The sequence below is a fragment of the Algoriphagus boritolerans DSM 17298 = JCM 18970 genome (assembly GCF_900108085.1).
GTDB lineage: Bacteria > Bacteroidota > Bacteroidia > Cytophagales > Cyclobacteriaceae > Algoriphagus > Algoriphagus boritolerans.
Genome location: NZ_FNVR01000010.1, coordinates 57,672 through 115,342 on the forward strand (window position 1 = coordinate 57,672; position 57,671 = coordinate 115,342).

A 57,671-nucleotide genomic window follows, 5' to 3' on the forward strand; every position below is an offset into this window, starting at 1 on the left:
CATTTGTTTCGTTGATTATTGACTGGTCTGAATTTCTTTAGCTTAATTAAAACCGATGTTGGTAGTTTTTTAGGTATTACTTTATTCTTACTTCTCCGTGGACCTTTTTTATTTATGTTTAAAAGTAAATTGAATAATCCCAATCGATACGCGGTATGTTTCAGTTTGTAAATGAATTGTATCGATAGAATACATAAAAAAACCAGCCCTTAATAAGGCTGGTAATCGACTTAAAAAAACTAAGATTTCATTTACATTACTCCCACTCAATAGTCGCAGGGGGTTTGGAAGAAATATCATACACCACTCTATTGACACCTTTTACCCGATTGATGATTTCGTTGGACATTTTGCCCAAAAACTCGTAAGGAAGATGGATCCAATCAGCTGTCATTCCATCTACCGATCCTACTGCTCTCAGGGCGACAACTTTCTCATAGGTACGCTCATCCCCCATTACACCTACCGATTGGATGGGAAGCAGAATCGCTCCAGCCTGCCAAACCTTGTCATAAAGTCCGTGATTTTTCAAACCCTGAATAAAAATATGATCAACCTCCTGAAGTGTTTTGACTTTTTCCTCGGTGATATCCCCAAGGATTCTGATTCCTAATCCGGGACCGGGGAAAGGATGACGACCGATTATGGTCTCAACAATCTCCAACGCCCGCCCCACTTCTCTTACCTCGTCTTTGAATAGCGTATTCAATGGTTCTAAAACTGATAGCTTCATGAAGTCCGGCAAACCGCCCACATTGTGATGCGATTTAATCGTGGCGGAAGGACCCTTTACAGAAACTGATTCGATGACATCCGGGTAGATGGTACCTTGGCCCAGCCATTTTACGCCTTCGATTTTGTGAGCTTCTTCGTCGAAAACCTCGATAAATGCCCGTCCAATAGCCTTTCGCTTTGCTTCAGGATCGGTAAGTCCAGCCAAAGCATCATAAAAACGCTTCTTGGCATCTACTCCGATCACATTAAGGCCCATGTGTTTATAGGATTCGAGTACTTCTTCAAATTCATTTTTGCGAAGCAGTCCATTATCTACAAAAACACAAGTCAACTGATCTCCGATCGCACGGTGAATCAGTGTCGCAGCTACTGAGGAATCCACCCCACCGGAAAGCCCCATCACTACTTTATCGCTTCCGATTTTTGCCTTTAGCGAAGCTACCGTCGAATCAATAAAAATATCCGAAGTCCAATCTTGGGTACAGCCGCAGATTCCGACGACAAAGTTTCTTAATAGATTTTTGCCTTCTGTGGAGTGGGTCACTTCCGGGTGAAATTGTATCCCATAGGTTTTTTCACCTTCCACTCTGAAAGCAGCCACCTCCACGGAGGAAGTACTTGCGATGATTTCGAAACCGGAAGGAAGCGTTTTGATCGTGTCTCCATGAGACATCCACACTTGCGAACCATAGGTCATTTCCTTGAGAAGATCATGATGCAGGTCAATATGGTCCAAATTAGCTCGGCCATATTCCCGAATCGAGGAAGGAAGCACCTCTCCCCCGTATTTGCTGGCTAAAAGTTGGGCGCCATAGCAGACCCCTAAAAGCGGAAGTTTGCCTCTGAAAGCATCAAGATCCAGATCTGGAGAACCTGCATCTCGAACGGAACACGGAGAACCCGAAAGAATGATTCCTTTAATGTCTGCGGTGATTTCAGGGACTTTGTTGTAAGGGTGGATTTCGCAATAAACATTCAGTTCTCTCACTCTTCTCGCGATGAGTTGGGTGTATTGAGAACCGAAATCGAGGATGAGGATTTGTTCTGCCATGCGCAAAGGTAATCAGGCAAGGTGGCTTACTAAAATAGGACAAAGAAAATTTGGAAAGAGATTGAAAGACTCGAAAATTTAAAAATTGTAAAATTATGATAATCAATAGCTTAACGGAGTGAAAAAGCTAATTTTGGATTTACCACCAAAAGTAATTTCCAGTCATTTTCAGTAAAACCTTTGGAATTGAGCACAGGCATCAGCTCTTCAAAAATATTCGTAAAAGGCTGAAAATCTCCTCCATTTGGCTTGGCCGGATCATACCAACCCGCATCATGGGAGATTAGTACGTTTCGAAGAAATCCATTTTCCTTTGCAAAAAGCAAGCGCTCCACATAAGGATCTATCGCCCAACCAATCCCATCCAAACTGATCCAGACGCCCATTTCGGCTGCTTTGCGATAGTTTTCAAAATCGGGTTCGGCCTGGGCATGCACCCAAACAAATTCTGATGGTTCCACTCCCATTTCCTGAAGAATCTTCACTTCCTGTGCGGCAGTTTTCCAGGTTCCGGTATGAGAAGCAATGGTTAATCCTGTGTTTAGATGCGTGATGCCAGCGGCTCGAACGAGCTTTTGATCAATTTCAGAAAGCGTATCTGCTTCATTGACCGAAATCTTGATAAATCCGGGTTTGATACCCGTGCCTTCGATTCCGCTCTCGAATTCGTATATCCAACGTTTGGCGAGTTGTTCTGCAGATTCTGTCTGGACCAGGTCAGGGAGGTATTTTCCTCCTACTGCTCCATAAAATCCGGTATTGGTCAGAATCTGAATTCCGGACTTTTCACTGAGTTCTTTAAGCAGAAGCACGTCTTTGGCCAAAAAAGAAGGAGTGCAATCAAAGATTGTTTTTACACCGTGTTTTTTTACCTCCAATAGAAAAGGCAAAACTTTGGCAACCACAGAATCCCTATTCCATCGATCAGGGCTGACCGAATCCGCTCCGATAAAGTCCACCAACATGTGCTCGTGAATCAGCGTCAAGCCCATCGAGTCGATCGAAATCGGTCCGGTGACAGTATTAAGGTAATTATCAGTATTATTTGTAGGAGGATTTTTACAGGAGATGAACAGAATGTTTAGGAAAATGAAAATCAAAAACTTGGACATGAGGAGGAGATTTGATTGTGTGTTCAAGATATAGGCAGGAATTCAATTTTTCAATTTTGAAATCTTCCAATTTTTCAATCCTGCCTTAATTCCCCTATTCCACCTCTTCGATTCCAAAAAGTGTCTGCAGCTCAACGGCCTCGATTCCCTTTTCTTCCTGCAGAAATCTCCCAAATGCAGCTGTTTTACCATGAGTCAGATACACTTTTTCTGCTTCTGTCGCTTCAATCGCCTGGACCAATCCTTCCCAATCCGCGTGATCTGAAAGGACGAACCCACGATCTGCGGCCCGTCGCCTGCGTGAACCACGTACACTCATCCAACCCGAGCATATTCCAGTCCGATACGGCCCAAACCGCTTCATCCACGGCGTACCCATCGCTGAAGGCGGAGCTATGATCAGTGAACCTTTGAAGGTTGATTTAGACATTTCCTGCGTAACTCTGGGCACATCCCAGAGTTCAATTCCATTTGCAAGCAAAGCCTGATTGGTATTCCAGACAGCACCATGGACAAAAACCTCCCCCACGCTTCGATCCAGATTTTGGAGAATCCGTTGGGCTTTGCCTAAGGAATAGGCAAAAAGAACCGAATTTCGCTCTTCGGCAGCGTTTTTTCGCCACCAGGAATTGACCTGATTGAATATTTCAGCCTGAGTTTCCCATTTGTAAATCGGTAGTCCAAAGGTACATTCCGAAACAAACTCGTGGCATTTCACAGGTTCAAAAGGAGTGGAAAGTCCGTCATTTTCAACCTTATAGTCCCCACTGACCACTGTTACTTGCCCTTTGTACTCCAGCCGAATCTGAGATGAACCCGGAATATGACCTGCAGGATGAAGGGAGATTTTTACACCATTGAAGTCAAGCGATTGACCATAGTCTACTGTCTCGAGGCTGATTTCCTGTCCCAACCTTAGCTTCATGACTTCGGCAGAATGATGGTGGGCGAGGTAATGTTTCATCCCCCAGCGGGAATGATCCGAATGGGCATGAGTAATTACGGCTCGTTCCACGGGCCTCCACGGATCGATGAAAATTCCTGCCGGAGGACAGAAAAGACCTGAATCTGTAAGTTCTAAAAGTGACAAAAGAGATGAAAGTTTACGAATGGTTCCTATCATGAAATGCCCTTGAGAAAGACTTCTCACACAGGGGGATGATTATCGAAGGCATTCTCCCGATTAAAGATCGGGACAGGCTATCTGACCCCTGAAAAACAAATTATAAACAGATGAATTTTAAGATTTTGGAACTTTGAGTGAAAATGAAAGCTGGCTCAAAGCGATATTTTTAGATTTCCTCCGGCATCTTGTCTGATTTAGCATAACTCAAACGACCCAAACGCTTCCCAACGAAATAGTCATCCAATCCTGCGACAGTCACCGTACCAAGTGAACCGAGATCTAGGGATCCGTCGGCTCTCAATCCTCTTTCATCAATATAAATGGAATCTATGCTACCTATCAGGAGGATCGTTTGATTGACTTTTAAGGTTTGCGTTTCCAAAAGGCTACATGCAAGCCGCACTGGACTGTCTCTGACAAAAGGTGCTTTGAAACCATCCAAAAATTCGGGGGCTATTCCGGTAGCTTCAAACTCTGACTCTTCCCATCTTGCCGATGTCCAATGCGCCTCTTTGTAAAATTCACTTGTGACATGATTCATCGTGAAAAATCCCGTTTCCATAATATTGTCCAAGGTATGCCGAATGACAGTATTTGGTCTAAAAAGTATACCAACCATCGGAGGATTAGCCCCGATGTGAAAAACCTGGGAAAAAAGCGCAAGATTGGTTATTCCTGCTGAATCCTGCGTACCGATCAGGTTGAGACTTTTGTAGCCGGAAAGGCAATTGATCAGATTCCTTCGATAAAACGAATCTGAGGACATAATTTCTTCCGAGCTGATTCGCTTGGTCATAACTTAATAGCCTCCTCGATCGAGTCGCAATATTGAATATCAAGCTGGTCGATGATATTATCGGGATAGGTTTCCAGAATTTGCTGTTTGGCTATTTGCACCATTTTTTCAAACCATTTCTCGGCAGGAAGGATCTTGCGGTGGGTTTTCAGGCCAAATCCAAGCATATCCTTTTTCCAATGGATGAAGTACCATTCCATGGTAGGTTGGTGAAAAGCCCTCAGAGATCTTTTATCGAAAATGAATTTTTCGAAATCTCCATTTTTAACTATTCTCCCAATTTGATTAAAAGTTTCCTTAAAATCTTCAATGGGAATGTAATCGGCAAGAAGTTCGCAAATGATGATTTTTTTATCTGTGTTAACCAAAACTCTGGCGTAGCGTTCTTCAAAAGCCAATTCAAAGTCTTGAATTTCGGAAGGGTTTAATGTTTCATTCATAGCTATCGGAAGTAAAGCTTAGTAAACGGAATTTTTGCGCTGAGTGGTCACATGTGCCACTTCCTCTTTAAACTCAGACAATCGCTGCTCAAGAACAGAGGCATATTCCAAGGTGGTGCGCATCATATCTTGTTGAGACTGAATCTGCTCCTTCAATCGAAAAAGCTCCCGATTGACATCAGACAATTTCTCTTCGTAATGTTGTTTGAGCCGCTCTTTTTCAAGTTGAGCTTTCCTCAATTCTTCCTTAAAAAGCAGGAATGATTCAGGTGGAGTTTTCATAATCACAGCACTTTCTTCACGGGACCGTACCCTATGGTTAAGACAAAATGAACAGGCAAAATGTTTCAGACTTATTTCAGGTTTGACATACCTCCATCGATGTGAAGAATCTGCCCTGTCATCCAGGAGGATTTTGGGGAAAGCAAAAACACTGTCGCCTCTGCTATATCTCCCGAAGTTCCAATCCTTCCAAGCGGATGTCTTTTATCAGATGCTTCTTTTCGCTCCGGGGTCGAAAGCAAGGCTGAGGCTAAGGGAGTTTCCGTCAATGAGGGTGCGATCGCATTTACTCTGATTTTAGATGGTGCCCATTCAGCAGCTAGGGATCTGGTCAAGCCTTCTACCGCACCTTTGGCTGAGGCAATCCCGGCATGGAAACCCATTCCTGTCTGAACCGCCACTGTGCTATAAAGCACCACAGCCGGACTGGAGGATTTCTTCAGCCCCTTTAGGCAGGCCTGCAACACCCTCACTGCTCCAAAAAAATTAACTTCCAGTTCATTTTGAAAATCAGCAATTGAAATCCGGTGAAACGGTTTTAAGTTAATCGTCCCCGGGCAGTAAACCACTCCGTCAATGACGTCCGGTAATCCGGGAATTTCAGAAAAATCAACACTGGTGTCCAATTGAGTGGTTAGATTTCCACTTTTGGAATATAAAAAAAGGTTGGCACCCGCATCGCCGAGCAAGGCTGCTGTAGCTGCACCGATACCAGAATTACCACCTACGATTACTATATTTTTATCTTTCATTACTTCTATTGTATGATTTTAAAATCCCGGAAAGGATGATTTTGTTTTGTGAATTAAAAAAAACCGGGCATTTAGCCCGGTTTTAGTTGGTTTGATCAATAATGAAAAACTACTTTATGTATATACGGAACTTTGCCAGTAGCTAACTTCGAAGTTCAAATGAACTAGTGAATGCCAATTAATGGACTTCTTCGGTCTTCCGTCTTCGTTCTCCCAGCCCAAAATCAAGGGTATATTCGTCTACTGCCTGAATAGCGTATAATCAGAAACTACTTTTTAAGACTGATATATTTCAAAAACTCATTGCGGGATTGTTCATCAGATTCAAATTTCCCGGAGAAAAATGAGGTGACTGTAGAACTATTGGTATCATTTACACCGCGTGAACTGACACACATGTGATAGGCATCCATGATCACAGCTACATCCTCAGTACCCACCGCCTCTTTAAGTTCATTGCCAATCTGCATGGTCAATCGCTCCTGCACTTGTGGTCTTTTGGAATAGTATTGGACGATTCTGTTGATTTTAGAAAGTCCGATCACCTCTCCAGTTGAAATGTAGGCCACATGGGCTCTTCCATAGATCGGCACAAAATGGTGCTCGCAGTGAGAATAAAAGGTGATGTCTTTCTCCACCAGCATCTGATTGTACTTATATTTATTTTCGAAAAGCTTAGTAGCAGGCTTATTTTTAGGGTTCAGTCCACTGAAAACCTCTTTGACATACATCTTAGCCACTCGGTGGGGGGTACCTTTCAAACTGTCGTCACTGAGGTCCAAACCCATAATGTGCATTATTTCACGAAAGTGTTTTTCGATCAATTCGACCTTAAGGTCATCATCCATTTCAAAAGCATCTTCTCTCAAAGGTGTCTCAAGCGAAGTTCCAACATGTTCTTCTCCGAGGTCCTCGAAGGAAGTTCGGGAAATATTAATTCCCATCGTACTCAACAAAGTTTCTTTCTGTTTCATAAAGACGAATTGTCAATTCGAATTTCCGATCAATTTTTTCCCTCAAAATATTCCAAATAACCACTGCAATGTTTTCAGCAGATGGATTGAGATTTCTGAATTCATCGGTATCCAAGTTTAAATTTTTGTGGTCAAACCTATTTAATACATACTCTTTGATCATATCGCTGAGTACTTTCATGTCATAAACGTATCCGGTTCGGGAATCAATTTCCCCTTTCAACTGCACCACCAGGTCATAATTATGGCCATGATAATTGGAATTGTTGCATTTACCAAAGATGGCTTCATTCTCGGCTTGGGACCATAGCGGATTATTCAGGCGGTGGGCAGCGTTGAAATGTTCTTTACGATATACGGATACTTTCATTGAATTTAGAAACTGTAGGTATTTTATTTTTGTTTAATTATTTTGTTTTTTCTTTAAACAAATTTGCCAACACACTACAAGTCAATTTATTAATTTTCTGGACGTGAAATTAGGAATTTAAGACAAACTCCGAAAACCCCAATCTTTTGATCAGCCTAAAAACCGAATAATTAACCAAGAAGGTTCCATTCTTGGAAATAAGCCGAAGTGACAAAATCACCCACCTATTTTGTGGCAATGTTTTTGACAATGAGTTAAATAGCTTACATTTGATCATCACCCCAAAAGTTTCCCGCACTTTATGATTACTACAGGAATTTTAATTTCCTTGGTTTGGAATTTGACTTTTTCAAATCCAACCCAAAGCAATGCAGTCATTTTAACACCGCTTGAGAGCAACAATTCCCCCGAAGAAATCCTTCAATCTCTAGGGGAAAAATATAAACACACTCCCAACTACGAAGCGCTTAACTATGCCCTTGAAGGCTGGGAAAAGCTCGGCAAAGAGCTCAAAAAGCCCTTATTGACCGTGATTGATTTCACCCTACCTTCTACCGAAAAGCGACTTTGGGTCATCGATGTGGAGAAAAGGGAAATTCTTCTCAATTCAGTAGTTGCTCATGGAAGAAATACCGGAGAGCTTATGGCGAAGAGTTTTTCCAATACTCCTGAATCCTTTCAAAGTAGTCTTGGCTTCTTCAAAACAGCAGAGACGTATCAGGGAAAGCATGGCTACTCACTCCGGCTCGACGGGCTCGAAAAGGGGTTTAACGACCAGGCTAGAGCCCGGGCGATTGTGATTCATGGGGCTGACTATGCCAGTGAGGAATTTGCAAAATCTACCGGCAGACTGGGTAGAAGTCTGGGTTGCCCTGCACTTCCCCCGGACTTGTCCTCCAAAGTCATCGATCTGATCAAGGACGGCAGCTTACTTTTTATCTATGGCAACGATGAAAATTATCTAAAGCAATCCGCTTTAGTTCAACCCTGACTATTTTCTGAGTAGCGTTAAAATCTCCTCATCCCTATTGTAAATGTCCTGGCGGAAATTTGCCTGACCTTTAGCATCTGCCCAAAAGGTCAGATATACCAAAACCACCGATATTTTTCGATTGAGGTTGACGATCAGTTCCGACTTTCGATTCATAGCTTCCCGGATCTTTTCTTCAGTCCATCCTGGCATATCGCTCAGGAGAATTTTGGCAAATTCAGCTGGATTCTGAAGTCGGATACACCCATGGCTCAGTGCTCTGTCCTCCCGCTCGAAAAGGGACCTCGATGGCGTATCATGGATATAAACACTGTATTTGTTGGGAAACATGAATTTCACAAGGCCTAATGAATTACTTCCTCCAGGCCTTTGGCGAATCATATACGGAAATGATTTGTCTGACCAGTTGATCGAATTTGGATCGACTGATTTGCCTGAAAAGGTCACTACTTCCATATTTTTTTGGCTTAGATAATTTGGATTTTTCCGGATAGCAGGAATAATTTCATTTCGCGCGATAGAGGTGGGTATATTCCAGTAAGGACTGAAAACCAGGTAACTCATCGGTGCTGAAAAAATAGGAGAAGCATGATATCGCTGACCTACGATCACTTTGGATGAAAAAATTGTGTCCATTTTGTTGATGTAATCCAGTCTGAAGTTTGCAATGTTCACCAGGATGATTTCAGCTTCCTTTATCGTGTCCGGAAGCCATCTTAACCTTTCCAGATTGACCGAAGCCCGGCCGATGAGGTCCAAAGGAGAGTTGTTGATTCCCGCGATCGTGTTTTTACCCAAAGCTCCATCAGGTTCCATTCCGTTTTTTCGTTGGAATTCCTGAACACCTATGAATAGGGCAGAATCATACACTTTGGGATCTTCCGGTTCATATTGACCCATATACCCCCAAAATTGAAGTCGCTGTCGGATCACTGGAATCGAATTATTACTGCCCCCGACTTTTATGGTTTTGTCAATTTTGACAGGCTTCCAGCTCAGGGAATCTGACTTTCTTTTCTCATCCAATGCACGAATCACCTCACGCCCACGCTTGTATATCGTGAATTTGGGATAGAGTTGTTCGAGATTTCTTCTGATTTCACCTGCTTCCAAGGAAACAGAAAGCAATGCACTGTAATCTGCTTTTTGAGATTTGGGCGAAATCTCCCAGGTTGATTTGAGCTGTGCCGGATCCACTTTGCCCTGCTCCAGGTGTGCTGCAAGTTGGAAAAAACCATCACTCAGCAAGAGTTCCAAATCCACCAACTCTGCGGGATCATTGGCTTTACCATTTTTTTTGTTGATTTCAAAAGTTGCAAAAAAAGCATCGATCAACCCCAAATGATATGCTTGAGGATTCAATCCATCAAACTTTGACTGACGAATTTCAAACCTGAGCTCGTAGGCCAATTCAGTCAATATCCCATCGGATGACCATGCCTCGCGAAACGCCCTATTGGAATAAAAGGCATAGATCTCATCGGAAGTTTTCAGACTTTGATCTCGAATGGTCAGCGGCTGGCCCGGCTGGACTATCTCAAGCTTAATTCGGATTTGATCCCTGATTTCTCCTTGGGAAGAAAGGTCCTTCCCCAAAAGGAATAAAGGAAAAACCATGATCAGAAACAGCAAAATGAATTTTTGAATCATAAAAAACCTGACTGAGATATACAGTAAAGCTAAATTTTATCCCTTCAAAAACCCACTTTTAATTTCTGTGAACTACAGACCAACTACGCCGACCGACGTCTTTTCAACGCTGCCAATACTTCTTGGTCCCGATTGTAAATATCCGATCTGAAATGGGGTGCCCCATTGGAGTCTGCCCAGAAAGTGAGGTAAAATATCACGACCGGAATGTGCTTTTTCAACTGTACTATTTGCTCTTCTTTCTGATTCATGGCTGAGTCTATTTTTTCGGAAGTCCATGTGGGATCATCCTTCAACAGTAGCGCGGCAAATTTCGCAGGATCCTGGATTCGGATACAGCCATGGCTCAGCGCTCTGTTTTCCAGTTCAAACAGACTTCTGGCTGGCGTATCGTGAATGTAGATACTATGCTCGTTGGGAAACATAAATTTCACCAGTCCGAGCGAATTAGAACCACCTGGCTTTTGCCTGACCAAATAGGGAAAAGGATCCGTGGACCAGTCTTTGGGCTTGACATTCACTGGCTCACCGGAAGATGTGACCACCTCCATGTTTTTCTGAGCGAGGTAATTTGGATTTTTTCGCACGGCAGGCGCTATTTCTTCCTTGGTAATCGAGGCGGGAATGTTCCAATAAGGACTGAAGGCGATATAAGTCATCGGAGCGCTGAAAACCGGCGACTCGTTATATTCTTTACCCACGATCACTTTGGCGGTCAGGACAGTATCAAGCTTATTCAGGTAGTCCAGTTGAAAATTGGCCACATTCACCAGAATAAGTTCGGAGTCTCGCAGGGTATCGGATAGCCATCTTAATCGCTCCATATTTACCGCTGCAATATCCATCAGATTTGCAGGGGAATTATTCAGGCTTTCGGCCGTCAAATTCCCGATGGTCCCATCCGGCTCCATTCCATTGTTTCGCTGGTATTGTTTCAGACCCAGTTCCATCTGCTCGTCAAAGACCAATGGGTTCTTGAAATCATAAGGTTTCAGAAAACCCCAAAAAATCAATCTGTCCCTCAGACCGGGAATTGCCTCATGGGAGTCACCCATTTTCAGCGACTTTTCCAAACTGACGGTTTTCCATTCGAGTGTATCCACTTTCCGCTTTTCATCCAAATCACGGATTACTTCTCTCCCCTTTTTGTAGATTTTAAATTCAGGATAGAGGCTTTCCAGTCCTTCTTTGATCGATCCCCTGCGGATAGATTCATTCAAAAGCTCATTGTAATTGATACTGGGAGTATTTACACCGAGGTCCCAACCGGACTTAAGGGTACTGGGGTCTACTTTTCCGATTTCCAGATCTCTCGCAAGGGAGAAAAAGGCATCAGTCAGCATCAAGTCCAAATCCGCCAATTCGGCAAAGGGTTTGGATTTCAGCTTTCCTTTTTGATCTGAGATCGCTTGGAACAATACTTCAATTTCCGAAGCATGGTAATCCTCCGGGTCCAAACCATCATACCTTGACTCCGCAAGTTCGAATTTGAGTTCTTCCCCGAGTTTGGTCAGCTTGCCGTTTTGAGACCAGGCTTCCGCAAAGTCTCTTTCGGTATAAAAAATCCGAAGCTCTTCACTGGAATGAAGGAGCTTTTCTCCGATCCTTAGCTGCTCTTCGTCAGCTGCAAGCTCCAGCCTGTTTTGTAATTCCTCTGTTAAATCTGACTTTCTATTAAAAAGGGTGAACCAAAGCACACCCAAAATCACAATTACTCCTAAGCCAATGGCTACTATTTTTCTCATAGTTAAAACGGATGATTTTACTCCACTTGGAAGTCTTGATACTTCCTCCCCAAAAGCCATGCTTCTTTTAGCATTTTGAGAAAATCACCCATTCTATGAAGAGGGATTAAGTTGGGGCCATCGCTCAAAGCTTTTGCCGGCTCAGGATGAGTCTCTATAAAAAATCCGTCAATTCCCGTACTTGCGGCGGCTCTTGCCAGAATTGGGGCAAATTCTCGCTGTCCCCCACTGCTTCCGCCCTGTCCGCCGGGTTGCTGAACGGAGTGCGTGATATCAAAAACAACCGGGGCAAATTGCCGCATGATCGGCAGTCCACGCATGTCTACGACCAGATTGTGATAGCCTAGCGAAAAACCTCGCTCGGTCAGGCAGACATTTTCATTACCTGTTGATCTTACTTTGGAAACTGCATATTGCATATCTTCCGGGGCCATGAATTGTCCCCGCTTGATTTTAACTGCTTTTCCTGTTTGGCCTGCGGCCAAAAGCAAGTCCGTCTGCCGGCAAAGGAAGGCCGGAATCTGAAGCACATCGACCACCTCAGCTACCTCAGCAGCTTGATAGCTTTCATGGATATCTGTGACCAAAGGAATGTTTAGGACATTTCCGACTCGCTGCAGCACCTCCAGCGACTTGTCCATCCCGATACTCCGAAATGAGCCTGAAGAGGTCCGGTTTGCCTTGTCAAAAGATGCCTTGAAAACGTAAGAAAAGCCATGTTCCTCCGCCCAAGCTTTGACTTTGGTCCCGATTTCCAAACAAATATCATAACTCTCCACAGCACATGGCCCTGAGAAAAGCACTGGTTTATCTAATCCCAAGACTACACCCTCGCGGATGTGCATGGTTTGGTTGGTTCTGTTCATGATTCCTTTTTGGATAAGGTTTGGATAAGGGGAAGGAGCTGGCCGCGGGAATGCAGCAGGATATCGCCCACTTCCCTGAAGACGCCCTTTCCTCCATCATAGGGTGAAACATAGTGAGCGTAAATCTTCACATAAGGCAAGGCATCCGCAGGAGAAATAGCAAGACCAACATTGGCCAATATCGGCAAGTCAATCAGATCGTCACCAATGTAAGCTACTTCCTCCATATTTACTTCGATGATCTGAAGGATCTCGGCCAGTTTTTTTCCTTTGTCTTTGACTCCATGATAATGGAAATCAAACTTAAGTTCCTCACAGCGATTTTCCACTACCTGCGAAGCTCTGCCTGTAATCGCTCCAACGAGGATTTTGGCCTTTCGCAGGTGCTGAACAATCAGCCCGTCTTTGACATTGTACTTCTTATATTCCGCGCCAAGATCATCATAGATAATCCCTCCATCGGTCATCACACCATCTATATCAGTGATGAGCACTTTGATGGACTTAGCCCGCTCGAAAATTTCCACCGGGACATGCGAAAAGTATTCGCTTATTGCTTTTTCTGCTTCCATTGTACTGAGTAAAGATCCAACCTACGCTGTTCAAGATTTCGCACACTTCCCGCTTTCCTTTGCTTGGTAAGTAGATCGAGGTCTACATCGGCCACTATGATGGTTTCTTCATTTTCCGAGGCCTGTGCCACGATCGCATCATGAGGAAAGGAAAAATCGGAAGGAGAAAAAATAGCCGCTTGGGAATATTGGATATCCATGTTTTCCACTTTGGGTAGGTTTCCTACCGAACCGGTGATTGCGACATAACATTCATTTTCGATTGCACGCGATCTTGCACAGGTATTGACCCGAAGGAAAGCGTTTTTGGTATCTGTCCAGAATGGCACAAAAAGGATATCCATTTCCTGCTCGGCAAGAATTCTTCCCAGCTCTGGGAACTCAATATCATAGCAAATGAGAATGCCAATTCTACCGGCATCGGTATCAAAGACATGGATTCCATTTCCACCTTGAAGACCCCAGTATGCGGCTTCATCCGGGGTGATGTGAAGCTTGTATTGTTTATTCTGAGTACCATCCCGCCGACAGAGGTAGCTGACATTTCGAAGCTTTTTACCATCGTATTCCGGCATAGATCCTGCCACGATGTTCACATTGTAGGAGACTGCCAATTCACTCATCCGAGCAACAATCTCATCGGTGTAATCTGCCAGATTTCGGATAGCTTCGGAAGCTTCCATGTCATTGAATTCAGCTAGAAGTGGCGCATTAAAAAATTCGGGGAGAAGGCAGAAATCAGACTTGTATCCGGATACAGTATCCACAAAAAACTCTACCTGCTGCATCAGATCGTCAACATTGGAGAATCGACGCATTTTCCACTGAACTAAGCCAAGCCGAACGATTGACTTTTTATTACCGATAAGTTTTTCATCCTTTTCGTAATAGATATTGATCCACTCGAGCAGCGTAGCATAGGCCCGGGAGTCAGTATCCTCGGGTAGATATTTGGTAATCACCTTCCGAACGTGAAACTCATTGGCCAGCTGGAAGGAAAGTACAGGATCAAAAATCTCCCTGTTTTTCACCAGATCAATGTACTTACGCGGGGTCATTTCATCTGCGTATTTGGAATAACCCGGAATTCGACCTCCAGCGATGATTGATCTTAGATTTAGATTTTCGCAGAGTTCTTTTCTTGCATCATAGAGTCTTCTTCCGAGTCGCATGCCCCGGTAGTCTGCGTGGACAAAAACATCTGTCCCATAAAGGGTATCCCCGTCATCATCATGGGTATCAAATTTTCCAAATCCAGTGATCTGATCATACGTGTGATTGTCTCCAAACTTGGAATAATCAACCACGATGCTGAGTGCTGCAGCAATGACCACCCCATTATCTTCGATGCAAATCTGGCCTTCCGGAAAAGCTTTAAGTTGGTTTTTAAGCTCAGCTTTAGTCCAAGCTCCACCTTGATTTTTATAGATCGAAACCATAATCTCCCGAATATCCTCATAGTCTGAGAGTTTGATATTCCGGAGCTTCAGGCGGTGTTCTAATTCTTCTCTTTGCTTACTCATAACTTCAAAATTAAAAATATTCAATCAATTATTTCAAAACTGATCGTTAGGATCATGCAAATCAAAAGATTCTACCGATTTGAAATTGATTCAAAAACAAAATTGGTTTTAACTGTTTTGTTTAAATAGCTTAAAGGTAAAAATTGGGCAATCGTCTGTATTCTCCTAGAAGAAATTGAAATGGAAGGAAATGGAAGCTTTTGGAAATGGCTTGAGGCCATATTAAACGAAAACCTCATCAGTCTTGGAGATTCCAAGCTGACTGTTGGGCTTATCCTCACCCTGATTCTATCATTTATTGCTTTATTTGTTATATCTGAATGGGTCAGAAGATTCTTGGTGCGTCAGGTTTTAAAGAAAAGCCAAATCGCAAGGGGCACCAAAGAATCAATCGGGACCATGGTCAAGTACTTGATCATTTTGGGAGGATTTTTCTCTATTCTTCAAACCAATGGAATCGATCTCAGTGCCTTTGGTATATTGGCTGGGGCGATCGGGGTGGGTATTGGTTTTGGCTTGCAGAACATCACCAACAATTTTATCAGCGGACTGATTATACTTTTTGAACAACCAATAAAAGTCGGAGACCGGATCGAGGTTGGGGATGTCTCGGGCGATGTGATTCAAATCAACGCTAGAGCAACTACTGTGGTGACCAATGACAATATCAGTGTAATTGTCCCAAACAGTCAATTTATCGATAGTCCAGTCATCAATTGGTCACACAATGAACACCGAATCCGATTTAATTTTCCCGTTGGGGTTTCTTATAAAGAAGATCCTGAGAAAGTTAAACGAATCCTTATAGAAGTTGCTAAAGCCAATCCGGGAATTTTACCCAACCCTGAGGCAGACGTATTGTTTGACAGTTATGGAGATAATAGCCTGAATTTCAATTTGAGGGTATGGACCAGTGAATACGTCAATAAACCGAAAGTGCTTAGAAGCCAACTTTACTATGCTATCTTTAAGCGATTTTCAGAGGAAAAAATTGAAATTCCCTTTCCGCAGCGTGATTTGCATTTGAAATCAGGGTTTGAAAAATTGGGAATTTAATCTAAATTTCTGCCTAGCAATTAATTAGCCGGATTGCTATCCAATTACAAATGAAAAGATTACTACTTATTTTATTTCTTTTCTCTACTTTTTCTGCTTTTTCCCAGAGCTTTTATCGCTACCGGTTTGAAGAACCGTGGTCTATTTCAGCCAGCCTCGGACCGACACAATATTTTGGAGAACTCTACTCTTTTTGGAAATATAATGAGGGAATACAGCCTGACTGGCATGCTAATTTTTCAGTCAATTATATTTTTGGCACTCACCTAAAAGCAAGACTGGAGGGTACTTACTACAAAATGTCAGGTTCAGATCCTCCCTCTGATCCAAGAGCCTATCGCACGCCCCGAAATTTGAGCTTCAAAACTTCTAATATTGAGGTAGCCACACTAATAGAATATTATTGGCATCCGGTGAAAGTGAATAACATCACGCGCCACCTTTGGAATCCCTACATCTTTGCGGGTATTGGAATGTCGACCAATAATCCAAAAGCAGAACTCAATGGCACTTGGGTAGACCTTCGTCCGCTCCAGCTCGAAAACAACCCCTACAATGATAAAATTGTAGTCTTCCCTATGGGATTGGGTTTCAAATACAAACTCAATGTCTATATGGACATGAAGGTGGAGGGGAATTATAGATTTACGCTCACGGATTATATGGACGATATATCCGCCTACAACATTAGCGAATTCTATCTTGATTTAGTCGATGATTATGTCACAGGAAATAATCCAGATCGACTTAGACTAGCGATCAGGAATCCTGATTTCGTTTTGGACAATGGAGAGCCTGACGTCGATGCAATTCTGAGAAACAAAGGCAGAATACGTCGAGGATCTGGACTTACCCATCGCTATGATGGCTACCTGACCATCAGCGTCGGACTGGAAATTTACCTATCGCCTGATATCTGGGATAACTGGATTTTCAGAGACCGAATCTACGAGAAGCGGTTCAGATTCTGGTAATCATGCCTTGATGCTCAATACCCCAAGGTCTGATTTGAATATCAGGGTCTCGGTGGTACCTATTACATACATTGCCGAATGGCTACGCTCTCCGGATACTACGCCCACGAGCTGAATCCCATTTTTTTCACAAAACTCCCGGATACCTTGCTCGGCATCGTTATGATTAAATACATGACGGTGGATCACAAACTGCTCATGCCCTTTTCCGAATTCTGCCATCTCCATATCCGATTGGGATGAGTTGGTAAAATGATCAGGTGTATTTACATAGAGCAAATGGATGGAAGTTTTAAAGAGTTTTGCAAGAGGAAGTATTTTTTCAAAAGCAACTTTACCGGATTTATTGAAAACAGTGGCAAAGGCAATTTTCCGAAAGGCATTTCCGTCGAGTGCATTTTTCACAGCCAATATGGGGCATGATGCCAATCTAAGGACTTTTTGAAGTGTGGACCCTACAAAATTCCCCTCTACGTAGCCTTTACCGTAAGCTCCAATGATGATCATGTCCGCAAAAGACTTTTCCGCTACCCGAAGGATTTGCTCGTAAGGAACTCCGATTTTTACAACTTGCGCTATTTGAACCTTTGCCGGCGCTACGGACTTGATGTATCCTGGCAAAACTTCCATAGCTTCCTGCCGCTCCTCCATCAATTGAGGGTACTTTAATTTGGCTTCTTCTGGCAGTAAATCCCAATCTATTTCAGAAGGAATCACAGTAACGCATATAATTTTTGCCTGATTTTTAGCACAGATCCGCTGTGCAGTCTGAAGTGCAGCCAGTGAATACGTGGAGAAGTCAAAAGGAACTAAGATAGTTTTCATAAGGATCGGCTTATTGTTAGAACCTAAATTTCTGACAAATCGGCCTCAAATCACTTGTGAAAAATCAGTGAAAAACCTGATAAAAATTAGGAATTAGAACTTTGATCAAAGCATACGCTCCATCGTTAAATATTTTGTCACCCAGGACTTATTGATGGATTCAAAATAAGGCCGATACTCACTGAAAGGTATTATTTGAATAGGACCAGCATTGGGTATGATGAATCAACAGGAAATAGACACCACGAAATTGTGTAGAAAAGCCCAAAAACAGAATCAAAATAAGTAAAAACCCATAAAATTCTACGGATGATATCTCACTTCTGAAACCAACGGGATCTAACTTTCCTTACCCATCTCCAAAAACAATGAAAGCCTTAGATTCCCTAATTCTTGCCGCTGTATTGTTGATAAGTTGTCCGCTTTTGGCTCAAAAAAAAGAAAAAGAGAAGGAAACGATACACCTGAGTCAGGAGCTCTCCGATAATTCAACTCCTATTAAAGTGAAATTCGGGACAAATATCACCAAGCCCAATATGAGCGCCGGGACCTATCGAATCATTGAGGCAAAGGATAAATGGCCAAAGAATAAATTCAAATCAAATTTTTGGGGAACAAAATCTTCGATGAATGTTCAGGACGATTTTTCATTTATTGTGGAGAATAGTCAGGGAGAGACTAGTCTGATCGAGTACCTAATGAAAGTATCTAAAGAGGAAAAATCATCCTTTCCGATCGGAGAATTTTATTTTGGGGAGGATGAGGTATTAGCCTATGAAGCGGCAATTTCCATTTTGGCTTATTCGATTGAAGATGAAGACCCTTGGCTCTACATTGACGCCACCACATTGAACGAAAGTGGAGAATACGTCCGCAAGTGGGGGATAAGCTCAAAGGATAAAATGCTTAGGATTGAAGAAACGGATTCAAATTTGGCAGGGAGAAGGCAACGAGAATTCCCTGCCTATGGCTGGGAGGTTTTTGACGAAAATACCGGAATCGCCGCTATTCAGTTCAAAGGACCTGGAGTCATGGGTGCTAACCAATATCAAATTTGGCTAAAAGATGGGCTGGAAGAAGAAGTAAAACTAAAACTCACAGGGATTTTTATGGCGATAATTCACCACTCACTTAAGAATATGATATATTAGAGCGATAGAATTCCTCTCAAAAAAATGAAAAAACACTTCAAATTAACGGCAGTGCTGACCTTTGTCTTTGGTTCTTTTACACTTTTCGCACAAAGTCCTGAAGAAAAAATCAAACAACTTGGCTTAGCCATCCCTGAGGTAAGTCAGCCGATAGCAAATTATGTCAAATGGAGACAAGTGGGCAACTTACTCTATCTTTCCGGAACAGGACCAAAAATTTATGGCAAAGTCGGTGCAGACCTGAGCACGGAGCAGGGATACGAAGCCGCCAGAGCTACCGGGTTGGAAATCATTGCCGTGCTCAAAGCGGCAACTGGTGATCTGAGCCGTATGAAGCAATTTGTAAAAGTATTGGGCATGGTGAATGCCACTCCGGAGTTCACCGCTCAGCCCGCTGTAATTAATGGCTTCTCCGACCTGATGGTAGAAGTATTTGGAGAAAAAGGGAAGCACGCCCGATCGGCAGTGGGCATGGGTTCGCTACCAAATAACATGGCTGTGGAGATTGAGGTAATTGTAGAATTGGAGGACCAGTAGATAGAGGTCAGTTTCAGTTGGAAGGTGGAAGACTAGTAAGTGGTGAAGGGTAAGTAGTGAGTTTTCAGTTTTTCGCCATCTCTTGGTCTTGCATCTAACTTCTTATATCTAAATCCCTAAAACAAACTTCCCTGAAAAGCATGGCCTTCCAGCTCGAGGAGAGCTTTTTTCTTATCTAAGCCTCCTGCATATCCGGTAAGACTTCCATCACTTCCCAGCACGCGATGACAGGGCAGCACGACTAAAATAGGATTGGCACCGATGGCTGCACCCACCGCCCGAATCGCACCGGGATTTCCAAGCTTCTGGGAAATCTTCATATAAGTGGTCGTCTGACCGAGGGGTACCTGATTCATTGCGAGCCAGACTTTTCGCTGAAAATCCGTCCCTCCCAGCCCGATTGGCATGTCAAACGTTTTTCTTTTACCTGCAAAATATTCTTCAAGTTGCTGCTTGGTACTCAAAAGTACCTGATCCAAAATCTCCCCATCAGTATCCTCCTCGGTAAACTTCAACTCCGAAAGACACCCTTCGCGGGAGCTGATTCGGATATTACCTAGTGGGGAGGAAATGATGGGCATGTGGGAAATGGTTATTGGTATAGGGTTAATTGAGTTACCAAGAAATCATGAATTTTCAAGCTCTGCTTAGATCATGAAAAAACTCCATCAAGGTTAGCTATTCCAATTTTCGACGGAAAGGCCAGGAATGCGAGAAAAATGCTTGAGATTGTTTGTTACAAGAGAAAATCCATTTTCAAGTGCAATCCCAGCAATCAAGAGATCAATATCATCGAGACTTTGTCCTTCTTTTTTCAATTCACCATAGATCTCAGCAGAAATCTGTACAGATTGATCAGACAGCGGAACAACATTACAGCCTAACAAAAACCTTTAAAATTCAGCAAGTTGTTTTAGGGCTCCTTTAGCGAATAGACCACTCCTGATTTCATAAACTGAAATTATGCTAATTTTTATTTGATTGTATTCCTTTAAATATTTCTGAAAACCTGAAACAACCGAGGTTATTCCTTTGAAGAAATAAGAAAGGATATCAGTATCTATCAAAGACCTATTCATCACGAACTCTACCAGACTTACTTCTTCTCTCCAGCAAACGCTCGTCCAGCTCCTCAAACAATTCCTGTTCAGATTCCTTCCAAATACCTGCAAAAGCAAGAGGATCTGATTTCTTTGGACTCGAAGAGATAAACTCCGAAATTAAAGATTCAAGCTCTCCGAGTTTTTCTTCGGGAACTTTATCAATCTTCTGATACAAATGCTCTCTTCTTTCTCTTGGTGAAATCATCTGTTTATAGTTTTTATAAATTTAATAAGGAATCAGTCAATTCCTCACAGTAGCTAGGCTTTATCCCCATGATATAAGTTCCAATGTCGTTCTGAAATCAACTCATCGCCAGCCGATATTTCCAGACTTCCCGAATCTGCTCTGCTTCTACTTCAAACGGGATATAGATCGGATTGGCTGAGCAAAGCAGCAATTTTTGTTCTTCCTTGATCCGATTGTAAACGATCTTGAAGGTTACCCCGTCCTGCTCAGTGACGATGACGTAGCGTTCCCCGTCTTTGATGGCCGTCCAATCGTCCACGTATTCGCAAACGATCCAGGCTCCATCGGGAATAGGTAGCATCGAGTCTCCATCGACCTGAAAGACGCGGTGCTTTTTATCCATCGGGAGAAAAGGCAGCGCAAACCGTGGCAAATCCGCTATAAACTCCGGATCGGAAAATCCCGCCAAGTAACTCGCCTTGACCTTTTGTGAGACCACCTCGATCAGTTCTCGTCCTTGATCATCCACTGTAGTCGCAAGAATCCGCAGCTTCCTTCCCCGCAGAAACTGATCCGTCTCGAGCAGTTCGCGAAGTTTGAATTCAGAATAAGAAGCAAGATCTTCTTTAATTAGAATGTCGAGCGACACACGCAAGTAATCGGAAATTTTCACCAAGGTCTCAATTGGAGGGGTAATACTGAGCTCGTATCCGGCAAGCTTGGACCGGGAGATCCCTAATGCTTCTGCCAAGGCTTCCTGAGTCAGTCCTTTCTTTTTTCGAAGGAATTTGAGGTTGGAGTTTAACGACATTGATCTTTTTAAGATATGCTGCGCGAGATAGATTTTTAAGATATAGCTGAAGCTAAGATATTGGGGAAGATATGCTTCGCGAGATAGTTTTTGACACTATCCCAAATCCTTCTTGGCTTCATAGGTCGTTTTTATCTGACCGTTCAGTTTAATCTGTAAATTTTTCGCGATCGAAAACATTGCTACCTGCTCTTCTTTAGCGACGATTCCTCGCTCAAACCCAAGATCAATCCAGTGATCCATCCCCTCAGAAAGTGAGGCTCTTGAGATATAATAAAATCTAATCCGCTCCAGAAAATGATACCTAGCATACCCCTCGGCAATATTTGCCCCCACAGAGTCGATAGCCTCCAACATTTGGTCCCCCCAAGTTTTACGCTGATGATACCCCAACCGCTGATAAATCAGCCAAGCCTTGGCAGACAACTGCCTTGCCAATTTATAGATTATCAATTCTTTGAGCGGAATGTATTTTGATTTTTCACTCATCTCTATAACAAATTAAAAACCAATGCAATACAATTATTTCTCAAGATAGCTGCACAGATATTTTAAAGATATGACTGTGTCAGATCGGCGCTATCTCGCGAAGCATATCTCCTTATCTCGCATCGCATATCTTTTTTTTTAATCTCGACAATCTGCGTCACTTATAGCTATCAAAGCTAATCATTTTGTTTAAATTATAAGCATTATAATGTTAAAATAATTAACAAAATTCATGGAAGGGAAGCGGAATATCGTGCATATGGACTTGGATACGTTTTTTGTGTCGGTGGAGCGGCTTTTTGACAGCAGGCTGAATGGCAAACCCATCCTCATCGGGGGCTCCGGTGACCGGGGAGTGGTGGCTTCGTGCAGTTACGAGGCCCGGAAGTTTGGCGTGCACTCGGCCATGCCGATGCGGACGGCGAGGCAGCTTTGTCCCGAGGCCATACTCGTGCGGGGGGATTTTGAGAAATATAGCCAAAAGTCACACGAGGTCACCGAAATCATTCGGGAAAGTGTGCCGCTCTTTGAGAAATCTTTCGTGGATGAATTCTACATCGATCTCACGGGAATGGATCGCTTCTTCGGCTGCTTCAAACTCGCCCATGAGCTCCGCCAAAAAATCATCAAACAAAGCGGACTGAATATCTCCATGGGGCTATCGGAAAACAAAACCGTCTCCAAAGTCGCCACCGGCGAAGCTAAGCCCAACAACGAAAAGCAGATTCCATTCGGTCAGGAAAAGCCTTTTCTCGCTCCACTATCCGTGCGCAAAATCCCCATGATCGGTGAGAAAACCTCTCAGACGCTCTACAACATGGGTGTCAAAAAAGTCCAAACCCTACAGCAGATGCCCGCCGAACTGCTGGAAGCAACTTTTGGGAAAAACGGAACCATGATCTGGGAAAAAGCCAACGGCATCGACCGCTCTCCGGTCGCCCCCTACTCCGAGGCCAAGTCGATCTCCTCCGAAAACACCTTCGAGCAGGACACCATCGATGTGAAGATGTTGGAAGCCACCATGATCGCCATGACTGAGCAACTCGCCTCCAAACTCCGTCAGAAGGGACAACTATCCGCCTGCGTGAGTGTGAAGATCCGCTACTCGGACTTTGAGACGCATACCGTGCAGCAGCGCATCCCCTACTCTTCGGCGGATCATACGCTCCTGCCTGTGGTGAAGGCACTCTTTCGCAAGCTCTACAGCAGGCGAATGCTAATCCGACTGATCGGTGTGCGCTTCAGTTCACTTGTGTATGGCAACTATCAGATCAAGCTCTTCGAAGACAGTCAGGAACAGATCAACCTCTATCAGGCACTGGACAGGTTGAATGTGAAATACGGGGAAAAAACCGTCTGCCGTGCCGTCGCTATGGGTGTGGGAAGGAGAAGGTTTAATCCGTTTAACGGGATGGAGGTGTAGGGAAAATGGGAAGTTACCCAAAACAAAAGGCAACTTCCCAACCTGAATTCTAATCAATAAGACCTCCAGATAAAAATAGCTAGGATCAAAAGATTGAGTAAATACTGAGATATAATTTTAGATTTAAATGAGCTCTCCAAATCGAAAAATGATGCCGGTTTGATAGCTCGTCTGAACTGGAATGTCATAAATACTAGATTAAAGCAAACCAAAACTCCGAGCACTATTCCAGAAAAATCAAATTTTTTAAATATCCAGAAAAGAACACCAGAAGTTATATAGGCAATTACCGTTAGAACAGACGCTCTAGCTAAGACTTTTTTTAGTTCAATCGGATCCATTTTTTTCACTTAACACAGTCGTAAAAATCCCAAATAACCAAACCTAAAGCCACCCATCCGAGAGTTCGCTTCCCAACTAATACGAGTATTTCTGCTGCGACCTCAGCAGAAGCCAAAGCAGCAGTATTTTTAACCAACTCGTTCACTACACCAATACCTAAAGCCCCAGAAGCACAACTTCGAATTCGATCCCAATCTGCAGTTGTACTGGTAATCTGATTTGTAACACTAATTATGAAGGATAATTCCGCTAATTCTTGGTCTGAAAGGCAAATAATTGACTGCTTGTCTTCCTCAGAAAGGGTATTCCAAACTGGAGAAGTATTGATCTGATTCAATAGTTGTTGATGAATATCTCTTCCGTTTTCAACTAAAGGATTCAAAACCCCTTCTATTTCCGGTTCACTGTAATCCATACTAAAAGCAAAAGCATTTAATTTTTGATCTCGACCCAAAACTTTACCTAGTTCTTGCCCAATATTAACGACACTCTTGAAATCAAGGCCTTTTGGAATATTGAATTTATTAGAAATTTCAAGCTCGTTACTGATAATTGGATCATTATGTTCTGTGAATGAACATCCAGAGAAGAAAATTAAAATAATCATTATCGGAATAATACAAATTCTATACATATTTCAAAAGATATCAAATTAAGTCTATCCTACTCATTCCCTTTTCGGCATCCGGGGCTACTCTTGATTTTTAAAGTCGTTTTTCGCTTTCACATCCCCGACTTAAATTGGGTTGCTAACCCTACCTTAGCTTTTTTTTTGAAACTAAAATATGGTGTGTGTGTGTAAGTCAAGAGGTCTAATTAAATTTTTGATAAAAAATCAATGAATGGAGGAATAACAGAAACGAACGGACAAATTCTATAAATTACAGGATATTCATTTTAGACTCTAAAAGTAGAATATCATAAAAAAATCAAAAAGCATATCAATCTTTACCAGGCACTCGGCAAGCTGAATGTCAAACACGGCGAAAAAACGGTCTGCCGGGCCGTCGCCATGGGTGTGGGAAGAAGGAGGTTTAATCCGTTTAATGAGATGGAGGCGTGAGGTAAGCTATCATTCTGCAAAATCCAAAAAGTATAAATTCTCGATCGTAACCGAAAATAATCATGTAAATTCTCGATTACGATCGAAGAATTACAGATTCCTAACCCAAATGAACCAATATCTCTTCACCACTCCCCGGCTTGGATTTCGTACCTGGCTGTCCTTTGACTTGGATGAATTTGCATCCATCAACTCAGACCCGGAAGTCATGCGCTTCTTTCAACAGCCGCTTTCCCGAGCGGAAACTCAAGCCATGATGGATCGTATGCAACGGATGTTTGAAGAGCGGGGCTTTTGCTACTTTGCAGTGGATCTACTGGAAACCAAAGAATTGATCGGAACAATCGGATTGGGCTGGAAGACTTTTGAGTCGGATTTTACACCTTGCGTGGATATCGGTTGGCGAATTGGTAAAAAGTGGTGGAACAAAAACTTGGCTTCAGAGGGCGCTTTGGCTTGCCTGAACTTTGCGGAGCAAAACCAAATAGAAGAAGTGGTATCTATGGCATCGATCGGAAATGTCGCTTCGATTCAAGTTATGAAAAAGATCGGAATGAGTTTTTGGAAGGAATTTGACCATTCAGAGCTCAAAAACTTTCCTGAAATTCAGCGCTGTAGCCTGTATCGGAAAGTTTTTTGATCAGTTTGGGTTTCCCACAGATTGCCACTGAAAATTCGCAGATCAACACAGATTTTTAAGAACAAGCAAAGCTTTTCCCTCTGTGACCTTGAAAAAGATAAATTGCCTCTGCTGACTCAAAGGATCAAGTTGAGGGTATTAATTGTTAGCCTCCTTTTCTCTGTGTTTTGCTGTGGTGAAAAAATCGTGGAGGCAAAAAAAAGATGCCACCCCCTTGACGGGGATGACATCCGCTCTACCAACCCTAACCCAGCTATTAGTTGGAAGGAGCTAAAAAGAGAGAGGCAATACCCAACACTTGCTCCATGTTTAATGGCTCATCCCAAGCTTCAGATACTCCTGCAGCATTGATTCCGGTCAGATTGGAAACATTTACACCGCCTTGGGTCAAGTTTTCTTCACCGGCATAGATCCCTGCTGCAGCAGCAGGTAAGGTTCCGATAGAATTATTTGTGATCCAACCTTTCACGGTATCCTGACCTTTTTTAGTACGAAGTCTTCTCACTTGCGAGGCATGGCGAGCTTCTACCGAGTGAATGGACAAAGCCGCAGTCAACACCACGTCACTCTCCTGCACATTAGCGGCCTGTCCTTTATATGCTCTCACTCCGGTATCTTCAAATGCTTGGGACAATGCCAAAAACGTAGGATAATCAGAAAAAGGCATGAAATTGCCGCCTGCGGTAAAATCAAACTCAGGCTCTGCTACGGGAGTACCACCCAAAACATTGCCGATTACTTCCTGAAGGAAACGTACGTGCGCCAATTCATGGTCACGAATTTTCTGAAAAATCACCCGGTCAGCACTCTCAATAACGCTGGAATCCAAGCCCAACTGATAATATCTGTACTCCAGATGCTCCAAGGTCAATGCATAGTTCAATACGCCGATTAGACTGGCTGTATCGGCTTTGGCCACATGTGGAAGTGAACTGAAAATAGATAGAGGAACGGCTGCAAGCGCAATCTTCTTTCCGTAGTCGCTAAACTGTCTAAACGCATCTCTTCGTGTATAAAAACGGTCTTTATCCTCAGCACTCTTGGTGTCAGGACACATGGTATCTAATAATTTGATTAAGTTCATGTCTTTATGATTTAATGTTGAAATTAACTTGGAAGCTGACTAAAATCTATTCCGGTCTTAACAAATGCACTGGCAGCGGTAAGCACCTGAGTGAAATTTAGCGTACGCTCCAGACCATTGGCATCGATGATGTCATCTCCTGCAAAGTCTGCTGATCCCGGATTGATTAGATCCCGAATAGCTGCTGCGTGACGGGCTTCTACCGAAACTATTTTTCCTGCGATCAAAAGAAAATCAGGGTTTTCCAAAAACTGACCTGCACCATTGTATGCAGCGACACCCAAATCTTCAAAAGTCTTAGCTGCCGCCAAAACAGATGTTCTGCTGCTGAAATCAATGCTTCCGAAATCAAACTCAAGTTCTGAAATGGCACTTGCTCCCAAAGCAGCCTTGAAAAACTCTCGGTGTGCACGCTCATGGATCTCAAGATCTCCCATGATCGTTTTCTCCTCAGCCGAAGCATTGGCGAAATAACCGCCCACTATTACTTGTGCATAAAAAGCCGCTTCAAGTTGCTCTAAGGCATAAGCATAATTCAAAATACCAGTGTCACCCGATCCAAGGCTGACCATGCCGGGCATAGTCGGCATCATGTTACCCTCATCGTTGCAACCCATCAGAAGCAATCCTGCTCCTGCCACTGTCATTGTTCCCATTCTGAGGAACTGACGTCTGTTTGCATTTTTCACCAAACCCTTTGGCTTGATCAGTTCATTTTTCATTTTGGTGTGTTTTAGGTTAATAATTCGGTTATAGTTTCCGGAAAAAAATCAAAGCAGGTAGAGACTTGACTTTGATTGATTCGAAGTGAATTACGAGGTCAGGCGAAGGATTGGATTGAGGGGATTTAGGATTTTTCGAAAAAAGTCTTTTGGTACGAGGCGCTTTCAAATAATAAATTTATTGGTGCGGCAAATCTGAATTTTCGCTCAACTACCACTTTTGGATTTTTTATGCTAAAGACCTGAACTAGTTTTTAGCAACAAATGACCTCAAATGAAAACATTCAATCCCAGCAGCTCAGCTGCATTTGATCTCCATCATTTTTCCGGAATTGTGGAGGAAAGTGGAAAAAACCTGGAAACCCGAGTCAGCGGAGGCGGCGGCGGCGGGGCTACTTACCAGGGTACTGGGGGCACAGCACCGATATCCATTACATCAAAAACTGTAATCCACGATCAGCTTTTTCTGACGAATAGCGAGGGAAAAGAGCGCTCATTTCAGCTTCAAGACTTCAATATTGCCTGTCGAAAAGGCAATGAGGTGACTGTCTTTTGGGGCATTAAAAAGGGAAAATCCAAAGGATCTTACCTTGCTGTGAAAAACCATACTACAGAGCAGCTATTTTTTGATGAAAACGAAGTCAGCAAAATGTTTCTGAACTTATGGCTCCAGGGGTTGATCGTGCTTGGGGGCGTGATGGCAATATTTGTCATTTCGTATTTAGGCTACATCATCGGACCTGGATTGTTTTTTCTCGCCTGGAGAAGGTGGCAGACTGCCAAAAAAGAAGTTGCCGACTTTAAGCAAAGCATCCGTGAGTTGCCATTCGACTGATAGCTGATTTCCGAAGGAAAGCCTGTATTTTTATCGCAAACTCCTACAATTATGAAATCACTTTTCTCCGTCTGCTTAATTCTACTTTCATTCAGTTCAATCTTTGCCCAGCAGAAAATCTCCACCCGCGAGATGGACCGGATCAACTGGATGGAGTTTGCCGAGTTTGTTCCTGAAAAAATTACTACGGTTCTCTTACCTGCCGGCACACTGGAGCCACACGGCGTCATCAACAACGGTGCGGACAACACCGCTCCTTTTGCCATGGCAATGGATATTGCCGAAGAATTAAATGCAATGGTTGCACCTACGCTGAACTATGGCATTACGGGTTCAATGGCAGCTTTTCCGGGAGCTTTTCAGATTTCGGAAGAAGCTTATATTCCATTTATCCGGGATATTTTGAAAGGCCTTGCGAAAAACAAATTTAAAAACATCATCATCCTCAATGGGCACGGAGGCAGACAAACCGCTGTCTTGCAAAAGGTCGCCGCAGAAGTGGCCCATGAACTCGGCGTCCGGACTTTGGTGATCAACTGGTGGTCTTTTGCCTCGGATGTAACTCTGGAAGTATTCAAAGAAGACGGTGGTCATGCGGGGCTGAATGAGACCGCCTACATTCAGGCAATCGATCCTACCTTGGTTCACAAGGAGCGCTACAATCCCGATCAAGCCACAGCAAATCCCAAACCCAATACTTGGTCTGCGGTGCCTTTCCCTTCATCCATTGGACTGTATCAGGAAGGACAGGGCTATCCTAACTTCAATCAAGCACAGGCCGATGAATACTTCAGAAAAGTAAATGCAAAAGTCGCCGAACTGATCAAGGAGACGATACGAAAGTGGGATTTGGCGGGACTTTGAAATTTTCAATGCTCCCTGATCAAGCTCAATTTTCAAGTAGTACCGATTTAATCCTTGGTCATTGCTCATTGCTCATTGCTGATTGCTCATTGATTATTGCTCATTTCTTCATATACCCATCCCTCACCGCTTTAAACTCCGAACCCGCTTTCCAACCCGGCCATTGGTCTGAGATGGCAAGGCTGCGGCCGACATGATAAAGTACCTGGACATCGTCCACTGCGCCTTCCAGATTCCAACGCTCCGGATCGTATTCCTCGTTGGGCTTGTGGTAGTAATTGGCCACATAGTCATCCTGCAGGGATTTTCCGTATTCTTTGCCTTTTTCGAAATGATCGATTCCTGTCCCAAAGTACAAAGCCGGGATACCAATTTTTGCAAAGTTGAAGTGGTCTGAACGGAAGTAATAACCAGCAACAGGATTAGGTTCAGGAGCGCTGTAGCGACCCAGTTTTTCCAGTTCTATATTGAGCAAATCCTCCATTTCAGACTGTCCGGCTCCGATGATTGACACGTCCTTCATTTTCCCGTAGGGATTGATTCCATCCATATTGATATTGGCGACGGTCTTTTCCTTGGGATAAATGGGGTTTTGGGCGTAATAAGCCGAACCCCAAAGCCCTTGCTCCTCGGCAGTGACCGCCAGAAAAATAACCGTTCGGTCGGGTTGCGCATCGGTTTTGAAGGCCTTGGCCAAAGCCAAAAGCGCTGCAGTTCCCGAGGCATTATCCAAAGCACCGTTGTAGATGCTGTCTCCGGTTTCATCAGGTTTGCCGATGCCAAAGTGATCCCAATGCGCAGTGTAGATCAGGTATTCATCGGGTTTGGTTTTTCCGGTGATTTTGGCCACCACATTTTGGGAGACATTGTATTCCGATTCTACTTCGATCGTGGCACTGAGTGTCACTCCAAGCGGAATACCCTGAAAACCGGGCTTCCGGGCTTTCGCCAAAAGTTCTGCATCATTCTGTCCTGCCAGTTCAAACAGTTTTTTGGCAGATGGAAGGGTAATCCAACCTTCAAATCCGGTTTTATAGCCTTCGCTCCCACGATCATCCAGATACAGAATCGGCTGATTATGTTTTCCCTGCACCACATTAAAGCCATATCCTGCAGGAATCGTGTTGTGGACAATCAAACAACCCAAAGCGCCTTGTCTCGCTGCTTCTTCATATTTATAGGTCCAGCGACCATAATAGGTCATCGTATTACCTTTGAAAAAAGCACCGTCTTCTGTCCCGAAACCCGGATCATTGACCAAGACTACGACGATTTTGCCCTTGACATCCAATCCGGCGTAGTCATTCCACCCATACTCCGGAGCGACGATTCCGAAACCGGCAAAGACCATTTCCGCATCTTTCACCTCCACAAGGGAGTCGGTTTTCTGAGTCCAGATGACAAAATCCTTAAACCCTTCCAATGAGATCGTGGAGTTGGAGTTCTTTAATTCCATGTTCCCCACAGGTTTGCTGAGGATAGAGACCATAGGTACATCCTGAAAGAAGGAAGCTCCATTTCCAGGCTCAAGACCCATTGTTTTAAATTCGTTTTCCAAAAAAGAGGTCGTAATCTTTTCTCCTTCGGTGAAAGGCATCCTACCCATAAATTCATCCGATGAAAGTGTAATCAGGTTTGGTTCTAAGTCCGAAATCTGGAATTGATAGGTAGGTTTTTTGGGAGCTTGGCAAGCCGCTAGTACGACAGCCGTCCAAAAAACTGCAACGTGTGATTTTTTCATAGCCTTGATTGGAGTGGATGGGGATAAGTTAGTATTCCCTCCCAAGTTAAAACTTTTACCAGTTGATTTCCTGTGGTATAGATTCAAATTAAAAATGAGGCATTGCTTCAAGTGAAATTTGCCTTACCTTTGTGACCTAGCGGCACGACCAGCTCCTGCTGAATCCCCCAGGTCCGGAAGGAAGCAAGGGTAAGCGGTTGTAGCGGTGCGATGCCGCTTCTTTTTTTGCCTTAAATTTCAAACTTGGCCATTTTTAGGAATTCCTAATCCTGATTTATCTTCTAACTTTGCTCACAAGCCAAAAGCAAAATCAATTTTCAAAGCTTGAGCGTTTTGCCCAAGCCTTAACCAAAAAACCTATTATTATGAAATTCTTTATCGACACTGCCAATCTGGAAGAAATCCGCGAAGCTTATGACTTAGGCGTTTTGGACGGCGTGACCACCAATCCTTCCCTGATGGCAAAAGAAGGCATCAGTGGCGAAGAAAAAGTAAGAGCCCACTACAAGGCAATCTGCGATATTGTGGATGACAAAGTCTCTGCCGAGGTAATTGCCACAGACTACGCCGGAATGATCCGAGAGGGCAAAGAACTTGCAAAAATCGATGACAAAATCGTTGTCAAAATCCCGATGATCAAAGACGGGATCAAAGCGATCAAATATTTCCACAGTGAAGGGATTCGTACAAACTGTACCTTGGTATTCTCCGCGGGACAGGCTATTCTGGCGGCCAAAGCAGGCGCTTCCTACCTCTCCCCTTTCATCGGAAGATTGGATGACATCTCTTTTGACGGACTTGAACTGATCGGGCAGATCGCACACATCTATCAGAATTACGACTTTGAGACTGAAATTCTTGCTGCCTCTGTACGGCACACCATGCACCTGATCAAATGTGCCGAACTTGGCGCTGATGTGGTGACTTGCCCACTCAAAGTAATCACCGGATTGCTCAAGCATCCGCTGACCGATTCAGGTCTGGCACAGTTTCTGGCTGACCATGCGAAGGCAGCCGGAAAATAAAACACCAAAGAGGCTGTTTCTTCAAGGATGCAGCCTCTTTTCCAATTTACATCTATGTATATTATAAAAGTAAAAGGCAAAGCCAAAATCCCGGATTACATCCAAATCCGAGACGAAAATTTCGTACTGGTTGCCTACTTTCGAGCGGATAGACCGCTGAAAAACATCGAGAAATTTGGACTTGAGGGAAAAGAGCTCCAGCTGGAAGAAGTAATCAAAAATCTACCCTTCGGAAAACTTCAAAAACTAGATCTTTAACTTATGGATTTCAGTACCAAACCCGTACTTCAGGTGATGCAGGCCCATATTTTTCAGGGTGATACACCCATTCTTTCCGATGTTAATTTTTCAGTTGAGCAGCATGAATTTGTCTTTCTCATTGGTCGGACGGGAAGTGGGAAAAGTTCACTTCTCAAGACACTTTATGCAGACCTAAAGCTCCAATCCGGTCTTGCTGAAATCGTCGGATATTCCCTGACAAAAATTAAGAACAACGAGGTACCCTATCTCCGGCGAAAGATTGGGATCATCTTTCAGGACTTTCAGCTTTTTAGTGATCGGACCGTTCGTGAAAACCTTTCTTTCGTTCTCAAAGCTACAGGTTGGACTGACCCTTTGAAAATCAAAGAGCGAATCAGTGAGGTCCTGATTCAGGTTGGTTTGACCGAAGCTTTGCAAAAAATGCCACACCAACTCTCCGGAGGTGAACAGCAGCGTGTGGTGATTGCCCGGGCTTTGCTCAATGAACCCTCCATTCTTTTGGCCGATGAACCTACCGGAAACCTCGATCCGGATGTAGCCGACGGAATTTTTAAGCTTTTCCAAGAAATAAACAAGAAAGGAACCGCAATCCTGATGGCCACCCACAACCACGAGTTACTTCGTAAATTCCCCTATCGGGTGTTGAAGTGTGAAAATGGAAGATTACTGGACAGTCAGCTTCACGATATTTCATTTGGTTCTTCTTTTTGAAAAAAAGAAATTAATGCCTTATCAAAACAACATCTGGAGGATGACCGTTTTGAAAATCCTAACTTATCCTAGATGAAATCGAGCACGACGAAAACGTCACACACTGGGATGATTATAATGCATGCGAGATTCCATGTGGCCGCTGAAAAAAAATTATATTCAAATGAAATTTACCAAATCACTTCTGCTCATTTCTTTGATGCTGTTCACCTTTTCCTGCCGGGAAGATGAACCTCCTGCCGTGGATCCTGGATCCAATGAAGCAGTGAATCGATGGATCTCGGATGTGATGGAGCAGGTTTATTATTGGCTTGATGATCTGGGAACACCAATTGCAGAAAATTCAAACCCTGAAGATTACTTCGAGTCGCTTCTGTTTCGTCCGACTGACCGATTTTCGGCCATCTACCCTGACTATCAAGAGTTGATCAACTCATTGAATGGAGTGAACTTGGAAGCAGGCTATGAATTTATTTTATACCGGGAAAATCAAAGTTCCAACAACGTAATTGCTGAGATCTCCTACATCAAAAAAAACAGTCCTGCTGCCAATGCTGAGCTGCGAAGAGGGGATGTGATCAATAAAATTAACGGCACCCAACTGACAGTGGATAATTTTCGGGAACTTTTGGGCGAAATCGACGGGACACACACGCTTTCTTTTCTGAGATTTGATGAAGAGGCCCAAGGATTTGTAGCTCAGAATGATGTCACACTTACGGCAGTTCAATTAGCAGAAAATCCAAACTTTCTGGATACTGTCTACACGATTAATAACGAGAAAATAGGATACGTTGTGTATCATTTTTTTGCTCCCGGACCGGGGCAGGATCCGGTTTATGATCTGGAAATGGACGAAATTTTTGGAAGATTAAAAGGAGAAAGCATTGATCATCTGATCGTGGACTTCCGATATAATGGCGGTGGATTTGTGTCTTCCGCTGTCAATTTGGCGAGCTTGATTGCTCCTGGGGTGGGCCCAACCAGTGTTTTTTCGAAAACTAAATACAATAAATTCCTGACTGACAATGTGGAAGGTCTCCGAGATGCTCAAACACTTTTCAGAAATAAGACTCAAAACCTTGGAAATACCCTGAAGGGAAACCGAGTTTATATTTTGACCTCATCACGAACAGCATCTGCATCCGAATTGATCATCAATGGACTTAAACCATACATGGATGTCTTTATCGTCGGTGATCAGACTACCGGAAAAAATGTAGGTTCGGTTGCTTTTGAAGATGATGATAATGAGGAAAACAAGTATGGTATTTTACCCATTATATCACAAAGCTTCAACAGCTTGGACCAATCCGACTATACCACCGGGTTCGTTCCAAACATTACGGTGAAGGAATCCCAGGAGCGACTCCGGCCTCTTGGAGATGTCAATGAGCTTTTGCTCAGGACCGCAATCAGTCAAATAACAGGGATACCATCCGGGGCAAGATTCCAACCGCTAAATCGCCGAGATGTCGGCAGCACGCTGGATAATAAAATCAGGAATGGGACTATGGTGGAAAATCAGATTTGGAAGTAACTAATTGAAAATGAATCAACTTAAGGTAAATACAATTGAATGTATTTACCTTTTTTTTTAGGAAAAATTATTTTAAATCGAAATATTGAGGTTTGAAAACCATTCATTTGATCCGGATTTTGCATTAGAGTCGGTCACGAGCGTTTAAAATGTAAAAAAATCAAGCAGTTAACGAATGAGACATAGCACCGCTCTGGTGAATGAGTTAAATGCAGCGAAGCGATTGATTTTGAAGCATTTTAAGATCGGAATAGGAGTTCTGATGCATATTCCGGATTTAAACAACCAAATAAAATTAATCCAATGAAGAAGCCAAATTACTCCCTCACTCTCAGAGGAATTGCACTTGCACTTTCTTTGGGAGCAGCCTTAGTAGCTTGTCAATCGGAAGAAAATTTACCGCTCTCTGATTCTCAGGCATTGGAAATCATCAAGTATCAACATGGTGATATTATTCCGGGAAAATACATTGTCACAATGAATCCCACCGGACTCAACTTGCGAAAAGACATGAATTATGAGTCAGTCCAAGCTGCTATGAGAAAATCCAGCAGCATGATTCTAGCAAAATACAGAATTTCCGAAGCATCAATTGACCATGTCTATGGAAATACCATTGAAGGTTTTTCTGTTAGTCTTTCGGAGGAGCAATACGAGCTCCTTGTCCAAGATCCATCGGTCAAAGCCATCGAGCCTGATCGAATTATAGCATTTGCACCACCTCCAGGAAAAGGACCTGGGGGAGACGGGGGTGGAGGATCCACTTCACAATCGACACCATGGGGAATCAACAGAGTGGGTGGCCCGGTAAACTATTCTGGATCGGGAAATGCCTACATAGTAGATACAGGCATTGACCTAGACCACCCCGATTTGAATGTTGCAAATTATGGATTCAATGCATTTACAAGCGGAAAAGACGCTGGATCATTGGATGATGGAAATGGCCATGGAACTCACGTGGCAGGCACGGTAGCCGCGAAAAATAATACCATTGGTGTGGTAGGTGTTGCTGCAGACGCATTGGTCATTCCTGTGAAAGTTTTGAATTCGAGAGGATCAGGATCTTACTCAGGTGTTATCGCCGGAGTAAATTATGTAGGGGGGAATGGAAAGACTGGAGATGTTGCAAATATGAGTTTAGGAGGGCCAGTTTCTGATGCCTTAGATGATGCGGTTGAATCAGCGGCAGCAAAAGGAATCAAATTCGCTATTGCTGCGGGAAATAGCGCAGCCGATGCAGCCAATTATTCCCCTGCACGTGCCAATGGAACAAATATTTATACCGTGTCTTCAATGGCAAAAGGTGATGTTTGGTCATCTTTCTCAAATTTTGGTAACCCCCCAGTTGATTTTTGTGCTCCCGGTTCTTCTATCCTGTCTACTTGGAAAGATGGAGGATATAATACTATTAGCGGTACTTCAATGGCAGCACCCCATGTGGCAGGGATTTTATTGCTTGGATCAGTGAAATCCGGCGGAACTGTCTCAGGTGACCCTGATGGAAATCCGGATACAATTGCAACTCACTAACCTTCAGCAACTATAAGTATTAAAGAAGTCGACTTTTCATGGTCGACTTCTTTTTTTAGGTTAAGAAATTGTTAAACCTGTTGAAAGTCATTTTACTTAAAACTCCGGGCACTTATTTTAATCAAATGGAAGCTATTGCCTCTTTTTGTATCTTATTTATAGTCTATTTTCTTGGATGCATGGCCATTGTGCAATTGGCCATTCGTCCCATGAAGCGGATGGTAAGAGAATCTGATGGGTTGGAAAAGTGGAAATCCAATCACTTTCAAATCTTAGCGCTGAGTTTTTTTCTGTCCTTGATCACTACCACTATTGCTTATCTTATTTTTCCCCTGATTTAATCCTTGTAAGGCACCGTATTGGAATGGGTTTTTTCAGGCACAGCATTTACCCGGAGTTCGATGAATTGATTGAGGTCATTTTCTCCTTTTACCAATTCAAACGCATCATACAATTCGCCAACTGCGGTAAACGACTCAAATTTCAGTCGATTTCCTTCCATCGTAATCACCTGAAAAAGCTGGGTGTTTTCTGCCGTCCGGTCGCGCTGACCGCCTTTTTCAGTCCAGTCATCTCCAATATCATACATTTTGCCACCTGAAACCGACACCACATACACTGTTCCTGTCAGGTCTTTCATATTCACTCCATTCATCACATTTTCGCCCGGTGCTACTCTCCCCCGAGCATAGGCATGGTCGTGGCCCTGTAAGGCAATATCCACTCGATATTTGTCAAAAATAGGTTTCCACAAGTTTCTCAACGCCTCATTATCCCGTCCATTTGAAGCGGAAAAGAGCGGGTGGTGATAGGTGACAATCGTCCAACTTTTGGGATTGCTTGACAATACTTCTTCCAACCACACAGCTTGAAGTTCATGATCCCGGTTGGAGTCCAGGAAAATAAACCGGACATCCTGATAGTCCATAAAATAGGCGGTTTCCTCCAGACCTTTTGGCCCATTTTGCGGGAAAGTAAACTGAGGCTTCCACTGCACGGAAAGACTTCTGACTTTTTGATCCGCTTCTTCTTGGTTTTTTGCTCGGTATTCATGATTGCCGGGAATAGCCATAGACGGAACCATGCTGTGAATAAATCCACCTGCGGTAAACCACTCATGCCACTCTTGCTCACGGTGAGCGGTATTGATCAAGTCACCGGCATGAATGATAAATCTGGCCTCCGGTGCCTTCCTGAATCCTTCCCTGATGAGTCGTGACCAAAGCTCTAGCACATAATTCTGTGCGTCGCCTACATAGAGCAATGAAAATTTGTCATCGGGCTGGTCAGAGGCAGTCTTAAACTGAAACCACTCACTCCAACGCTCCCCATCCCCTACCCGATATGCATACGTCGTATCGGGAAGCAAATCCCGGAATTCGACCGAATGAAAATGGGAAATCACCTCCGCAGTTTGTATGGTGCTAGCGTCAAGTTTTTCCGTTTTTGCCGGGAGGGTTTTTCCATTTTTCCAAAACTTCGGAGCAGCTGTCGCAATCGCAATTTCCGCGAAAGCAGCAGTAACCTCAGTACTTGTCCTCCAGGTCACGTTGACTTCGGAGGATGGGTTTTGTCCAAAATTAAGGACAATTCGATCCGGATATTCTGATGGCTTAGACCAGTCAAAGTGGAATTTAGGTTCTTTGTAGACTTTGGCTTCCTGCCCATAAAGTTGAACAGAGAAAAACAGAAAAAGCGAAAGGCAAATCGAAATACGGGCGTTGACCATAGGAAATGCGGGCGGTAAGGCAATGGTTTAAAATCAAATTAGAATCACTAATCTATTCAATTTCCAGATTTTTACTATCCTACTCCCAGAATGTTAATGATTTGCTAACTATCCCTTGACCGTCGCTTCATATCACAAAAAAGCCGACACAAGGCCGGCTTTCAACATTTTCAAAGTAGGAAGGATCAATTTGTTTTCTTCAGGTTTTCTTTTGCCTGCTCAAAGCCGGCATCCAATGAAATCGCTTCGTTAAATGCAGTTTTAGCCTCAGCTATTGAATTTTGATCCAAATAGATTAAACCTTTCAGATTTAAAGCCGCTGCTTTCATGCTGATTTCCTGGGTCTCGGTTTGAGATTTCGGAAATCCGATTTTCTCGTCTGTTTTGGCATTTTTCACCAACATATTCACAGAATTCATTGCCTCTTCATAGCGCTTTAAGTTGTATTGGATAAATGCCGACTTGTAAAGGCTGAAATTATCTCCTGTCAACAAATACAGGCTCTCAAAGTGAGGTAGTGCCCGATCCAAAGCTCCCAATTGTTCAAGGGAATAGGCTGCTATCTCCAATGCCCCGACATTTTTATCATTAATCTGAAGCAAATCGATGGCTACCAATGCTGCAGATGGGTATTGGGTATTGTCAAAATAAATATTTGCCAATGCCTCCATGAATCGCGGATTCTCAGGATTTCGGATCATGAGATCATAGAGCTTTGACTTGGCCATCGAAAGATCGCTGTATCGCATGGCCACTTGATATGCCGCCTGATCTGCTGCGTTTAGAGCAGCTTTGGTCTTTGAATCCAATCTTGGGATAGAGTCGTTTGCTGTCTGAGCAGCGAGATTTCCGACACAAAAGGCCAGGAGCAGCAGTAATATTGTGCGCTTCATTGTCAATTAATTAGATGTATTTTGATTAGTATTATGGTTCTTGGAAGCTATGCCTTTGCTACGTGCAATGTCAAACATTAGTTTTCGGGCGGCTTCCGGGTTGTTTTGAATTTTGCCCTCCAATATAGCTTCTTTTATCTCTTCCTTGATTTCCCCGATGATTTTTGAGGGCGAAAGACCAAAAGTTTCCATGATTTCTTCTCCGCTTAGCGGTGGTTGAAAATTGCGAACTTGATCTTTTTCTTCCACTTCCTTCATCTTTTCTTCGACTTTGTCAAAGTTTTCGAGATAGAGCCGTACTTTTTTATTGTTCTTGGACGTAATATCCGCACGGCACAACATCATCAGGTCCTCGATGTCATCCCCGGCGTCAAAAAGTAGCCTTCGCATCGCCGAATCGGTCACTTCGTCTTTGACCAAAGCGATAGGCCTCAGGTGAAGGCGCACGAGCTTTTGCACATACTTCATCCGATCATCCATGGGAAGCTTCAGCCGTCTGAATATATTCGGAGTCATTCGGGCACCTCTGTCCTCGTGACCGTGAAATGTCCAGCCAACCTTGGAATTAAAGCGCTTAGTCGCCGGCTTGGCAATGTCATGCATAATCGCAGCCCATCGAAGCCACAGGTTATCCGTCATCTGACAGACATTGTCCAAAACCTGAAGGGTGTGGTAGAAGTTGTCCTTGTGGGACTTGTCATCCACCGAATCTACCCCTTGCAATTCGACCATTTCGGGGAAAAACTCATGCAAAAGCTTCGATGCAAATAGTAATTTGAATCCATAAGATGGCTTGGGTACCGACACAATCTTATTCACTTCCTCAATAATCCGCTCTGCGGAAATGATCTGCAGCCGGGCTGCATTTTCGGAAAGGGCAAAAAAGGTATCCGCATCAATATCGAAATTCAGCTGCGAAGCAAAACGCACCGCCCGCATCATCCGCAGGGGATCGTCGGAAAAAGTAATTCCGGGCTCCAGCGGAGTTTTGATGATTTTCATCTTGATATCCCCCAATCCGTCAAATGGATCTATCAGATCCCCATAATCTTCCGGATTGAGTGAGATGGCCATGGCATTGATTGTGAAGTCCCGGCGCTCCAGATCCTCCTGAAGCGTCCCGTCTTCCACGATTGGCTTTCGGGATTCCAGTCGATAGGACTCTTTCCTTGCGCCGACGAATTCCAGTTCCCAATCGTCAAGCTTAAGCATGGCTGTGCCAAAGTTCTTGAAAACCGAGAGCGGAACGTGCTGATCAAAGGACTTGGCTACTTCTTGAGCAAGACTGATTCCGCTTCCGACACAGGTAAAGTCAATGTCCTTGCTGGGTCGATTGAGGATCAGGTCTCTGACGTAGCCACCTACAACGTAGGCTTTGATGCCCAGTACAGCACTGGCCTTTGCGACTTTTCCAAATAGTTCGAGCTCGTCTAGCTTGGTTTTGAAATTCATCGATTGACTATTTTGACGTCCCCTTCCGGACCCAGAAACATTTCCTTGGTGCTGGGACTCAAAAGCGGAAAATAAAGTTCGGTCTGAGTGTCTGCCTGATCGGTTAAATAACCAATTTTGGACAAAACAGGCTGTGAAATCTGGAAGAGCAATTTATTCCAATTGGGTTCCCGGATTAAGGAAAACCTGATGTTTCCATCCTGAATCGGGGCATTTTTGATCACTTTGCTCACAGGGCTATGGTAGATGGTAGGTTTGGAGGCAAACTCCACCACATCAAGCGAGACCTCTGCAAATGGCTCGCATACCGTGCGGATCTGAAACATATCAAACAGAAGAAAAGTCCAGTCAAATCCCATTTCAGGCTCCCAATTCTCCATTTTCAGGAGGGTGAGATTCTTTCCGTTTCCTTCCTGAATGGTCACCTGTCCGTTTTCACGGAATGTTTTGACAATAACTTGCTGATCCAATGTTTCTATAATTTGACGTAAAAATAATCAGATTATTCGGCCTGAGTTGCTAAAATCTAAATCAGGGGAGAATCGATTGAATTTTTGGTGAATTTTCATTAGTCGTGTGCAGTGTGGCGCATTTCAGTGATTATACCTGATTCCTTGGCTTTTTCTTCCAAAATCGAGTAAGCAATTGACCAGATTCCTTTCTGCCTGCCTATTTTTTTTAACTATGTTATTTTTGATGAAATTAATACTTTGAAGCAGAAAACTAAATTTAGAGACAGTGCAGACACTGATCTGATTCTAGACCTTCAAATCCATCGAGGCTTTCAGGACCTCAACCAGTTTAATCAACCCAAATAATCTGTCAAAAATCCCATGCAAGGCTTTTGCTTCACCCTCGGACTGTTCGACGATCCCGAATCCATCCGAGCCTATGAAGCCCATCAAGCCCAAGGGACAGCCTGACCTGAGATCACTCAGCAGAACATGGACTGTGTAAATTTTGAATATAGAGATCTTCCGAACGGGCAACCGGATGGCTGTGATTCTGGAGATGGATGATCACTTTACCTTAGAAAGAAAGGCGGAAATGGATGCCTCCAACCCCAATACTGCAAAATGGGAAATAACTAATGTGGGGATTACCGCAGCCGATCCCTTGGGCCAAACCCGGAGAAAAATGGGTTTGGATGGATCAGATCTTCAAGTCGTGGCGTTAAGAATATTCAAGCACCCAATGTCCAAAAGAACGGAAAGGTTTATTGGTTAACCTTTGAGGTCTTTCGAACCTTGGAGGTTTTTCCTTTTATTGCGAAGTAAAATAAGGAAATGAAAAAAATGCCTACAAAATACTCGAAAGCAAATCAACGATATCCTGGACAGATTTGATCCATGAAGTGGGGTAATAGGATAAGATGCAGTTTACAAAGGATTTTAAGGAGTTTTACAAACTCACTCGTTCGTTGATAAGGACATTTCTCCCAACCCAATTGACGACCAAGGAAGCTTTTCCAGGCCTGAAAAAGGAATTGGCCCCATTTTCATTCCACCAGGGTAAACACCATTTGTCTAAACTTCCAACCGGTCTCGTCGCCGTTACCCGCACCGGAGGTTTGCTTGAAGATCAAGCCAATAATTTTCTCCTTCGGATCTGCAAAATATTGCGTATTGAAATAACCTCCCCAGTCAAAAGTCCCCAAGCTGCCGATGCCACCGAGCTGCACACCCTTTTGGTCTACGATCCCAAATGCCAGGCCGTAATCCTTGCCTCCCTCTCCCAATAAATCACCAACCTGATTGGTCATGATGGTGGTGATGGTATGCGGGCTGAGGATCCGCTTCCCGTTGTAGATTCCACCATTGAGGTACATCTGAAGGAATTTCGCATAATCCCCTGTGGTACTTGACAAACCTGCGCCGCCCGAAAAGAAGGTTTTCGCGCCTGTTTTTGGATAGTCAGGATTATAAAAAGTCACAGGGTATCCAACCCATTGATTGTCCTTTCGAGTGTGAACAGTCACCAATCTTGGCGCCTGATCATCGCTTAGGTAGAATCGGGTGTCATTCATCTCTAGTGGATCAAACAGCCGGGTTTTCAAAAACTGGTCAAAGGGCATTCCTGATACAATTTCAATCAGGTATCCCAACACATCCAATCCTTCACTGTAGGTGTATTTGGTGCCGGGTTCGAAATGAAGCGGAAGCTTAGCCAATCGCTTCACACTTTCCCCGATAGTGATATTCTCCGTGGTGAAGAGATCCGTCACACCGGCCTTTTGATAGATCATTTTTATGCGTTCATCTCCGTCGATGACGCCATAGCCCAGTCCGGAAGTATGTGTCAAAAGATGGCGTATCGTGATTTCCTTACTGCTTGGCCTGCTGGTAAACGTAGTATCGGAATATCTAAAGGTATTCAGCACCTGAGGATTTTTAAACTCAGGAATAAACTTGGAAATCGGGTCGTCCAGTCTGAATTTCCCTTCTTCCCAGAGCATCATGATAGCGGTGGAAGTGATGGCTTTGGTTTGAGAAGCAATTCGGAAAATGCTGTTTCTCTCCATGGCTATTCCCGATTCCACATCGGCCATACCTTTGGCAGAATGGTAAATAATTTTCCCGTCCTTTACCACCATGGCCACCAAGCCCGGCACTTGTCGGGATTGAATAGCCCCCTCAAGCATAGCATCGAGTTTGGCGACTCTTTCCTGGGAAATGCCCGAAACTGGAGCCTTTCCCGCTTCTACTAGAGTCTGTGCATAGGAAATCTGAATCGCTGCAAACAGCGTGAGAATTGAGCTGGAGATTTTTAGGTTCATGGTTTTTTGAATTAACAGATTTCAAAATAGAAAAAAGAGGGCAAAAAAAAACCGGCAAGTGCCGGCTTTTTATAAGGTGGAGAAAATTTAATTTGCTTCCACTTCAAAGTAATACTCAGTCCCATCCGGAAACAATCCCAAAACGACCAATTCTTCACCTTTGGAATTTTCCAGAAAATCGACCATCTCCTGGGCAGTAGTGATTCGGTTTCTACCACTGTCAGAGATCACAGACGTAATGATAAATCCGTTTCTGGCTCCTGCTTTTCTCCAGTTTTCGTTGGCATTGCTCTTGATCACTGCCCCTCCTGGTATCTCAAGATTTGATTTCAACTCTTCTCTCACATCCTCAAACTGCAGGCCTTCGAAAGTGTAGGTTTTTGGAATTTCCCGCTTCACAATTTCTGTATCACCGGAGAAATTCTTGAGCGTAGCGGAAGTTTTTGAGGTTTTGCCGTCGCGGATATATTCCACGTCAACTTTGTCGCCCGGACGTTTCCTCGCTACCAATTCCTGAAGATTGGCCACATTGTTGACCTTCTTGCCATCGATACCAATGATGATATCTCCTTTTTTGAGTCCGGCTTCTTCTCCCGCGGAATTCTCATTGACCTCACCTACATAGACACCTTGCTCTACTGGGAATTTGATATCCAGCGCATCCTCCAGATCGGGGCTGACATCCTGAATTCTGACACCTAAAAGTCCTCTTTGCACTGCTCCATATTTCATCAGGTCATCCATGACTTTCTTCACCAAGTTACTTGGCACTGCAAATGAATAACCGGTGAAAGTTCCCGTACTGGTAGCTATGGCTGTATTGACACCAATCAGCTCCCCAGCCAAGTTGACCAAAGCCCCTCCGGAATTTCCAGGATTGACGACCGCATCAGTCTGAAGGAAAGACTCGATCTGTAGGTTGTTTTCCACCCCTCTCAGGATTCCTATATTTCTGGCTTTCGCGGAAATAATACCCGCAGTGACGGTTGAGTTCAGATTGAATGGATTACCAACTGCCAGCACCCACTCGCCGATTTTGGTATTGTCCGAATCGCCAAATCTCACGAAAGGGAGATTGGTAGCCTCTATCTTCAATAAAGCCAGATCAGTAGTCGGGTCAGTACCAATGACTGTGGCTTCATAGCGCTTGTTGTTATCCAGGGAAATATCGATTTTGGTAGCTCCATCTACCACGTGATTGTTGGTCACAATGTATCCGTCAGCAGAAATAATCACACCTGACCCCGAACTCACAGGCATCTGTCCTCCCAGGTTGGGTCCGCCTTCACCCCGCGGGTCTGGAAATCCAAAAAACTCCTGAATGGGATCACGCTGTGCCCGGGGTGTAAATGCCACCTGACTATTGACATGTACAACAGCGGGGGTGACTAGCTGAGCTGAGGCTACAAAGTTGATTCCGTCAGGGATCTTAAAATCCTCCCCCGACAAGAGATTGACAAAAGAAGCTTGCTGCTTTTCGTCAAAGGTCCCTGCATTTTGTGGTTTGATCAGGAAACTCACTCCTGCCAACGCGACCACTCCTCCGATCAGCGCTGCGAGAAGCATGCCCAAGAAGAATTGTTTTTTGCTCATAATTTTATGATTTACTATTTCTGTTACGAATTTTCAATTTAAGACTCAATTTGGAAGGGATTCGATTGGTCTTCTTGTCCAAATTAACATGTTTTAACCGCTTTACCTACCTGCACTCTCTTATAACCGAAATTGAAAGAGTGGGTTGCCCCACTCTTCATTTATTTCACCTCAATGGTCGCCTTATTTACCTTCTTCTCCTTTTTGGGAAGCAGAAGTTTGAGAAATCCATCTTCATAGCTGGCTTCCACCTGATCTTCTATGACATCCTCAGGAAGGAAGAATGATCTGCGAAAAGAGCCATACTGTGTCTCGATGGTGTGGAAATTTTTTCCTTCTTTCTTTTCTTCCAATTTTCGTTCACCGGATATGGTCAATTTTCCGTCGACCAAATCAATTTTGAAATCAGATTTTTTCATCCCTGGCACAGACACATGGATTTCATAGGATTTTTCATCCTCTGCAATGTCCACCGCAGGACTGAATTGCTTCATTGAAGCATTTACAGAATCGTTGAAAAATCGGTCAAGCATTCCGCTGAAGGTATTTGGCAGCGTGGGGTCGAGTTGGTTGTATCTTACTAGTTTCATTTTTAGTTGTGGTTTAAATGATTACCAACCACCTGCTCTAAATTTCATTCCATCCCTGTTTTTCGGCCTTTTTGTCTTAATAAATCAAAAAAATATACACTTTTCAGTCAAAATGACTTATTGTTTTTCCTTTTTGGGAAAAAATGACAAGGATCATCAGCTCCATATCCACGCGTGTTCAGGATTAAATGTCTATTTTTAAATGAAGAAAACCACTCGGATGAAAAAACTCTTTCTGTTTACTTACACTTTGTTCATTTTTTTGCAAAGTTCAGCTTTTGGGCAAAATTCCGACTCGGGGCAGTCGATTGACAGTCTCCTTTCTTTTTCAAAGGATAGCCTGATCGTTTTGGACCCATCGCAGCGCAAGTCGGTAACCGACACCATTTACATTACCCCAACGCTTGAGGAACTGATCAGTAAAGGCAGAAAATACACGTTTCTGGCCAATGAAATAATTCTTGAACTGCAGCAACCCCTGGATACTGCGCTATTCAACAGCGAAATCCCCCTCATGATTGAAACCCTGGAGTCCCTGAGAGAGAGGACAAGTACTCCAAATACAAAATTTAATTTCAGGTACGTCAATGCACTCATCCGGATTTTGGAATCTACGGAAGAAAAAAACAACGCACTTGATAAAATCATCCTGGAAAGGCTGCATCAGCTCCAAGTTTATGACAGTATGCTCATGAGCATTAAAAAGGACGATCTATTCAAATATAGAATTCGGGACACGCTGCTGCTTCCCATGTACACCGGGGAAATAGAAAAGCTAAAGTTGAATGTCTATTCCATAGACAGCACGATCTACAGACAGGAGCTTCAGGCTGCCAGGTACCAATCACTCCTAAGTAGCATTTCGATGGGCTTATCGGAACTCAAGCGCTATGTCGAAACCAACAAGACAATTCTCGAAAAGAATCTATTCAAAAAGGAAATCAATTTCATCTGGGAGAGTTATTCCATCCCCTCTCCCAAGTCTATTTTAGAGATCACATTTGACTCATTACGACTGAATTTCATCTTTCTCAAAAATCAACTCAGCCAAAACCCGCTTTCCGCCATTATCGCGCTCATTCTCCTGGCAGTTGCGAGTTATCTGGTAAGAAAAATCATCCTAAGTATCGAGCGGGACAAGGAGTATGGGAAAATCATCCTCGGGAGAATCAAGTATTTGGACAAGAGACCCATTGCATCCACCATGGTGGCCTTGCTTCCTTTGGTATTTTTCCTCTTTGACACTACCTCCATTACCCTGCTTACTTTCTTCATTTATCTACAGGTTCTTTTTTCATCCATTCTGATCTACAGGACATTTCCGCGGCACACCTTCATCCGCTGGATAGTTTTGGTGGCCATTTTCCTGTTTTTCACCATTAGCAACCTGTATTGGGAGATTGCCTATCAGGAACGCATGTATTTTGAGATTGGATGTATCATCTTTATCTCCATCCTATGGAATATGCCCAAGAATTTCAAATCTGAGGATGAAAAGGAGGTCAATTTTTTGAAAACGCTGCGAATGGTCACCATGATTCTCCTGTCACTTGGGATTCTAGCCAACATCTTCGGAAGATTCAGCCTTGCAAAAATGCTCAGTGTAGCAGGCGCCGTGGGGTTTGTCCATGCGATTTCGCTCTATCTGTTTACCAAAGTGGTCATGGAAATCATCTACGTGGTATTAGAGAACAAAAAAGACTCGGAGTCTTTCACTTCCTACCTGGATTTTAAAAGTATCCAAGACCGAATCAGAGGATTCTTCCTATTTCTCGCCGCCTCGTTTTGGATCATCATAATGCTGGCCAATCTCGCCCTGAGCGACCATGTCTACCACGAGGTGATGGAATTTCTGATGAAAGAGCGATTCCTAGGCGAGACGAGTTTCACATTCAAGAGTGTCCTGCTTTTCAGCGCCTTGGTCTATGTCGCCTACCTCCTGTCAAACAACATTGCGTATTTTGCAACGATCAAGGATCAACAGCAACCTTCCACCCGGACCAAACGGCTGGGAAGCTCCATCCTGCTGATCCGTCTGGCCGTGTTTATATTTGGCTTTTTCATAGCTGCCACAGCTGCAAATATCCCGCTGAACAACATCACCATCGTACTCGGAGCGCTCTCTGTGGGCATCGGTTTTGGCTTGCAGACAATCATAAACAATTTGGTTTCCGGGATTATCTTAGCTTTTGAGCGTCCTATTCAGATCGGAGATGATATCGAAGTGGGAGAAATGACGGGAAAAGTCAAGGAAGTAGGAATCCGGGCAAGCAAGATCCAAGGATATGACGGGGCTGAAATCATCGTTCCCAACGGGGATTTGCTTTCTCAGCACCTGATCAACTGGACACTTTCGGATAAGATGCGAAGAGTGGAACTGGTCATAGGAGTAGGTTATTCCTCAGATATGGAGCTGGTCAAAACACTTATAGAAGAGGCATTGACCCTGGAAAAAATCTCCAAGGTACCGGCACCGAAAGTTCTAATGCAAACTTTTGGAGATAACGCAGTTGATTTCCGAGTGCTTTTCTGGGTGGATGACATGGATATCTGGCTGGACATGAGGCATCAAGTCATGACTGCTATCTTTACCACCTTTCAGAAAAACAACATCGAAATTCCGTTTCCGAAGCGGGATGTTTACCTTAAAAATCAACCGGAGATCAGGATTTCTCAAAAGACTGAGTCCATCCAACAAAATGAAGAAAACAAAAATCCCCCGAATCGTGATTCAGGGGATAATTTACACTAATACATTCTTTTGAATTTCTTAGGCCTTTTTGACGTTGATGGCGTTTGGTCCTTTTTTACCCTCTTTGATGTCGAAAGTGACTTTGTCGTTTTGCTCGACTTTGTCCACTAACCCGGTGGCGTGAACGAACACGTCTCCCTGAGTTTCGTCATCAACGATAAATCCGAAACCTTTGGCTTCATTGTAAAATTTTACTGTTCCGGTAAACATAATGAATTGTTATAAATTGTAACTGAAAGTGTTTTAAAAGTAAATATTAGATCGAAAAAAACAAAATAATCGTTTATTGGTTGGTGAAATGAAAAAAATTATTTTGGTAAGGCATGCAAAATCATCCTGGGACAATCCTTTCCTGAATGATCACGACCGACCTCTCGCAGCCCGGGGAATTGAAGATGCCCCAAAAATGGCCGAGCGTCTCAAAAAAAGAGGGATTAAGCCCAGTCTTTTCCTTAGCTCCACAGCGCTGCGCGCTGCTGAAACAGCTAAAATCACAGCCGAAATTCTCGATTACCCCAAAGATGAAATCCGGTGGGAAAAAGAACTTTTTCTTGCTTCTCCCAATCAAATTCTCAAGCTCCTTCGAATGCAAAAAGACTCGGTGGACACTATTTTGATTTTTGGTCACAATCCGGGTCTGAATGACCTGATATCCCATCTAGGCGGAACCTTGGACAATTTACCTACAAGCGGACAGTTTGGATTTAAAGTCAAATCAGAACACTGGGCAGAGCTCAAACCGGAAACCGCCGAACCTTGGTTTATTGATTATCCTAAGAAAAAAAGTTAAGGCAATTCAAAATTACGGACATCCTGAACTACGTCTGGAAACAATTCAGGATTGGTTAAAAGATAAAAGACTTTCTCCGCCACTTCTTCCGGTGAACTCAAATGCCCTTCCGCCTTGTATTTGGCAAAGCGATCCAAAGCGGGAAAATCCGACAGATTGGCTTTTCTGATTTCTGTCTGCATTTCAGTATCTATTATCCCGGGTGCCAGCGAAAAGACACGAAATCCCAAGCCGCTGAGCTCTTCTGCAGCCACTCTGGAAAACATCGCCAATCCAGCCTTGCTGCTACAATATTCCGCCCAACCAGGCAAGGGCTTGTGTGCAGCACCCGAACTGATATTGCAGATCAGTTTTTTTCCTTCAAGTGAAGAATACGCCTTGACAAAGGCATCACTCAGTATCATGGGGGCCAGAAGATTTATATTCAAAGCTTGTCTGATCCCCTTGGGATGAAGTTTCCCGACGGTTTTCACTTCACCGATCCATCCGGCGTTATTGATCAGGATCACCTTATCAAAGTCTCCCTCAGGAAACAATGAGGGTAGCTTTACTTCCAGATTTGCCAGATCATTCAGGTCCATTTGGATTTCAGTAAGTCGGTCCACACGCAATTCCAGACTTGTCCGTGAAATCGTAACTATCTGAATGTCTTTTAATGATAAAAAACGATCCAAAATTGCTTTTCCGAGGCCTTTGGTATGGCCGGTGAGAATTAGGAGATATTTCATTTCTATAAAACTAAATTTTTTAAACAAAGGTAATCCAAACAGCGAAAAGGATAATTTCCAATTCTTATTATCCGCTATTGTACCACAGACCTAATCTACTTTGCTTTCTGGGTTGGAAGACCGATGTCCGAAGACCGAAGCGGCGGAATTAGGACTTTTCATGGTGAAATTTGGAATCCTGAACTTGCGACTGGCGAAAAAGCGGATGTACATTTTTCAAACTATAAGAATGGGCACCTCCGACTTATTTTTTAAAGTGTGATGCGCTACCATACTACCTAAAACCAATTTTATTTGGAGGCAAGAGACTTGAATTAGCTGATAAAAGCCTCAGTAGAAACAGGAATCCAAGTTTCCATCAAATCAGGATTCCTCCTATCAAAGTGGCTCAATATCATAAATGCAGAAAATCACAAAAAGAGTTCGAAACTTTGAAGAAAGACCGTAGTTTTCACCTTTCAAGCGTCAAGTGAGTCTGTAACCCGAAACCCTTTTTGATGAAATTAAAAACTGATTATCTCTTTATTTTACTTTCTGCTTTTTTTTTCCTGGGTTGTGAGAAGGAAGAGGAGTTTATCATTTCTCCTGGAGTAATTTATAATTCTACCGAAGCAATTAATCGCTTTGAGGAGCTGGATCAGCAGGGAGTATTGATCGTTAACAGTTATTTCAACAAGGATATTTTTCATTTGATTCTTGAAAACCAAGACACATTAAAGGTGGATGGTCGAATTGTAGAAACATTTCAGCCGAAACCTGCTGAATGGAACGCTGAACTCATTTTCCGCGATGGTAAAACAGGGATCGCTCCCTATCTGGGAAATACCTTGGATATTTTACCTGACAGTGTCCAAGTCAATCCAAGTGGATATGGTCCCCTGAGTGCACTGATAAATATCACCATGCCCGCAATCGGGAAATTTAAGTTTCGGGTGGTTGGGAAAAACGGATCAAAATCGGATATCACCCATACTCCTTCAAATATTTCCAAAGTTCACCGACTGAATATTTTTGGTCTTTATGGAAATCATGAAAACACCGTCGAAGTAAGTTTTTTGGACAATAATGGAAATGAGCGAATCAAAAAATCTTTGGTACTGCACACTGATCCCCTGCCGGCAAAGCTTCCCCTGATCGAAGTGGATATTGCCAAACGGGAAGCGATGGATGGAGATCTCACTTTGGTCAGCTATCGGGGATTGGGAATTCCTTTTATGCCCTTTATCATGGATTCTTTTGGAGACATTCGATGGTATTTGGACTATGCTGCGCATCCTATACTCAATCGGATTTCATATGAATGCGGGATAGAACCGCTTCGAAACGGCAACCTTTACTTCGGGGATGTATCCAATCATGCGGTGTTTGAAATTGATTTTCATGGTCGGGTACTGAAATCCTGGAATTTTGAAGGCTATTCCTTTCACCATAATGTCATCGAAAAGCCCAATGGGAACTTTTTGGTGGCTGCATCCAAGAATACCAGCCAACATCTGAATGGCAAAATCACCATCAATGACATCATCATTGAGATCGATCGGATGAGCGGAGGAATAGTAAAGGAATGGGACCTGAAACAAAGTCTGGATGAAAACCGGACTGTCTGGATGAACAATTTGGGCAATAACACGGTCAATTGGCTACATAATAATGGGCTGTATTATGACGAGAGTGATGACTCCATCATCCTGACTGCCCGATTTCAGGGAGCGATGAAAATCACTGCGGACAATCGGTTAAAATGGATTTTGGCACCCCATTTAGAATGGGGAAAAGACCGAAATGGAGTAGATTTAAACACCAAATTGCTAAGGCCTTTGGATCAAAACAATCAGCCGATTCAGGACTTGGATATTTTGGAGGGTCGAACAAACCATCCGGACTTTGAGTGGGTTTGGTATCCCCATTCACCCTCGGTTAAATCGCCTGGTTCCTTCCTGTTTTTTGACAATGGTGACCGACGAAACTATTCCACTTCGGAGCTTTACAGCAGAGCCGTGGAATACATAATCGACGAAGAAAATATGACTGTAAAGCAAGTCTGGCAATACGGTAAGGAAAGGGGCATAGATGCCTACTCCAGAATTCAATCGGATGTGGATTTTTTACCAAATAAGAATAACATCCTGTTTGTTCCCGGTTGGAATGTAGACAATGGTGGGAAATTCGGAGGAAAAGTCATTGAAGTAAACTACGCCTCAGGGGAAGTAGTCTTTGAGGCAAGGATTTCACCCTCTTCCGGTCAGCAAGCCCTACACCGGGCTGAAAAAATCAGTTTTTATTAAGCTGCTACCCTTTCAAAGTGCCGATTTATTTAAAAATGAAAAAACGGATTGAAATAAGTTTAGTAAACTGACTTCAATCCGGGTTTTTTAATCTTTAACCTTACAGAATATACTGAGACAGATCTCTGTTTTTCACCAAAGCTTTCAGTCGCTCCTCGACCATCTCTTTGGTGACCATGATCTTGGAATTGGCTTGGATGAGGTCCGGTACATCAAAGAGGAAGTCATTCAACAAGTGACTCATCACGGTATGCAGTCTTCTCGCTCCGATATTTTCCACTTCCTGATTGATCAGAAAAGCGAGTCTTGCGATCTCCTCGATGGCATCATCAGTGAATTCAAGCAACACTTCTTCGGAGGCAAACAGCGCTTGGTACTGTTTCGTCAAGGCATTTTTGGGTTCTCTCAGGATTCTTGAAAAATCCTCCTGAGTCAGGCTTTGCAGCTCCACTCTGATCGGGAATCGACCCTGCAGTTCAGGTATCAAATCCGAAGGTTTACTGACATGGAATGCTCCCGCCGCTATGAATAGAACATGATCCGTATTGACTACTCCATACTTGGTGTTGACGGCTGTACCTTCGACTATTGGCAACAAGTCGCGCTGTACCCCTTCTCGGCTTACATCCGGTCCGTTTCCGCCTTTTCCGGACTTGGAAGCGATTTTATCAATCTCATCGATAAAGATGATTCCGTTATTTTCCGCCAGTTTGATGGCTTCTTCTTTCACTTCGTCAAAATCCACCAATTTGGAAATTTCTTCATCCAACAGGACTTTCCTGGCCTCAGCGATCGTCAGTTTGCGCTTCTTGGTTTTTTTAGGCATCATGCCCGAGATCATATCCTGAAGACCGGCCATACTGGCCTCATCCATCATGCCGTTACCGATCATTCCGATTCCGACAGGGGATGAAGCCTTGACATTGATTTCGATCTTGCGTTCGTCCAGTTCGCCGTTTCTGAGTTTTTCGCGGAATCGCTCCCGAGTTCGCTCATTTAATTCAGCATCATCTCCGAGTTCTGCTTGAACTTCGTTAGTGATGGCAATTGGTCGGGTAAAGCCTGCACTTTTGACAGGAGGAATCAGAATATCCAAGATCACTTCCTCCACGGCTTCTGTGGCTTTCACTTTTACCCCTTCGTTTTTGACTTCTTTGACCAAATGAATGGATTGTTCCATCAGATCGCGAACCATACTCTCCACATCACGTCCGACGTAGCCAACTTCAGTAAATTTGGATGCCTCTACTTTGGTAAATGGCGCCTGAGCAATCTTTGCCAATCGGCGCGCGATCTCGGTTTTACCGACACCGGTGCTACCGATAAGCAGAATGTTATTCGGAACGATGTCTTTTTGAATATCGGTCTTCACCATCATGCGGCGGATGCGATTACGCAAGGCAATTGCCACATTTCGCTTGGCATCTTTTTGACCGATGATGTATTTATCCAGCTCTTCGACGATTTGTCTGGGAGTAAGTGATTCGATTTGATTCATGTTTGTTGTGGTGTTGGTTATGAAACTGGTTTTCGTTTCCAAAAGATTGAAAAGGCTTCCTTTTTAACCGAGGAAGCCTTCTTAGGTTTATTCTTGAGTGGATTTCGGCTCTGAGGACAACGTAAACTTGAGCGGCTTGTCGACTTTACTTTGGGTAAGCGCGATATCCAAAACCTCTGACACCCAATCGACAAAGTGGAATTCTATTCCCTTGACATACTGCTGATCAATCTCCTCGATGTCCCGTAAATTCTTCTTACAAAGAATGATTTCTTTTATCCCCGCCCGTTTTGCTGCCAGAATTTTCTCTTTGATTCCGCCTACGGGCATCACCTTACCTATCAAACTGATTTCACCGGTCATTGCAAGTTTGGATTTGACCTTACGCTGGGTATAGACCGAAGCCATGGCTACCAGGATGGTAATCCCTGCCGATGGACCATCCTTAGGCACTGCTCCGGCTGGCACGTGAACATGGAGATCATACTGATCAAAAACCCGATGATCAATTCCGAGTGATTCCGCTTTGGATTTCAGGTAGGAAAGTGCGGTCATGGCAGACTCTTTCATCACTTCACCCAACTGGCCAGAAAGTGTCAATTTACCTTTTCCCCGACTCAAACTGGATTCAATGAAAAGAATTTCTCCTCCTACGCTGGTCCAAGCCAAGCCCGTCACAACCCCTGCAATGCTGTTGTCCTGATAGGTTTCTTTATCAAAAATCTCTGAACCCAAGATTCTGCGAACCGCAGCAGGAGTGATCTTATGATCATATTCTTCCTCCATAGCAATGGACTTGGCAACATTTCGAACCACTTTGCCAATGACTCTTTCCAGGCTACGAACTCCGGATTCACGGGTATAGTCCTCAATAATTTTAGCCAAGGCAGCTTTGTCAAAACTGATATCCTTAGCCTTAAGGCCATGCTCTTTACGCTGTTTTGGCACCAAATGGCGCTTGGCGATTTCGAGTTTCTCTTCCTGTGTGTAGCCCGTCACTTCGATGATTTCCATCCGATCCCGTAAGGCCGGCTGAATGGTATCCAGCGAATTGGCAGTTGCTATGAACAGGACTTTACTCAGGTCATATTCCACCTCCAGGTAATTGTCCAGGAAGGCGAAGTTTTGCTCCGGATCCAGCACTTCTAGAAATGCAGATGATGGATCTCCTCTGAAATCTGAGGAAAGCTTATCAATCTCATCCAGTACAAATACCGGATTGGAGATTTTGACCTTCTTCATGTTCTGAATGATCTTACCCGGCATCGCTCCGACGTAGGTCTTTCGATGACCACGGATCTCGGCCTCATCATGAAGCCCACCCAGTGACATGCGGATATATTTTCTACCCAAAGCCGCTGCGATGGATTTTCCAAGGGAAGTTTTACCTACACCAGGGGGGCCATAGAGGCAAAGTATCGGCCCTTTCAGGTCGTTTTTCAATTTCAAAACTGCCAAGTATTCGATGATCCGCTCTTTGACTTTCTCCAAGCCAAAGTGATCTGCATCGAGAACAGCTTTGGCGTGCTTGAGATCGAAATTATCCAGCGTGAACTCATTCCAAGGCAGATCAACCAAAGTCTCAGCATAGTTGAGTGCAATGGGGTATTCGGCCGCTGCTGGATTGATACGCAGGATTTTGTCGAGCTCTTTTTCAAAGTGTTTTTTGACCTCTATTGGCCAGTGTTTCAGTTCCCCGCGCGCTCTGAGGTCTTCCACTTCTTTCTCCGGACCTTCATCGCCCAGTTCATCCTGTAGCACCTTCATCTGCTGACGGAGGAAATAATCCCGCTGCTGCTGATCGATGTCTGTATGTACTTTCTTGTGGATCTCTGACTTCAACTCCAGCATTTGGATGTCTTTCATCATGTACTCCAACAATAATGTAGCACGCTCTATTCCGTCATTAATCTCAATCAGTCGCTGTTTGGATTCTACCGGCGCATTGATGTTGGAAGAAAGGAAATGAGTCAGGAATGGAGTATTGTCAATATTGTCCAAGGCCACCTGGGCTTCACGCGGAATTTCCGGATTAAGGTGAAGAATCTTACTTGCTGCTTCTTTGAGAGATTCCTCCAGGGCTTTAATCTTTCGGGAGTTTTTTGGGAAACTCTCCTCCAAATAGTCCACTTTGGCCATGAAATACGGGTCGTCAGTGATCTGTTCACGGATTTTAAAGCGCTTTTTGCCCTGAATGATAATCGTGGTATTACCGTCAGGCAGGACGATCATCTTGATGATTTTGGCCAAAGTCCCTACATGGTAGATGTCTTCCCAACCGGGATCGTCATTGTTGGAATTAATTTGGGCGCAAACACCAATCAATTTGCTGCCTTTGTGTGCCTTTTTGACCAGGCGGATCGATCGCTGTCTTCCGACTGTGATCGGTATAATTACTCCGGGGAATAGGACTGTATTACGAACAGAAAGTATAGGGATTTCTTCATCGTATGACTCATTGGTAGGATCACCTTCTTCTTCGTCGGTAATCAGCTGGATGAGATCACCCTCTCCGGTGTAATCGCCGGACATCAGGTTTTGAAATAAAGAATTTGAGAATTGATTCATATGGACAGAATGACAGCCATGCTGTCAGTGAATAGCTATAATAAAAGAAGAACCTCCTATTTACGAAGGTTCCTCCTATAAAGTCAAGGTCAATGCCAAAAGGGGTTCGGGTCAAATTGGCAGGTGTGGTTTTTAAATCAAGGCCATAAATCCGGTCGGATATCGGTAGCAAGTGAATTTGAAGAAAGAACTATAATTGATTTACCTAAAACGAATGCTGAATAATAAGTTATATTTCCAACACCAAAATATGAGTTCTTTACCTGAAAGGTATCCAAGTTGATTTCATACAATTCAGAACCATTTTGAAAAAGATAAAGTTTGTTCTCAATAATTATTGGATTACTAAATGTAGTTCCGATGTAATTATCGATTTTCCCCACTGTCTGCCAAGTTCCGTTTCCTGTCAACTCCTGAAATTCTCCATAAGAACTCATATTGGCTTGAAAGATCGCATAAGTCTTCCCCTTCCAATTATAGATCAGGTAGGTCCGACCTTCCGGAAGAGTGGAGTCAGTTAATTGAGTCCAACTATCCTGACTTTTAGAATACCTCCACCGCTCTTGATTTTCCTCACTGTTATTGATTGGGTCGAATTTCATCCCCCATTCAAAAATATATCCATCCTGCACAGGGTATGACCTTCTAAAGGACCCATTTCCATTGGGGAGATTGGCCATTTTCTTCCAAGTTTTGCTTTCTGTCGAAAAATAAAATAATGGATTTATTTTGCCCGTCTGGTACGCTATGCCACCTCCATACAGAAAGTCATTTCCCACAAACGTAGAAATCCTTCCAAAGATGTTTGTTTCAAGCTCAGGAAGACTAGCTATTACTTTATTTGAAAATCCATCAGTGAGACTCTCTTCAATTACTCCCAAATCTGTAAGGACATACCCTGTTTCGTTTGCCTGACCTCGGGCAAAATACGTGTTGACAAGTAGCCTGTTTTTGGTCTGAAGGTTTATGCTGGGATATTCAAGCTTTATCAAAAATTCATTAGAAAATTTACCAAAATTATTTACCCGTGCCTTAAAGTCCCTTTTGGGGAATGTTGCCCCTCGCGCATATAGTTTCAAAGATGAAGCAGTCACTTCGTCCAAAATAAAATTTATAGGTCTATTGGCTTCATCATAAATTTGATTCGCATTAAGATTTTTGTAATTAAAGTTACTTCCTGGGATGACCACATAGTCCTGGTCAATGACAATCTCCTCTTGATCTACCTTAGACGGATTTAAATCAAAAACTTCACCTAATTGGTAAGTTTTCCCTCGTACAATTACTGATATATTAGGGTTAGACTTATCAGAATTTTCAAAATTTTTATCTTCGTAAGGAAAAAATGACAAGGCATTTTTCGAGGCATTCTCTTCTATCATTCCTACATTCTCTATCAAAATTTTGTAAAAGCCAACATTTAAATAATCACCTTTAATAACCACCTCATCATCCAAATTTATTTTCTGAACCTCCTGCTTCTCAAACTCCGGCTCCTGAAACTTCAGCACTCGCTTTTCGGTGTAAACCTTCTCACTGATTTCTATCCTTAATTCCATTTCTAAATCCTGTCCCGTAGTCTGGGTCAACAATCCTTCAGGAAGCGGTAGTAAGACCGTGGTGGAATCCACCAAATTGGGGTAAAGGTCAAATTGACCTAATTTTACTTTATAGTTAGCCTGTTGCCTACTGAAGCGACGACCTTTTACCACAAGATTTTGATCTCTATAGATTACCTCCGGCCACTCGATGGAATTGATAATAAATCCTTCCGATCCTTGGCTTACAAATTCCATGGCTTCTGAAAAAACCAACGAGGTGGATGTCCTCAAAAATGCCGAAACGTAATACTTCTTCCCCAGCGTCATGGAATGATTGCCCACGAGTTCAAAATGTGCCTCAGGACGCCCCTGAGCGCCTACATAATCGTCCTGATTTAAATTGGGAGCGCCAGTGGACTGGGTGTAGACAAATCCATATTCCAGGATCTCCTCATTTCCATAATCGTAGATGTCCGCTCCGAACTGTACACCGGAGGCAGAGATCTCCTGAATGATGGTGACACTAAACCGAGGATTTGTGCGCGGCTCCAAGGTTTCTTTTTCGCAGGAAACG

General features: G+C 43.5%; 56 protein-coding genes and 1 other RNA gene (2 of these 57 cut by a window edge). 20 read left to right on the forward strand and 37 right to left on the reverse strand.

Features of this window, described 5'->3' with window-relative positions; genetic code table 11:
- The 10 genes from C4S61_RS10760 to C4S61_RS10805 all read right to left on the reverse strand — a co-directional run.
- Positions 1 to 3 carry the start of a helix-turn-helix domain-containing protein gene (locus C4S61_RS10760; protein ID WP_103924808.1) on the reverse strand. Its footprint begins 573 nt before the window's first position, so 3 of the gene's 576 nt are visible here — the first part of the coding sequence; it begins with the start codon at positions 1 to 3; its stop codon lies off the left edge, out of view.
- 253 nt (positions 4 to 256) lie between these two features.
- Positions 257 to 1,786: a glutamine-hydrolyzing GMP synthase gene (gene guaA, locus C4S61_RS10765; RefSeq protein ID WP_103924809.1), complete on the reverse strand. Its 1,530-nt coding sequence runs from the start codon at positions 1,784 to 1,786 to the stop codon at positions 257 to 259.
- A gap of 110 nt (positions 1,787 to 1,896) precedes the next feature.
- Complete coding sequence (locus C4S61_RS10770; RefSeq protein WP_103924810.1) at positions 1,897 to 2,898, reverse strand: phosphotriesterase family protein; 1,002 nt, start codon at positions 2,896 to 2,898, stop codon at positions 1,897 to 1,899.
- A gap of 94 nt (positions 2,899 to 2,992) precedes the next feature.
- Positions 2,993 to 3,988, reverse strand: coding sequence for a ligase-associated DNA damage response exonuclease (locus C4S61_RS10775; protein ID WP_103924879.1), 996 nt, complete (start codon positions 3,986 to 3,988; stop codon positions 2,993 to 2,995).
- Positions 3,989 to 4,190: 202 nt separating this feature from the next.
- Positions 4,191 to 4,820 (reverse strand): flavin reductase family protein, encoded by a 630-nt coding sequence (locus C4S61_RS10780; RefSeq protein WP_103924811.1) that lies wholly within the window; start codon positions 4,818 to 4,820, stop codon positions 4,191 to 4,193.
- Entirely contained in the window at positions 4,817 to 5,260 is a 444-nt protein-coding gene (locus tag C4S61_RS10785; RefSeq protein WP_103924812.1) for a hypothetical protein, read from the reverse strand. Before C4S61_RS10785 ends, C4S61_RS10780 begins: the two co-directional genes overlap by 4 nt.
- An 18-nt stretch (positions 5,261 to 5,278) precedes the next feature.
- Positions 5,279 to 5,542, reverse strand: coding sequence for a hypothetical protein (locus tag C4S61_RS10790; protein WP_103924813.1), 264 nt, complete (start codon positions 5,540 to 5,542; stop codon positions 5,279 to 5,281).
- Between the two features lie 71 nt (positions 5,543 to 5,613).
- Positions 5,614 to 6,294, reverse strand: coding sequence for an SDR family NAD(P)-dependent oxidoreductase (locus tag C4S61_RS10795; RefSeq protein ID WP_103924814.1), 681 nt, complete (start codon positions 6,292 to 6,294; stop codon positions 5,614 to 5,616).
- Between the two features lie 269 nt (positions 6,295 to 6,563).
- A complete protein-coding gene (gene folE, locus C4S61_RS10800; RefSeq protein ID WP_103924815.1) occupies positions 6,564 to 7,268 on the reverse strand; it encodes a GTP cyclohydrolase I FolE in 705 nt (234 codons plus the stop codon).
- Positions 7,228 to 7,638, reverse strand: coding sequence for a 6-pyruvoyl trahydropterin synthase family protein (locus C4S61_RS10805; RefSeq protein WP_103924816.1), 411 nt, complete (start codon positions 7,636 to 7,638; stop codon positions 7,228 to 7,230). The genes folE and C4S61_RS10805 overlap by 41 nt, the downstream gene beginning before the upstream one ends.
- A gap of 301 nt (positions 7,639 to 7,939) precedes the next feature.
- Between C4S61_RS10805 and C4S61_RS10810 the strand changes: the two genes are divergently transcribed.
- Positions 7,940 to 8,629, forward strand: a complete 690-nt coding sequence (locus C4S61_RS10810) for a murein L,D-transpeptidase catalytic domain family protein (RefSeq protein WP_103924817.1) — start codon at positions 7,940 to 7,942, stop codon at positions 8,627 to 8,629.
- Here the strand turns inward: C4S61_RS10810 and C4S61_RS10815 are convergent, their stop codons facing one another.
- From C4S61_RS10815 to C4S61_RS10835, 5 genes are all read right to left on the reverse strand, one after another.
- Positions 8,630 to 10,279: a L,D-transpeptidase family protein gene (locus C4S61_RS10815; RefSeq protein WP_103924818.1), complete on the reverse strand. Its 1,650-nt coding sequence runs from the start codon at positions 10,277 to 10,279 to the stop codon at positions 8,630 to 8,632.
- Positions 10,280 to 10,362: 83 nt separating this feature from the next.
- A complete protein-coding gene (locus tag C4S61_RS10820; RefSeq protein WP_160111228.1) occupies positions 10,363 to 12,024 on the reverse strand; it encodes a L,D-transpeptidase family protein in 1,662 nt (553 codons plus the stop codon).
- A gap of 17 nt (positions 12,025 to 12,041) precedes the next feature.
- Complete coding sequence (gene kdsA, locus C4S61_RS10825) at positions 12,042 to 12,890, reverse strand: 3-deoxy-8-phosphooctulonate synthase (RefSeq protein ID WP_103924820.1); 849 nt, start codon at positions 12,888 to 12,890, stop codon at positions 12,042 to 12,044.
- Complete coding sequence (locus C4S61_RS10830; RefSeq protein ID WP_103924821.1) at positions 12,887 to 13,462, reverse strand: KdsC family phosphatase; 576 nt, start codon at positions 13,460 to 13,462, stop codon at positions 12,887 to 12,889. Before C4S61_RS10830 ends, kdsA begins: the two co-directional genes overlap by 4 nt.
- Positions 13,441 to 14,985, reverse strand: coding sequence for a bifunctional GNAT family N-acetyltransferase/carbon-nitrogen hydrolase family protein (locus tag C4S61_RS10835; protein WP_103924822.1), 1,545 nt, complete (start codon positions 14,983 to 14,985; stop codon positions 13,441 to 13,443). The genes C4S61_RS10830 and C4S61_RS10835 overlap by 22 nt, the downstream gene beginning before the upstream one ends.
- A 180-nt stretch (positions 14,986 to 15,165) precedes the next feature.
- Between C4S61_RS10835 and C4S61_RS10840 the strand changes: the two genes are divergently transcribed.
- Both C4S61_RS10840 and C4S61_RS10845 read left to right on the forward strand, forming a co-directional pair.
- Positions 15,166 to 16,041 carry a mechanosensitive ion channel family protein gene (locus tag C4S61_RS10840; RefSeq protein WP_103924823.1) on the forward strand — a complete coding sequence of 292 codons (876 nt, stop codon included), beginning with the start codon at positions 15,166 to 15,168 and terminating at the stop codon, positions 16,039 to 16,041.
- Between the two features lie 50 nt (positions 16,042 to 16,091).
- A complete protein-coding gene (locus tag C4S61_RS10845) occupies positions 16,092 to 17,015 on the forward strand; it encodes an outer membrane beta-barrel protein (protein WP_103924824.1) in 924 nt (307 codons plus the stop codon).
- Here C4S61_RS10845 and C4S61_RS10850 read toward each other — a convergent pair whose 3' ends face one another.
- Positions 17,016 to 17,840 (reverse strand): universal stress protein, encoded by an 825-nt coding sequence (locus tag C4S61_RS10850; protein WP_103924825.1) that lies wholly within the window; start codon positions 17,838 to 17,840, stop codon positions 17,016 to 17,018. It abuts the gene before it with no gap.
- Between the two features lie 368 nt (positions 17,841 to 18,208).
- On the opposite strand from C4S61_RS10850, the gene C4S61_RS10855 reads away from it, so the two are divergent.
- On the forward strand, positions 18,209 to 18,991 hold the full coding sequence (locus C4S61_RS10855) for a hypothetical protein (RefSeq protein ID WP_103924826.1): 783 nt from the start codon (positions 18,209 to 18,211) through the stop codon (positions 18,989 to 18,991).
- A 24-nt stretch (positions 18,992 to 19,015) separates the two neighbouring features.
- On the forward strand, positions 19,016 to 19,528 hold the full coding sequence (locus C4S61_RS10860) for a RidA family protein (RefSeq protein WP_103924827.1): 513 nt from the start codon (positions 19,016 to 19,018) through the stop codon (positions 19,526 to 19,528).
- A gap of 116 nt (positions 19,529 to 19,644) precedes the next feature.
- On the opposite strand, the gene C4S61_RS10865 is transcribed toward C4S61_RS10860, so the two are convergent.
- The 5 genes from C4S61_RS10865 to C4S61_RS10885 all read right to left on the reverse strand — a co-directional run bounded on the left by C4S61_RS10865 (position 19,645) and on the right by C4S61_RS10885 (position 22,118).
- Complete coding sequence (locus C4S61_RS10865; protein ID WP_103924828.1) at positions 19,645 to 20,109, reverse strand: methylated-DNA--[protein]-cysteine S-methyltransferase; 465 nt, start codon at positions 20,107 to 20,109, stop codon at positions 19,645 to 19,647.
- A gap of 93 nt (positions 20,110 to 20,202) precedes the next feature.
- Positions 20,203 to 20,415, reverse strand: coding sequence for a PIN domain-containing protein (locus C4S61_RS22070; RefSeq protein ID WP_200820566.1), 213 nt, complete (start codon positions 20,413 to 20,415; stop codon positions 20,203 to 20,205).
- Positions 20,416 to 20,599: 184 nt separating this feature from the next.
- A complete protein-coding gene (locus tag C4S61_RS10875; RefSeq protein WP_103924829.1) occupies positions 20,600 to 20,836 on the reverse strand; it encodes a hypothetical protein in 237 nt (78 codons plus the stop codon).
- 97 nt (positions 20,837 to 20,933) lie between these two features.
- Positions 20,934 to 21,629 (reverse strand): XRE family transcriptional regulator, encoded by a 696-nt coding sequence (locus tag C4S61_RS10880; RefSeq protein ID WP_103924830.1) that lies wholly within the window; start codon positions 21,627 to 21,629, stop codon positions 20,934 to 20,936.
- A 96-nt stretch (positions 21,630 to 21,725) separates the two neighbouring features.
- Positions 21,726 to 22,118: a four helix bundle protein gene (locus C4S61_RS10885; protein ID WP_103924831.1), complete on the reverse strand. Its 393-nt coding sequence runs from the start codon at positions 22,116 to 22,118 to the stop codon at positions 21,726 to 21,728.
- A gap of 232 nt (positions 22,119 to 22,350) precedes the next feature.
- On the opposite strand from C4S61_RS10885, the gene dinB reads away from it, so the two are divergent.
- Entirely contained in the window at positions 22,351 to 23,541 is a 1,191-nt protein-coding gene (gene dinB / locus C4S61_RS10890) for a DNA polymerase IV (RefSeq protein ID WP_103924832.1), read from the forward strand.
- A gap of 346 nt (positions 23,542 to 23,887) precedes the next feature.
- Here dinB and C4S61_RS10900 read toward each other — a convergent pair whose 3' ends face one another.
- Entirely contained in the window at positions 23,888 to 24,490 is a 603-nt protein-coding gene (locus C4S61_RS10900; protein WP_103924834.1) for a hypothetical protein, read from the reverse strand.
- Positions 24,491 to 25,055: 565 nt separating this feature from the next.
- On the opposite strand from C4S61_RS10900, the gene C4S61_RS10910 reads away from it, so the two are divergent.
- Positions 25,056 to 25,586, forward strand: coding sequence for a GNAT family N-acetyltransferase (locus C4S61_RS10910; RefSeq protein WP_103924880.1), 531 nt, complete (start codon positions 25,056 to 25,058; stop codon positions 25,584 to 25,586).
- A 256-nt stretch (positions 25,587 to 25,842) separates the two neighbouring features.
- Here the strand turns inward: C4S61_RS10910 and C4S61_RS10915 are convergent, their stop codons facing one another.
- Both C4S61_RS10915 and C4S61_RS10920 read right to left on the reverse strand, forming a co-directional pair.
- Entirely contained in the window at positions 25,843 to 26,670 is an 828-nt protein-coding gene (locus C4S61_RS10915; RefSeq protein WP_103924835.1) for a ferritin-like domain-containing protein, read from the reverse strand.
- Between the two features lie 23 nt (positions 26,671 to 26,693).
- Positions 26,694 to 27,392, reverse strand: a complete 699-nt coding sequence (locus tag C4S61_RS10920) for a ferritin-like domain-containing protein (protein ID WP_103924836.1) — start codon at positions 27,390 to 27,392, stop codon at positions 26,694 to 26,696.
- Positions 27,393 to 27,666: 274 nt separating this feature from the next.
- On the opposite strand from C4S61_RS10920, the gene C4S61_RS10925 reads away from it, so the two are divergent.
- The gene (locus C4S61_RS10925; protein WP_103924837.1) at positions 27,667 to 28,227 is read left to right on the forward strand and encodes a hypothetical protein; all 561 of its coding nucleotides are present in this window, start codon (positions 27,667 to 27,669) and stop codon (positions 28,225 to 28,227) included.
- Between the two features lie 51 nt (positions 28,228 to 28,278).
- Complete coding sequence (locus C4S61_RS10930; protein ID WP_103924838.1) at positions 28,279 to 29,091, forward strand: creatininase family protein; 813 nt, start codon at positions 28,279 to 28,281, stop codon at positions 29,089 to 29,091.
- A 100-nt stretch (positions 29,092 to 29,191) separates the two neighbouring features.
- On the opposite strand, the gene C4S61_RS10935 is transcribed toward C4S61_RS10930, so the two are convergent.
- The gene (locus C4S61_RS10935) at positions 29,192 to 30,832 is read right to left on the reverse strand and encodes a M28 family metallopeptidase (RefSeq protein ID WP_103924839.1); all 1,641 of its coding nucleotides are present in this window, start codon (positions 30,830 to 30,832) and stop codon (positions 29,192 to 29,194) included.
- A 136-nt stretch (positions 30,833 to 30,968) separates the two neighbouring features.
- Between C4S61_RS10935 and ffs the strand changes: the two genes are divergently transcribed.
- From ffs to C4S61_RS10970, 7 genes are all read left to right on the forward strand, one after another.
- An RNA gene (gene ffs / locus C4S61_RS10940) (signal recognition particle sRNA small type) lies at positions 30,969 to 31,055 on the forward strand.
- 142 nt (positions 31,056 to 31,197) lie between these two features.
- Entirely contained in the window at positions 31,198 to 31,857 is a 660-nt protein-coding gene (fsa, locus tag C4S61_RS10945) for a fructose-6-phosphate aldolase (protein ID WP_103924840.1), read from the forward strand.
- A gap of 54 nt (positions 31,858 to 31,911) precedes the next feature.
- Positions 31,912 to 32,115: a fructose-6-phosphate aldolase gene (locus tag C4S61_RS10950; RefSeq protein ID WP_103924841.1), complete on the forward strand. Its 204-nt coding sequence runs from the start codon at positions 31,912 to 31,914 to the stop codon at positions 32,113 to 32,115.
- 3 nt (positions 32,116 to 32,118) lie between these two features.
- Positions 32,119 to 32,829 carry a cell division ATP-binding protein FtsE gene (locus C4S61_RS10955; RefSeq protein WP_103924842.1) on the forward strand — a complete coding sequence of 237 codons (711 nt, stop codon included), beginning with the start codon at positions 32,119 to 32,121 and terminating at the stop codon, positions 32,827 to 32,829.
- A 163-nt stretch (positions 32,830 to 32,992) separates the two neighbouring features.
- A complete protein-coding gene (locus C4S61_RS10960; protein WP_103924881.1) occupies positions 32,993 to 34,369 on the forward strand; it encodes a S41 family peptidase in 1,377 nt (458 codons plus the stop codon).
- A 303-nt stretch (positions 34,370 to 34,672) separates the two neighbouring features.
- Complete coding sequence (locus C4S61_RS10965; RefSeq protein ID WP_103924843.1) at positions 34,673 to 35,902, forward strand: S8 family serine peptidase; 1,230 nt, start codon at positions 34,673 to 34,675, stop codon at positions 35,900 to 35,902.
- An 80-nt stretch (positions 35,903 to 35,982) separates the two neighbouring features.
- Positions 35,983 to 36,243, forward strand: coding sequence for a hypothetical protein (locus C4S61_RS10970; protein WP_146064380.1), 261 nt, complete (start codon positions 35,983 to 35,985; stop codon positions 36,241 to 36,243).
- On the opposite strand, the gene C4S61_RS10975 is transcribed toward C4S61_RS10970, so the two are convergent.
- The 4 genes from C4S61_RS10975 to C4S61_RS10990 form a co-directional block, all read right to left on the reverse strand.
- Positions 36,240 to 37,631: a purple acid phosphatase family protein gene (locus tag C4S61_RS10975; RefSeq protein WP_103924845.1), complete on the reverse strand. Its 1,392-nt coding sequence runs from the start codon at positions 37,629 to 37,631 to the stop codon at positions 36,240 to 36,242. The genes C4S61_RS10970 and C4S61_RS10975 overlap by 4 nt on opposite strands.
- 185 nt (positions 37,632 to 37,816) lie before the next feature.
- Complete coding sequence (locus C4S61_RS10980) at positions 37,817 to 38,524, reverse strand: tetratricopeptide repeat protein (RefSeq protein ID WP_103924846.1); 708 nt, start codon at positions 38,522 to 38,524, stop codon at positions 37,817 to 37,819.
- A gap of 6 nt (positions 38,525 to 38,530) precedes the next feature.
- Positions 38,531 to 39,976 (reverse strand): CCA tRNA nucleotidyltransferase, encoded by a 1,446-nt coding sequence (locus C4S61_RS10985; protein ID WP_103924847.1) that lies wholly within the window; start codon positions 39,974 to 39,976, stop codon positions 38,531 to 38,533.
- Complete coding sequence (locus C4S61_RS10990; RefSeq protein ID WP_103924848.1) at positions 39,973 to 40,446, reverse strand: hypothetical protein; 474 nt, start codon at positions 40,444 to 40,446, stop codon at positions 39,973 to 39,975. Before C4S61_RS10990 ends, C4S61_RS10985 begins: the two co-directional genes overlap by 4 nt.
- 490 nt (positions 40,447 to 40,936) lie before the next feature.
- Between C4S61_RS10990 and C4S61_RS22310 the strand changes: the two genes are divergently transcribed.
- A complete protein-coding gene (locus C4S61_RS22310) occupies positions 40,937 to 41,203 on the forward strand; it encodes a hypothetical protein (RefSeq protein WP_235009931.1) in 267 nt (88 codons plus the stop codon).
- A gap of 271 nt (positions 41,204 to 41,474) precedes the next feature.
- Here the strand turns inward: C4S61_RS22310 and C4S61_RS11000 are convergent, their stop codons facing one another.
- The 3 genes from C4S61_RS11000 to C4S61_RS11010 all read right to left on the reverse strand — a co-directional run bounded on the left by C4S61_RS11000 (position 41,475) and on the right by C4S61_RS11010 (position 44,935).
- Entirely contained in the window at positions 41,475 to 42,752 is a 1,278-nt protein-coding gene (locus tag C4S61_RS11000; RefSeq protein ID WP_103924849.1) for a serine hydrolase domain-containing protein, read from the reverse strand.
- Positions 42,753 to 42,839: 87 nt separating this feature from the next.
- Positions 42,840 to 44,345, reverse strand: a complete 1,506-nt coding sequence (locus tag C4S61_RS11005; RefSeq protein ID WP_103924850.1) for a trypsin-like peptidase domain-containing protein — start codon at positions 44,343 to 44,345, stop codon at positions 42,840 to 42,842.
- A gap of 161 nt (positions 44,346 to 44,506) precedes the next feature.
- Positions 44,507 to 44,935 (reverse strand): Hsp20/alpha crystallin family protein, encoded by a 429-nt coding sequence (locus C4S61_RS11010; RefSeq protein ID WP_103924851.1) that lies wholly within the window; start codon positions 44,933 to 44,935, stop codon positions 44,507 to 44,509.
- 220 nt (positions 44,936 to 45,155) lie between these two features.
- On the opposite strand from C4S61_RS11010, the gene C4S61_RS11015 reads away from it, so the two are divergent.
- Positions 45,156 to 47,687 carry a mechanosensitive ion channel family protein gene (locus C4S61_RS11015; protein WP_160111229.1) on the forward strand — a complete coding sequence of 844 codons (2,532 nt, stop codon included), beginning with the start codon at positions 45,156 to 45,158 and terminating at the stop codon, positions 47,685 to 47,687.
- An 18-nt stretch (positions 47,688 to 47,705) separates the two neighbouring features.
- Here the strand turns inward: C4S61_RS11015 and C4S61_RS11020 are convergent, their stop codons facing one another.
- Entirely contained in the window at positions 47,706 to 47,897 is a 192-nt protein-coding gene (locus C4S61_RS11020; RefSeq protein WP_103924853.1) for a cold-shock protein, read from the reverse strand.
- Between the two features lie 88 nt (positions 47,898 to 47,985).
- On the opposite strand from C4S61_RS11020, the gene C4S61_RS11025 reads away from it, so the two are divergent.
- A complete protein-coding gene (locus C4S61_RS11025) occupies positions 47,986 to 48,477 on the forward strand; it encodes a SixA phosphatase family protein (protein ID WP_103924854.1) in 492 nt (163 codons plus the stop codon).
- On the opposite strand, the gene C4S61_RS11030 is transcribed toward C4S61_RS11025, so the two are convergent.
- A complete protein-coding gene (locus C4S61_RS11030) occupies positions 48,474 to 49,205 on the reverse strand; it encodes an SDR family NAD(P)-dependent oxidoreductase (RefSeq protein WP_103924855.1) in 732 nt (243 codons plus the stop codon). The genes C4S61_RS11025 and C4S61_RS11030 overlap by 4 nt on opposite strands.
- A gap of 497 nt (positions 49,206 to 49,702) precedes the next feature.
- On the opposite strand from C4S61_RS11030, the gene C4S61_RS11035 reads away from it, so the two are divergent.
- On the forward strand, positions 49,703 to 51,490 hold the full coding sequence (locus C4S61_RS11035; RefSeq protein ID WP_103924856.1) for an aryl-sulfate sulfotransferase: 1,788 nt from the start codon (positions 49,703 to 49,705) through the stop codon (positions 51,488 to 51,490).
- A gap of 100 nt (positions 51,491 to 51,590) precedes the next feature.
- Here C4S61_RS11035 and hslU read toward each other — a convergent pair whose 3' ends face one another.
- From hslU to C4S61_RS11050, 3 genes are all read right to left on the reverse strand, one after another.
- The gene (gene hslU / locus C4S61_RS11040) at positions 51,591 to 52,988 is read right to left on the reverse strand and encodes an ATP-dependent protease ATPase subunit HslU (protein WP_103924857.1); all 1,398 of its coding nucleotides are present in this window, start codon (positions 52,986 to 52,988) and stop codon (positions 51,591 to 51,593) included.
- A gap of 87 nt (positions 52,989 to 53,075) precedes the next feature.
- Positions 53,076 to 55,556 carry an endopeptidase La gene (lon, locus tag C4S61_RS11045; RefSeq protein WP_103924858.1) on the reverse strand — a complete coding sequence of 827 codons (2,481 nt, stop codon included), beginning with the start codon at positions 55,554 to 55,556 and terminating at the stop codon, positions 53,076 to 53,078.
- A 137-nt stretch (positions 55,557 to 55,693) separates the two neighbouring features.
- Positions 55,694 to 57,671, reverse strand: partial view of a Kelch repeat-containing protein gene (locus C4S61_RS11050; protein WP_103924859.1) — the 3' portion only. 47 nt of this gene lie beyond the right edge of the window; only the last 1,978 of its 2,025 coding nucleotides appear in the window; its start codon lies off the right edge, out of view; the stop codon is at positions 55,694 to 55,696.

Coding starts and splice junctions, on each gene's coding strand:
- C4S61_RS10900 (WP_103924834.1), bottom strand. CDS start 24,490: ATGATTATTTTAATTTTCTTCTCTGGATGTTCATTCACAGAACATAAT.
- C4S61_RS11010 (WP_103924851.1), bottom strand. CDS start 44,935: ATGAAACTAGTAAGATACAACCAACTCGACCCCACGCTGCCAAATACC.
- C4S61_RS10930 (WP_103924838.1), top strand. CDS start 28,279: ATGAAATCACTTTTCTCCGTCTGCTTAATTCTACTTTCATTCAGTTCA.
- C4S61_RS10950 (WP_103924841.1), top strand. CDS start 31,912: ATGTATATTATAAAAGTAAAAGGCAAAGCCAAAATCCCGGATTACATC.
- C4S61_RS10785 (WP_103924812.1), bottom strand. CDS start 5,260: ATGAATGAAACATTAAACCCTTCCGAAATTCAAGACTTTGAATTGGCT.
- C4S61_RS10980 (WP_103924846.1), bottom strand. CDS start 38,524: ATGAAGCGCACAATATTACTGCTGCTCCTGGCCTTTTGTGTCGGAAAT.
- guaA (WP_103924809.1), bottom strand. CDS start 1,786: ATGGCAGAACAAATCCTCATCCTCGATTTCGGTTCTCAATACACCCAA.
- C4S61_RS10820 (WP_160111228.1), bottom strand. CDS start 12,024: ATGAGAAAAATAGTAGCCATTGGCTTAGGAGTAATTGTGATTTTGGGT.
- C4S61_RS10855 (WP_103924826.1), top strand. CDS start 18,209: ATGAAAGCCTTAGATTCCCTAATTCTTGCCGCTGTATTGTTGATAAGT.
- kdsA (WP_103924820.1), bottom strand. CDS start 12,890: ATGAACAGAACCAACCAAACCATGCACATCCGCGAGGGTGTAGTCTTG.
- fsa (WP_103924840.1), top strand. CDS start 31,198: ATGAAATTCTTTATCGACACTGCCAATCTGGAAGAAATCCGCGAAGCT.
- folE (WP_103924815.1), bottom strand. CDS start 7,268: ATGAAACAGAAAGAAACTTTGTTGAGTACGATGGGAATTAATATTTCC.
- C4S61_RS11035 (WP_103924856.1), top strand. CDS start 49,703: ATGAAATTAAAAACTGATTATCTCTTTATTTTACTTTCTGCTTTTTTT.
- C4S61_RS10865 (WP_103924828.1), bottom strand. CDS start 20,109: ATGCCCATCATTTCCTCCCCACTAGGTAATATCCGAATCAGCTCCCGC.
- C4S61_RS10780 (WP_103924811.1), bottom strand. CDS start 4,820: ATGACCAAGCGAATCAGCTCGGAAGAAATTATGTCCTCAGATTCGTTT.
- C4S61_RS10770 (WP_103924810.1), bottom strand. CDS start 2,898: ATGTCCAAGTTTTTGATTTTCATTTTCCTAAACATTCTGTTCATCTCC.
- C4S61_RS10960 (WP_103924881.1), top strand. CDS start 32,993: ATGAAATTTACCAAATCACTTCTGCTCATTTCTTTGATGCTGTTCACC.
- hslU (WP_103924857.1), bottom strand. CDS start 52,988: ATGAATCAAATCGAATCACTTACTCCCAGACAAATCGTCGAAGAGCTG.
- C4S61_RS11005 (WP_103924850.1), bottom strand. CDS start 44,345: ATGAGCAAAAAACAATTCTTCTTGGGCATGCTTCTCGCAGCGCTGATC.
- lon (WP_103924858.1), bottom strand. CDS start 55,556: ATGAATCAATTCTCAAATTCTTTATTTCAAAACCTGATGTCCGGCGAT.
- C4S61_RS10875 (WP_103924829.1), bottom strand. CDS start 20,836: ATGATTTCACCAAGAGAAAGAAGAGAGCATTTGTATCAGAAGATTGAT.
- C4S61_RS10965 (WP_103924843.1), top strand. CDS start 34,673: ATGAAGAAGCCAAATTACTCCCTCACTCTCAGAGGAATTGCACTTGCA.
- C4S61_RS11025 (WP_103924854.1), top strand. CDS start 47,986: ATGAAAAAAATTATTTTGGTAAGGCATGCAAAATCATCCTGGGACAAT.
- C4S61_RS10985 (WP_103924847.1), bottom strand. CDS start 39,976: ATGAATTTCAAAACCAAGCTAGACGAGCTCGAACTATTTGGAAAAGTC.
- C4S61_RS10935 (WP_103924839.1), bottom strand. CDS start 30,832: ATGAAAAAATCACACGTTGCAGTTTTTTGGACGGCTGTCGTACTAGCG.
- C4S61_RS10880 (WP_103924830.1), bottom strand. CDS start 21,629: ATGTCGTTAAACTCCAACCTCAAATTCCTTCGAAAAAAGAAAGGACTG.
- C4S61_RS11000 (WP_103924849.1), bottom strand. CDS start 42,752: ATGAACCTAAAAATCTCCAGCTCAATTCTCACGCTGTTTGCAGCGATT.
- C4S61_RS10810 (WP_103924817.1), top strand. CDS start 7,940: ATGATTACTACAGGAATTTTAATTTCCTTGGTTTGGAATTTGACTTTT.
- C4S61_RS10975 (WP_103924845.1), bottom strand. CDS start 37,631: ATGGTCAACGCCCGTATTTCGATTTGCCTTTCGCTTTTTCTGTTTTTC.
- dinB (WP_103924832.1), top strand. CDS start 22,351: ATGGAAGGGAAGCGGAATATCGTGCATATGGACTTGGATACGTTTTTT.
- C4S61_RS10830 (WP_103924821.1), bottom strand. CDS start 13,462: ATGGAAGCAGAAAAAGCAATAAGCGAATACTTTTCGCATGTCCCGGTG.
- C4S61_RS10795 (WP_103924814.1), bottom strand. CDS start 6,294: ATGAAAGATAAAAATATAGTAATCGTAGGTGGTAATTCTGGTATCGGT.
- C4S61_RS10860 (WP_103924827.1), top strand. CDS start 19,016: ATGAAAAAACACTTCAAATTAACGGCAGTGCTGACCTTTGTCTTTGGT.
- C4S61_RS10885 (WP_103924831.1), bottom strand. CDS start 22,118: ATGAGTGAAAAATCAAAATACATTCCGCTCAAAGAATTGATAATCTAT.
- C4S61_RS10850 (WP_103924825.1), bottom strand. CDS start 17,840: ATGAAAACTATCTTAGTTCCTTTTGACTTCTCCACGTATTCACTGGCT.
- C4S61_RS10910 (WP_103924880.1), top strand. CDS start 25,056: ATGAACCAATATCTCTTCACCACTCCCCGGCTTGGATTTCGTACCTGG.
- C4S61_RS10790 (WP_103924813.1), bottom strand. CDS start 5,542: ATGAAAACTCCACCTGAATCATTCCTGCTTTTTAAGGAAGAATTGAGG.
- C4S61_RS11020 (WP_103924853.1), bottom strand. CDS start 47,897: ATGTTTACCGGAACAGTAAAATTTTACAATGAAGCCAAAGGTTTCGGA.
- C4S61_RS10815 (WP_103924818.1), bottom strand. CDS start 10,279: ATGATTCAAAAATTCATTTTGCTGTTTCTGATCATGGTTTTTCCTTTA.
- C4S61_RS10835 (WP_103924822.1), bottom strand. CDS start 14,985: ATGAGTAAGCAAAGAGAAGAATTAGAACACCGCCTGAAGCTCCGGAAT.
- C4S61_RS10915 (WP_103924835.1), bottom strand. CDS start 26,670: ATGAACTTAATCAAATTATTAGATACCATGTGTCCTGACACCAAGAGT.
- C4S61_RS10920 (WP_103924836.1), bottom strand. CDS start 27,392: ATGAAAAATGAACTGATCAAGCCAAAGGGTTTGGTGAAAAATGCAAAC.
- C4S61_RS10805 (WP_103924816.1), bottom strand. CDS start 7,638: ATGAAAGTATCCGTATATCGTAAAGAACATTTCAACGCTGCCCACCGC.
- C4S61_RS10845 (WP_103924824.1), top strand. CDS start 16,092: ATGAAAAGATTACTACTTATTTTATTTCTTTTCTCTACTTTTTCTGCT.
- C4S61_RS10955 (WP_103924842.1), top strand. CDS start 32,119: ATGGATTTCAGTACCAAACCCGTACTTCAGGTGATGCAGGCCCATATT.
- C4S61_RS11015 (WP_160111229.1), top strand. CDS start 45,156: ATGAAAAAACTCTTTCTGTTTACTTACACTTTGTTCATTTTTTTGCAA.
- C4S61_RS10925 (WP_103924837.1), top strand. CDS start 27,667: ATGAAAACATTCAATCCCAGCAGCTCAGCTGCATTTGATCTCCATCAT.
- C4S61_RS10840 (WP_103924823.1), top strand. CDS start 15,166: ATGGAAGGAAATGGAAGCTTTTGGAAATGGCTTGAGGCCATATTAAAC.
- C4S61_RS11030 (WP_103924855.1), bottom strand. CDS start 49,205: ATGAAATATCTCCTAATTCTCACCGGCCATACCAAAGGCCTCGGAAAA.